Consider the following 55109-nt stretch of genomic DNA (forward strand, 5'->3'; position numbering starts at 1 on the left):
TTAACGTAGTCTGGTCTTGCTGGTGCTCCTCCTGTGTCACCAATATTTACAGCTTGATTTGTAAAAGAACTATTGAACCCAATTGATAATACCCCTACTAATGCAGTCCCAACAATAGCCAAACGAAATTTCTTCATTATTTTAACGCTCCCTTTTCCAATATATTTTTTTGAGCCTTATTATTCATATAAAAATATTTACTTGCCTTAACATGATCATCAAATTCATAAAATTTCAGTGCTAAAATTTCAGTGTATTCTTGAATACAATCCCATAATCTTTCTCTCTCAAAATAAGAAAGTCCTTCTAAAATTACATCTTCAATAATTGATACTGAAGATTTTCCATTGAGTTCTTTCAAAATTTTAAACCGATGTTGAAATTCTTTTTCTCCTAAATCAACACAAATATTTAAACCTTTTTCAACGATTGGATTCGCTAAATTATATTGTCCTAATTTGTAATGTTCACGTGCTTCTACAAATAAGGCTTTAAAGTGTTCTGGGTAGTTTTTGGTCACCTCAGATATATGACGAATTGCTAATTCTGAAAGATTTTGACTAGCATAAAGCCAAGCTAAATTATGCCGAACCATTAGCATATATTTTTTTTGATCTGCTTTTTGCAATACTTCCATAGCAGAATTAAAGTTTTCTTCCGCTAATTCATAGTGATCTATGTCTACACAACATAGTCCAAAAGCATTTTCACATAATCCTACTTTTATTTCATAGCCTGGATATTGTAAAAATGCTGCTTTTGCCCTATTCAAGTAATCTATTGCATGAACTTGGTCATATTTTTGATAATAGAAATTCCCCATCCGATAATTAAACTCCGCATGTTCTATCGGATCTGCAATATATTTCAATAACTTCTCAGCTTGCTCATACTGTTCTTTCGCTTCGTTATAATTTGAAATTAATGTGCAATGAAACCCTTTAAAAAAGTGATAGTAATAAGCTAGAAAACCTTCTGTTGGAATTTCGAAAGATTCCACTTTATCAAAACTATCTTCTCTAACCCCAATCCAATCCACTAATGCATCATACCTAAAATTCAACAACGCATGATAAAGTAATACATCCTGATTCACGTCCAACCCACTAATCTTACTTTCAATCTCCTCTTTCATTTCCGTAGCCTTCTCTATATTTTGCTGCAACATTACACGATACCAATCATCTAAAGAATGTTTCATTTGCTCCCGCGTTAATACATCTGCTCCCATAAACTCGCATCCCCTTTTCTCCAAAATTATAAAATTAGGATTTTTATACAATTATCAAAATTGTATATTACCACTCCTTTTCTATGCATTGAAAAATAATTATTAGAAAATTCTATATTTTAATTAATTATACCAAAGTTTTCCTTTTTGATAACTTGAGAAACAATTGTCAGAAAACTTACTAGGATAAATAAAAAAGCAAGCAGTTCCAGCACTCCGCTAAAACTACTTGCTCTCCTACTTACTATCTCTATTTTTACTCTTTAATAAATTCCTTCGTACTTCTCACTGTATCAATTGGACGAACTAATTTTTCAATTTCTTCACGTTTTGGCTCTAGGAATGGAGGTAAAGATAATTTTTCACCAAGTGTTTCGTATGGCTCATCTCCCATAAATCCTGGGCCATCTGTTGCGAATTCAAATAAAATTTGTGGTGCAACTCTTGCATATAATGATTCGAAGAAGTGACGGTTTACATATCCAGATGAAGGAAGTCCTACGCTACTGATTCTCTCAATCCATTCTTCTAATACAGCGCGATCTTCTACGCGGAATGCCGCATGGTGCACTGTACCAAAACCTTGTTGTGCTTCAGGAAGAACTGTATTATGTTCTACAATAACAGATGCACCGTTTCCGCCTTTGTTCACTTCAAATAAATAGAATTCCCCTTCTTGCGCAACCTCTTTAAATAATAGAACTTTTTCTAACACTTCTTTGAAGAAGCTAAAGTTTGCAATACGGATAAATACAGGTCCTAAACCAGTGATTGCATATTCTAATGGTACTGGCCCGTTTTGCCAAGGTGTACCTGATTCGATTCCTTTATCAAGTTCATCTGAGATTAATTGATAGTGTTGGTCATCAAAGTCAACGAAAGAAAGAGTTTTCTTACCAAATTGCTCTTTAATTCCTGTATGTTCTACTTCAAGACGGTCAAAGCGTTTCACCCAATACTCTAATGCTGCATCAGTCGGAACACGGAATGAAGTTTTTGAAATTTCATTTGTACCGTGTACTCCTTTCGGAACACCTGGGAAGTCAAAGAATGTCATATCTGTTCCTGCACTACCTTTATCATCTGCAAAGAATAAATGATACGTTTGAATGTCATCTTGGTTTACTGTTTTCTTAACTAAACGCATTCCTAAAACGTGAGTGAAAAACTCATAGTTTTTTTCTGCACTACTTGTAATCGCTGTAACGTGGTGAATTCCTTTTAATTGGTTCATTTTATATTCCTCCAATATTTTTTAATTTATATTTTCTCTCCTATTACTTCTCTTCAATAGGTGCTAAATTCGCTTCAATCTCTGCACGCTGATCTTCTAAGAACGGTGGTAAATCAAGTTTTTCTCCTAAATGTTCCACATCTCCATCAACTGTAAATCCTGGTCCATCTGTCGCAATTTCAAAAAGGATTCCGTTTGATTCACGGAAATATAAGCTTTTAAAGTAGAAACGGTCGATGATTCCTGAAGACTGGAAGCCTCTTTGTTTCACCTGTTCTTCCCAATAGGCAAGCTCTGCATCGTTTTTCACGCGAATTGCTAAATGGTGAATGCTCCCTCGGCCCGGCTTTTCAGTAGGTCCATCTAAATATTTCACAACGATTTCTCCAAAATCCTCTCCTTTAATGGATTGAAAAATTGCTTCCTCTTCGCTACGGCTAACCGCTGTATAACCGAACATCTCTGTAAGTGTACTCGACATTTTATCAAGTCTACGAACTGTCATTTCCACAGAACCCATTCCTTGAATTTGATGCTTTGCAGGAACTTCTGATTTCTCCCAAGTTTCCCAGTGCTCTACTTTTTCTCCGTTTGAAACGAGTAGTACTAAGCGAAGACCTTCAGCATCCTCAAATTGTAAAGCAGGACGATTTGCATATGTTGTCATTTCACTATGTTTCACATCAAAATTCTCAAATCGTTCTTTCCAGTAATGTAAGCTTTCCTCTGAAGGAACGAGTAATCCAATTCGAGTAATCGCATTCGTACCGCGATATGTTCTTCCTACTAATGGAATTTCAAAAAATGATAATTCCGTACCTGGACTTCCTGTTTTATCTCCATAAAATAAGTGGTACATTGACGGATCATCTTGATTTACTGTCATTTTCACACGACGTAAGCCAAGCACGTTTTTATAAAAGTGATTATTTTCATTTGCATTTTTCGTAACCATTGAAATGTGATGATGCCCTTTAATTTTATACATTGGTTATTCCTCCGTTTCGTTTTACTAGTCAAGTGATAACTAAAAAAATAATATTTCCCACAACTAATATGGTTTTTAGCTTTTCAATTTATTCTTAATTATGTTTTTGTAAATTCATCTTAGTTTTTACTGTATAAGTTACTTTGTTTTTTAATCGAAAACAACTGAGTGTATGTTTTTCATATGACTCAATCGCTTTCGTTACTATCACTTTACACCTCAAGTGATTGAAAAGCAAGTGAAAAATCTCGAATTCAAGATTTTTTTGTTAAATAACATTTAGGGTGTAAAATCTGATTATTTACGTAATTGACATTCTATTAAAACGCTCATTTACAGAAGAACATTATTCAAGTGAAGCCCTCTATAATTCAATTACAACTCCTTGAAAGCTTATGATACTATCCTGATCACACTTTTTATATTTAATGTTTTAAGGAAAAAAGCTATACTATAAGCGAAACTAAAAATCAGAAAGGAAATACCAGAACATGGAAAATTATATGCTATTTATCCTTACAGCACTCCTTATTATAATGATGCCTGGTCCCGGTTTTGCTTTAGTTACAAAAAACACTATCTCTCATGGTAGAAATGGTGGGATAAAGACCGTCTTAGGAACGGTATCTGGAATGATGATTCATACAATAATGGCTACACTAGGACTCTCTGCTATCTTAATGAAATTTGCTATGCTATTTACATTAATAAAATATGCTGGGGCATTTTATTTAATTTATTTAGCTGTAATGTCAATTAAAAGTGCCTTTTCTAAAAAAGAAGAGATGTCAGGTTCAGTGGAAATAAACTCTAAGGATATTGGAACGGTTAAAAGTTTTAGACAAGGGTTTACCACGGCAATCTTAAACCCAAAAACGGCTGTATTTTTCCTTAGTTTTCTACCCCAATTTATTGTGAGTAATCAAAGTCATTTCTTCCAATTTCTTTTGTTGGGATTCACATTTACGACTTTGACAGCAATATGGTATTTACTTTATATCTCTCTAATACGTCAATTAAGAACTTTTTTAAGAAAAGAAAAGGTGAACCGTACAATAGAGGGTATTACTGGCACAGTATTATTAGTATTTGGAGTTAGGCTATTTTTCCAAAAATAAATATGTAATAGAGAGAGTTTAAAACTTTCGGTTTTTCCAATAAATGAATCAATATAAAAAGTATGGCTTTCAAACAGTAAAAAAGTGAACAAACGGGTGTGTTTGCGGAATAAGCTTCAATAAAATAACCAAACTTTTTATAAAGAAGTGAATCGATTATATTAAAATTGATATAAAGGCGTTATCCTTTCCTATGATTTCTCAGAAAGAATAACGCCTTTTTCTTTTTAGAGGGTATTTTGTCTAGTTAGCTTGATAGCGATGTGGTTCTATCCCTTATAAAGTGAAACTTTAATTAGTGGGGGTTTTGTTCATCCCCCACTGATTATTAGTTGAACCAATCGGGCTTTTACGGACAGTTGATCCCCCACCTAACTTCTTTGCTTCCGCTGAATTTTGAGGTCGGGGTCTTACTGCCCGTTAATGCGGGATAAATGTTACAAAAACATTTATAATAGCTCTAACTTGCACAATGCTTCCCGTTAATATAATACGCTGACTCTGTGAAAACCGTAAATACAACCTCTACTTCTGGAAGTCCAAAATCCATTACATATGTAGTAATGGCCTTGGCAAATCGATTACGAATTTCCTGTCCACGCTCGAACCATTTCACTTCAATAAGAGGAAACGCTTCTATTTCTTCTCCATTGAATACATACGTAGAACTTGGTAGTTCCAACGTAAAATTATCCGTACCACACTCACAAATCTCTGCGAGCTCTTCTACTAATGGCTTGCTTATGTGTTTTAATTGTTCAGTAGTAATTCCACGAAACACAACATGCGGCATGTGAATCCCTCCTTTAGATAGTTTTATATTTGCTCACATCATAGCACAATTCTCCCACCTTTTAACAAAAATAAATGCTAAACAAGTTTCAACTCTTATTTTTAGGCCTGTTATACAGGCTGAAGCGATTCTAAGTATCTGCCATATTAAAGTTGATATGCTCCCATTCTAGTGGTGAGATATGTTTTAATCGTTCTTCGTTAACCCCATGCGTACTTCTTAACTATTTCATTTAATTTTTAATAAAGAAAACAGCCTCACTAAGCTTTTAGAACTTAATGAGGCCACTTTATTCACACTTTTAATTATGGAACGTCGGTTTATAGAACGAACGATTATCAAGTGCGAAGACACGCTCTGTGTATTCGCCTGGTTTTGTGCGTCCTAATGCGCGGTCCATCATGTTCATTTTTGCATCTAAGTTGTCGATGTAGTGCAGAATTTCTGCTTCTTTTACTAATGGTGGTTTTGGGCTACCCCATTCTGCTTTTCCGTGGTGAGAAAGGACGATGTGTTGAAGAATTAATACTTCTTCTGCATCGATGTTCAGCTCATCTGCTGCTTTACCAATTTCGTTCACCATGATAGAAATGTGGCCTAGTAAATTTCCTTCTAACGTATACGTTGTAGAAATTGGACCAGATAGTTCAATTACTTTACCAAGGTCATGTAAAATAACGCCTGCATATAGTAAGTCTTTATCTAATGATGGGTATAGATTTGAAATAGCTTTCGCTAAATCTAGCATTGATACAACGTGATAAGCTAGTCCAGATACGAACTCATGATGATTCTTTGTCGCTGCTGGATATTCTAAAAATTCATTTTGATGCTTATTTAATAAATGTCTTGTTAGACGCTGAATGTTCGGGTTTCTCATTTCAAATATGTATTGCGTAATTTTCTCAACCATATCTTCTTTTTTCACTGGTGCTTTTTCTACGAAATCCGAGATATCTGTTACTTCATTTTCATTCGCAACACGGATTTGTTTCACACGTAATTGAATACGTCCTTTGTAGTTTAAAATATCACCAGCTACTTTAACGATTGTTTCTGCTACATATTGTTTCTCAACTTCTGGTGATACGTCCCATAGCTTCGCTTCAATATCTCCACTTGGATCTTGTAAGATTACTGTTAAAAATGGCTTTCCATTACTTGCTAGACCTTTTGTCGCTGTTTTAATTAACAAGAAAACATCGACTTGTTCACCAACTTCATATTCTGCAATTTTCTTTTTCATTCGAATTCCTCCACCAAATCAGTTACTTTTAGTATAGCATATTACAACTCATTTTCTTTACGCTTATGTGTTAATTTTATAATCTGTTTTTCTGTAAAATACGCGAGTAAATGCGCATGACATGTAAAGAAGATGACTTGTCTATCTTTTGCGATTTCCTTTATTAGTTCAATCGTTCGATCCGTCCTTACCGCATCAAAGTGCACGAAACTATCATCAATAATAAATGGGTAATCATGTTCAAATGTTTTCGCAAGTGCAAATCTCAGCGATAAATATAACTGCTCCGCTGTCGCTTGGCTTAGTTCATGACTGTAAAAACGTATACCGTCGTTACGTTCAACAACGAACGGCTCCGCCTCTGACGGTGAAAAGATTTTACTATAGCGTCCGCCCGTTAAATAGACGAAATACTCTTCTGATTTTTGTAAAATACGAGGCAGATGCACTTCATGATAATATTGCTTCGTTTTCGTTAACACCGTTTTTGCGGCCGCATAAGCAGCCCATTTCTTCACTTGTTCACGCAATTGCGCTTTTTTCATTTCCCATTCATGCATTAAATCTCCGTACGTACTACCTTCTTCTAAATTCGCAATTTCCATACGATGTTTCGCGATGCGCTCTGTCAATTCTTTCTCTTGCGCCAGACAGTTTTGTACGACTGTAATTTCTCTCTTTAATTTCTCTTCATAACCGTCAGCTTCGTAATGTTCAGCTAATGATAAACTCTTTAAACGCTGTTCTAACAGATCAATTTGCGGTAATAAACGCACTACTTGTTTCTCAGCATCTTCACGTTTTTCCGCCAGTTTACCCGCTTCTAAAAACATCTCTTCATCTGTAGTCTCTGCAATATTCCATAATGCATTTCGTTCTACTAACAGTTGTTTCAATTGTTCTTGCATAAACTCATATTCTTCTTGCCATTCCGCCAGTTTTTCTTTTAACTGCTTACAAGTTTGGCGCTTCTCTTTCTCATTTTGCATACGACTTTGTGCCCCGTGTAGCTTACTATACTCCGCACTACCGATAACAGCTTCTAGTTTCTGTTCAAAATGCGAAATCATTTCATATAATGAAGATTTTCGCGTGCCTTGTTTTTCTAACTCCCGATATAATTGCTGCATTTTTTCAATACGCTCAAACGCTGGCAATATGTGTGCATACGTATAAAATTCTGGGAACATATAGCGCGTTTTATATGCATCTACTTGTTCTCCCGCCTGGAACGTTTCTCTCTCCCATTCCTCATACGATGAAACGACTTTATCATAAGCTCGCTCCATTTGCTGCAATTTATAAGACTCACGCTCAAATAGCTTCCGAATCTCTTCATCTTTTTCTAACTGATAGCGCACAGACAGCGCTTCTTCACTTTGTCTCCCGCCAGCACTTTGCTGAAGAGTAAGAAGCTCTTCTTGTAATCCACTTGACGGATCTTTATATAAAACAAGGGCAAGAACAATCCCTACAAAAACAATAACACTAATAAATAAGAGCGGGCGGTTATCAATAAATAAACTCGTGAATAAAACAAGCGTGTTAATAAGAAGTAACAGAAGACAAACTCTTTGCCACTGCTTTTTCTTTTGCATAGCTGCTCCTGCTTTTTCCTCATACTTGCGCTTCATTCTCTCTGCGCCCATACCGATAAACGCCGCATCTTGGAACGATTTCTCTTTCTCAACTAACGTATTTCGCTCTTCATCAACTAACATTTGTTTCTGAATCTGTCTTATATTTTCTTCTTGTTCTTCTAATTGCTCTTGCGCTACTTTAAAACGATCATCAAGCTGTGCTTTTTGCGTTTCTAATTCACGTGCCTTTTGCACGGTTTGCGTAATTAATTCTTTCGTTGCCAAACTCATGTCAAACGCAAGAACCGCTTCCTTTTCAAAAGTAGCACCAATTTGCTGTTCTAGTTCTGCAATTTCTTTTTTTATATTCGCAATACTTCCTGTCATATCACGCATTTCTTGGCGTGCATTTTCGTAAGACATATGTTGCATACGAAGTTCTTCTACATAACTTTCTTTTTGTAAAAACTCTTCATCTATTTGAATCGAGGCAATTTCCGATTGCACTGTCTCGATTTTCTTATGGAGCGAATCAACTTGTAACTGAAGCGGCTCCATCTTCGCCTTAATCGCTTCATAGCGCGCCATTCCGTTTACAGGAAACTGCCCGCTCTCATTTTCTAACACTTTCTCATGCGCACGCTTTTCAATAACGAGGGGCTCAAGCGCTGCTAATATTTCATAATCTTGCTTTCGCTTTTCTGCATTCTCTTTTTCCACGCGAACAGAAGCAAGCTTCTCTTCACTTTCTTTTAACTGCTCCACTTGTTTTTCATACGTGCCAATTTTTCCTTGCCACTCTTTCATCTTCTCTTCAAGCTTCTTCATCTCTTGCAGTGACACGTTAATTTCCGGTTTACGCCCACTCGGTTTAAAACGCTGATCCATTTCTTTTTCTAGCTTTTTATCTAACTGTAATAGCGCATCGCTTCCGACTGCACTTGCTGAAAATAAATAATTGCCAATATCTGCTTCGCCGAGCTGATGAATATTTTGAAGACCATGCATATCAAATGAAAAGACCGATTCAAATAAACTTTCATTCATCCCGCTTAATATATCGTTTAAAATTTCCTCGCCGCCCGTTTTCCCGTCTTCAAAATAAACGGTCACCTCGCCAGCTGCCGTCTTTGGCAATCGTTCAATTTTCAAACGGCCGTACTGCTCTGTTTGTACAGTCATCGTACCGCCATACTTCCCGCCTTCTTTCGGCTCATAACGGCGCTGTCCTCTCGTCGGAAAACCGAACAGAATACTTTTCATAAACGAGCGAATTGTCGATTTCCCCGCTTCATTTTCACCGTATAGCACCGTCAGCAAGGAAAGATCCATTTCCACATTTTCTAATTTTCCGTACCCATAAATATGGAGTTTTTCAATTCTCATTTTTTATCCCTCTCTTGCTGGAATAATTGCTCTAAAATAATATTTTCTGCTTCCTTTTGAATCTCTTTCTTCTCGTCTTCTGTAAAAGATTCAATACTATTACGCGCTACAGGAGATGTCCAAATGGTGCGCAACACGCCGTCCATATTTGTGAAAGCTTCTAGCTCCTTTAGCACACTACCGACGAAATGATTTTCCGCTTTCAAACGTTCGATTTCCGCAAAAGAAACCGTCTCATTTTTCCACTTCATTGCATATACGAAATCTTTTCGCTCTTCGCCAGATGCTAAAATGTGAAAAATCTCTTCCACACGCTTTTCGTCACGCAAATAAGGAGAAAGTGGGCCCTGCCCTATGAATACGACAGTTAAAAGCGTCCCTTCCTCTTCTCTTCGGCAATCATTCATCGCAGTTGACATGCTCGTCATAAGTTCATCAACAGTTTCAAGTCCATCAATACAAACCTCGATCTCATCCCATACAACATCTGCCGTATGGAAAAATGAACAGTGCGTTCCTTGTTTCGTAAGTTCAATAAGGTACGCACCCTTCTCGCCTGTTTCCTTACGATGACGACCTTGTATATTCCCTGGATAAATAATGTATGGCTCTTCTGATAAAATTTCACGTTTATGTATATGGCCAAGAGCCCAATAATCAAACTGTTTTTCTTTCAATTCACGAATTTGAAACGGTGCATAGCGATTATGCTCTGCATCTCCTTCCACACTTCCGTGAAGCATGCCAATATGAAAAGGCGCATCACTCATTTTCGTATACTGCGCTGTCATATTATCCGTTACCGCTTGCTGCAAATAACTAAACCCATAAATAGAAGCTAATAGCTCACCATTTTTATAAAATGATTTCTCTTCTACATAAGGATCGGTAAACACATGAACATTTTCCGGAAACTCAATTGCTGCCCAGCTTCCCCCTAAATGATCATGGTTACCGTGAATAATAAAAACAGGGATATCGTACTGCGAAAGTCTCTTCATTTGCTCACGCACAAACACTTGCGCCCTCAAACTTCTCGTCTCCGCATCATACAAATCCCCAGCTAGTAATACGAAATCAACGCGCTCTTGAATCGCTTTATCAACAATACGCTCAAATGATTCAAACGTACTTTGCTTCATTCTCTCCCAAACAGACTGCGCCACATTCATCTCCATCCCTTTAAACGGACTATCCAAATGCAAATCAGCCGCATGTATAAACTTTACTTGTTTCACAAATAACGATCCTTTCTATCTTTCAAAAGTTTCATTTTATTAAAATTAACATCGCTGAAAACTAATAATCATCGAGAATAAAAATATTCTCGATGATTAAAGTTTCATTCTATTTTACCACGCAATGTCATATATTTCTTTGCATATTGTAGCATTTTATGTCAAAATAATTATAAGATTCTGATTTTAATTATTGGAGGGAATTTTCATGGGAGTATACGTTCTAACAGTCTTTGAAAAAGATGGTTCAAAAGCATTAGACGAATCATTCGAGGCGGCAACTGAAAAAGAAGCAAAAGCAAAAGGTGAATCTATCTTACAAGAAAAAGGATTGTATGAAAAAACACATCGCTGTACATCTACTGCAGGTAAGCTCGTTTTATTCCAGCGCTAAAAAAAAGAAGCGTCATCCGCTTCTTTTTCACTCTACTATATCTTCGTCACACCACGTAAACACCACATCTAGAATGCGATTACCGATACGTACGCGTTTATTCCATTTACCTGTTTGGATCTGATGTTGCAATTCAGCTTTCATCTTTTCCGTCCAGTCGTGAATCGTTTCACTACCGTCGTACGGATATACGCCTGGAAACTCTTCCTGCAGTAGATGCAAGCTCTCTGCATCAAAATGAAAATGGAAGAAGTAGTTTGCTGTAAGCGATGGTTCTTGCAATCGTAAAAAATGATCATCAATTTGCTTTCTATTTCTATAGAAAGTAAAGATATTCACTTTACCGCTCGTAATTTGGTCAATTTGAATTTCGTGCTTCTCTATAATCACGTCTTGCCCACCTCGTTGTATACTATCTTTAGTATATATGTCTTTTGCAACAAAGTTAACCATTTTCGCGCGAAATTCATTTCCTTCATTATAATTCCTGTTCCTCCAAGTATAATCAGGACAAATAAAAACAAAGTTGAAGGGGAGCGATCACATGTATTTCGGAAGCAAAGGTTGGTATGTAAAAGAACTTAAAAAATTAGGTATTCGTACTTATGAAGGTAAAAAACTAGAATCTTATCGTACGCATGTGTTATCTAGTTTACTTGAGAGAATGAAGAAGGCTTCGGCTTAATAGAAAAACACCTCCCGAATTCGCATACTAAGTATGCAAATTCAATGGAGGTGTTTTTATCAGTTTTCATAAAAGATTTTTTGCTTCCGCTGGAACGGATACGTTTTAATCTCAGCTGTATCTAAATTTTCATTGAATAAATGAATGGCTATAATTTGTCTACAATCGTAAGTATGGTAATAATATGTTCCAGACTCCATACACATTGCACTTGTATAGATAGTATTATCTAATATACCGTCTTCTGTTATTACTGCCCCCTTAGGAACCTCACAATTTGATAAGATATGAAAAATAGCCGATATCCCCTCTTCTTCGTTCTCTATACCTTGAATGTTTTGTTTGCCATATGCTGCCCGCACGAATCTTGATGGCGGGGTGAAATCTCCAGGAAGTCCCATCGATCCGGAACCTTGGCCAAAAGCACTTAATGGTACGTCTCCCCACTCGGTTGGTGCAAATGGCTGCGATTTAAGTCCAATATATTGTCTTAAATTTTGTAAATGCCAATTAAACTCCGGGCTATTAGTCATCACTCCTATTGGATTGTCATACATTTTTATTCCATCAGTTGTCGGCTCAAGTACAATACACTCTCCCCATTTATCTGCTAAAATCCAATGTAGTGGCGGAGTAATCCCTAAAACTGGTAATGGTACATCTATAAGGGAAATGTTATCAACAGATTTTTTTAACTCTTCAACAGAATTAAACTGCGTCAAGCTCCAAGCCACAAAATCAAATGGTGCTAAATTCGTTTTATGGTCATCTATGCTGTTACTATAAGTAGCGAATCCCGGGAAATAGAGAGTGGCACATGTCATACCAGCTTCATTTACTCCGTCCGCCATAATGACCCTTCCTTCATGATTAATTCCCATTCCGACAACAGCCTTTTTCGCTCGGATCGTTTCACCAGTTATATTGTTCCACTGATAACGCCGAGGAATGATTATTACTTCCTGATTCATATCTAATGTGAAATCCATTGTTCTCGCAAAAAGATGCTGGAAATTTTTTGTTTGTAACGTCAAACTAGTACACATGAAGAAATCCCCCCATTTTATAGTTATATACACATTTTATAAAATTCTGATAAATACGTAAATTAAAAAACCTATTTATCACTAACAAAATAACCACCCAAACCAAAAATGCTATAATAAAACCCAATCAAACTAAGGGGGCAAATTACTTTGCTTGGAACATGCATTCAATTTCATAAGTTTGGCAATCCAAAAGACGTATTACAAGTTGAATATAAAAATATAGAACCACTGAAAGATAATGAAGTTTTCGTTCGTATGCTAGTTAGACCGATTAATCCATCTGACTTAATTCCAATAACGGGGGCATACGCTCATAGAATCCCTTTGCCTAACATACCTGGCTATGAAGGTGTTGGTATTGTAGAAGATGTTGGCGCAGGCGTTACTCGAGACCTTATCGGTAAACGTGTTTTACCGTTACGCGGAGAAGGTACTTGGCAAGAGTATGTGAAGACGTCAGCTGATTTTGTAGTCCCTATCCCTGATTCCATCGATGATTTTACAGCGGCGCAAATGTATATTAACCCTCTTACGGCGTGGGTTACTTGTACAGAAACGTTAAACTTACAACGTAATGACGTTTTATTAGTGAATGCTTGTGGATCTGCTATTGGACATCTATTTGCGCAGTTATCACAAATTTTAAACTTCCAATTCATTGCCGTTACAAGAAATAATAAGCATACAGAAGAATTACTACGCCTTGGTGCTGCATATGTAATTGATACTTCCACTGCCCCGCTTTATGAAACAGTTATGGAATTAACAAACGGCAGAGGTGCAGATGCTGCGATTGATTCTATCGGGGGGCCGGCTGGAAATGAATTAGCTTTCTCCTTACGTCCAAACGGGCATTTTTTAACGATCGGTCTTCTATCAGGAATACAAGTGAACTGGGCCGAGATTGTCACGAAAGCAAAAGTACACGCAAACATATTTCATTTACGACATTGGAATAATGAAGTGTCACCATATAAATGGCAAGAAACGTTTCGTCACTTAATTCGTTTAGTAGAAAATAAGCAATTACGTTTTATGAAAGTACATTCTACATATGACTTAGCGGATGTGAAAACAGCAGTTGATGTTGTGCAGTCCGCTGAGAAAACGAAAGGGTAACTAACTGTTACGATTTATTTAACCAATTATAACGAAAGTTAATTAAATATATCAGTAAGCCCTGCTAGTCAAGTGATTGGCTAGTAGTGAGGGTTAACTGCGGGCAATCCCTAAAGCTGATTGAACTACAACGTGGCTAGAAATAGTGAGCGTGAATGTCGCGAAAGCAGAAAAAATCAATCAGATCGTGCAAGGTTAAATCCTAAACACTAGAACAATGGGTCTTCCGCCTCGAATCATCTAAGTCAAAATGGATAAGATGAACGTTCAACGACTATCTCGTATAACTGACGAGAGTACATCACAAGCCTATGGTGGTGGAAAAATCCTCTATCTCTAAGTAGATAAACATATAGTCTGCGCTCATGTGAAAACATGAGAAGTTCATAAGAGAACTGGCTAAGGAATTGCGCCCTTAGTTGAACAAGATAAATTTTATTGAATCTATCAAACTTTATTGATTTTATCGAACGTACGTGCTATGTTTGGTTCGATGAGGTGAGAATAATAATGAAATTTTCACGAGTTAGTCAAGTATCGGAATTAACAGGTTTGCATCCGAGTGGTCTCAGGAGAATGCTGGTGGAACACGCTACGATTCAGAAGAACAAATCTTTCATTAAAGGAGTTACATTCTGATGATATTGGCGAAGAAAGTTAGACTGATTCCAACGCCTGAACAAGAAAAAGTGCTTAGAAACCATGCTGGTGCTGCAAGATTTGCTTATAACTATTGTAAAAGAATGAGTGATAGATATTATAAGCTATTTGGAAAATCTGTTTCACAGTTAGCTTTACAGAAACGATTTACAAAGATCAAGAAGCGAAAGAAATATGAGTGGTTAAAAGACATTAATGCACAAGTTCCTAAACAGGCTTCAAGAGATTTTGATGCGGCGAGAAAACATTCGTTCAAAAAGTACAAAAATGGTTATCACACTTCTTATAAATCCAAAAAAGATTTAATCCAAGGATTTTATGCTAATTATGAAAGACTGATTATAGGAAAGAAAGTAGTTCACATTCAGTCTATTGGAGAAGTGAAAACAAGCCAACAACTACCAAGAAATAAAAAACCATCCAATCCAAGAGTTACCTTTGATGGTCGTCACTGGTGGATTAGTGTAGGGTTCCAAGAAGACTTTGAATTACAAGAACTAACGAATGAGTCGATTGGTGTGGATGTTGGTTTAAAAGAGCTTTTTGTAGCTTCTAATGGTATGAAAGAACGAAATATAAACAAAGATGCCAAGGTTAAAAAACTTTTGAAAAGGAAAAAGTCAGCACAAAGAGATATGTCTAGGAGATTTAAAAAAGGTGCAAAAATTCAATCTGCCGGATATGAAAAAGCGAAAGCTGAGCACCTGCGATTATCTAGGAAAATTACGAATATCCGAACTAACCATATCCATCAAGCAACAGCTAAATTGGTGAAAACCAAACCAATGAGGATTGTTGTGGAAGACTTATCTATCTCAAACCTGTTAAAAAACAAAAAACTATCGAAATCATTTTCATTTCAAAAATTAAACTTCTTCTTTCAATGTTTATCATACAAGTGCGAGAAGTATGGCATTGCGTATGTAAAAGCTGATAAATGGTTCGCTTCAAGCAAGATTTGTTCATGTTGCGGCGTAAAATACGACCATTCAGTTCAACCAGAAGGACAGTGGAGTTTAAAAATACGTGAGTGGTGTTGTGTTTCATGTAATAGCCATCACGATAGGGATGTAAATGCTGCGATAAATTTATCAAGATGGGTAAAATAAATGCTTGATAATAGGAGGTAACGATACTGCCTCGTGTGGAGTGTTATACCCCTCGTCCCTTTGGGGCTGCGAGAACACTTTGAAGCACTAACTTGTGTAAATTTGATTGAATTGTATAGATTTAGTTAAGTTTATCGTATCGGAAAGTGTTTTTGACGAGTTATTAAATGCAAAAGAAGAAGTCTTTTGCATTTACCTTTTAAATAGACTAGATAGTACGTTTAGCAGTCTATAATTGTAATTTTTTGGTACAATTATATTGAAAGGTGAAAGGAGCTTCTAACATGTGGTTAATTTCGGAAATTTGGCCTGTTATACTAGTCGGGGGGATTGTAGTATTTGTAATAAAAAGACTGGAACATAAATATAAGCATGGCAAATTGGGTAAGAAAAAATCAAAAGAGGCTCAACTGTTATTAGATAGTTTCATACCTATAGGAATGCTTTTTGGCTGTATAATCGGTTTGATTTTCGGCATGTTTTTCCCAGATTTCTCACTGCTTTCCATTAGTTTAGGATCCGGAATAGGCTATTTATTTGGTTTTTTTGCCTATGAAATTTATAGCAAGACAGGAAACAATTTTTGTTAATCCAAAAGGAATAAGCGGGACAGTACATAGTAATCATATAAAATATGTAACTGTCCTTTATTTTTGCATCAATGTTATCAATTTTTCTTCCACATCCTATACGCCTTTTTTATTGATTTTTCTCCCCTCTTTCTTTCGCATATTCGCTTTTTTGTTTTTCTCGGCTCTATACCCAAAGTAAAGTATCGCACATGTAGTAATAGAACCTACAATGTATCCTAAAAAGCCTCCTAACCAAAACATAATATAAATTGCCCCCAATCCATTATAAATTTTATGTAACAGACATCTGTAAAACGTTCTCGGTACCTCCGTTTTTTATTACAGATTGGAAAATCCCCTTAACCATTCCATCTATGAACACTCTGTCTTCTCTATTTTGATTATTATCTATAAAGTTATTTATACCACTAATTCTTCCATTATCTCAAATAACAATTTTATTATAAAATTCGCACTTACGTTACATATATGTAGCATTACTGTTTCTTTTTCATTTAGCCCTTAAAACTGTTCTATAATTTGAACGAGTTCGCTCTTTTGTACGAAATACCATTTATGCTACTGGCACTTCTATTTTTCTAAGAAATACAATCCCATTCTTTTTACTTTTACAACTTAAAAACAAAAAACCCCCTCAAAGCATGAACTTCAAGGGGTGAGCCTGTTTTTTATTTACTTATATACGTACAGCTGTACCACTGACAGCTACCATTAACATTCCATCACGAACAACCTCGTAATCTACGTCAATACCAACGATAGCGTTCGCACCTTTTTGTTTTGCAAGTTCTTTCATTTCGCCCATTGCGATATCACGAGCTTCTTTAAGCTTACTTTCATAAGAACCAGCACGACCACCGACAACATCACGAACAGAAGCGAATAAATCGCGGACAATGTTTGCACCCATAATAGCTTCACCATTTACAATATCAATATACTCAATAATCTCTTTACCTTGAATTCCAGAAGTTGTTGTTACAATCATGACTGACACTCTCCTAATAAGTTGTAGTTTTGATAAGCTTTCTTATGACTTTATTATGACATGGAAAAAGTATCTAATCTATTGAATTACCTTACAGGAATGTGACAGTTTTGTAATAATAAAACGCGCATTATGTTCCATTTGAATAAAGCGCTTTAATATTGGGATACATAAACGATTCTCTATTTTCTTTCCAATCTTTTTCTACTTCTTTAAAAGTTGGTCGTCCTAATTCTTTATTATTTTCATGTTTACTAAACCACTTTTTCACATACTGGTCTCCATTTTTATTTTGAACTGTACAAAGGAAGCTATTACTGCTATCCTTTAATATTTTTACAATCACGAAAAGGCACCTCTTCCCTTTTAAATAACATGATAGAACTTGATCTTTTACTATAAGCCCTTCCTCTCTTATAGTCATACGACTCCTCGGCCGCGCCAAAGTTGTAAGATCAAAAAAACGATATTCACTATGTTTATATTTTGCATAATTGATATGTGAAGTAAATATTATTTAAAGAAATCAGAGTTATAAGCATTATGCTTATCAAATATTTTATAAATTTCTAACTTATCATCTAATGTTGCATCTACTAAAATTAATATATTTCCATCGTAAATATATTCTTCATACTTTTTAGCATGTTCTTCTGGAATTCCTAATCCTATAAATGCTCCTATTAAACTTCCAGCTCCTCCGCCAATACCAGCTCCACCAATAGCTGCTGCGATTGGTCCTGCTGCTACAATTGGACCCATTCCAGAAATGGCAAGTATACCAAGGCCAGTTAATAAACCACCTAGTCCCCCTGCTACTCCTCCTGCTACAAGCCCTGTCGCTGAAAAGATATCTGCTTTATGTGCAGTTTCATTCTTAACTTTTTCACCCGATTTTTCTTCCAGGTGTTCAATTTCCTTTTGATCTTTTGCAATAGCTGAAATGTTATCTGCTGGGTATCCTTTATCATTTAATTCATTAATAACGAGTGCCGCATCATCAATTGTTCTAAAAACACCTACTATTTTTCTATCTACATTCATAACTATTAACCTCCTAAAGTTTTATATAATGTATCTTTATTTTTCTTCATTTCTGTATACACTAACCTTCTTATTAACATAACCATTTACGAAAAATGCGAATAGTAAAAGCACTACAAGTGAACTACTTAACAAGTAAATTAAATCAAATGTAATATCAATCATCATTTCATTCATGTATACCAGGCTCCTTTTTATTTAAAGTAAAAGTATATTTTGATAGACTAATCTACTAAACATAGACATCTTACAATTCATCTTCAGTCAATCTCTTTATAGTATATGTATACCCTTCCTAACTCTTTCTAAACGTAAAAAACTTTAATTATATTTTTCTTATTTATACGTTTAACATCTTCTAAAACGGGTATGTTTATATTGTTATGCTCACTATATGGAAAGGAATATTACGATGAACGCCATTCACTCTACTACTATTTCTTATAATGAAACACCTACAATAACTCAGATTCATCATTTTTATGCTTTAATGACAACATTTCAAGCTAATTTGTTTATAAGTAAACATGGAACAATGACATCAATCAAAAATTTAAGCACTCTAGTATCCTTTTTCCTTACTGTAAAAAAGAAAGATCTTGTATTATTTATTTTTGAAGGAATAGATGCAAAAAAAGCTTTAAGAACACTCTTTCCTTCTTAGAATGTTTGTTATCCTCTATTCCCCCGTTTACTACCTTTCATATATGTTTTTATATTTCAAAATGATTTCCTCTATGAAAAAAGAACCCCCTAATACAGTAGGGGGATTTCTAGTTTGGCCTTATGAAAACTGATATAATATATATTACGTTTTTTATTCTTTAAAATAGAAAACTTTTAATAATCTTGAAGGTAGGAATTTTTGATGAAATCGAAAGCAAAATTTAGTATTCGTTACAAAATTATGGCTGGTTATTTAGTTATCATTTTGTTCTTGCTTATTTCTTTCATTATGTTAAACAATGGGATTTCCAGTTTACAAAAATCTCGTAATTTTATTATTGATCACGATTTTAAAGTTCTTAATTTAACGAATCAAGTGGAGAAAGATTTACTAACAATTGAAAATAAAGCGAAAGGATTTATCACTTCTAATGATGCAAATTACGTTCAATCCCTTAACGCTGCAGAAAAGGATTACGAAAAACATTATCAAGATCTTTTTTCTTTATTAGAGGATAACCCCTCTCAGCAAGAAAAATTAAAACAGATTAACGAAAACATTACTAGTTGGATTAATAAAGAGATTCACCCACTCATTACAAATAATAATAGTAATAATGTACAAACAATCGACACGACTCAAATTCAGTCATTACAGTCGCAGCTAACTAACTTCCGTAGCACTGAGGAGCAACTAACGAAAAAAAGAGCTGCACAATTAGATATTGAAAATAATAAATTAGAGATTTGGTTATACAGTTTATTGTTCTTACTTTCTTGTATTTCCATTATCGTTTCACTCTATATTTCGAATTCCATTACAAAAACGATTAAAAATGTAATTCAAGCTATTAAATCCATTTCTTCCAAAGAAAAAATTACGGAAAGAATTCATGTAAATACACATGATGAAATAAAAGATCTTGCTCATACAACAAATCACCTACTAGACGAAATATCGAAAAGAGAGTGGTTACAAACTGAGCTTGCAGAATTAATTTTAATGTATCAAGGTGTATCTTCTATTGAGATGTTAGGTAAAAAAATTCTGAGTGGAATTATACAAAAAACGCAAACTTCTTGCGGTGCATTTTATGTTCGTGAAGAAATTGAAGACACTGTCTACTATGTGAAGAAAGCTTCTTTCGCCGGTCAAGGTTCTGATGTCGGAAAAAAATCCATTAAAATGGGTGAAGGTTTAATTGGGCAATGTGCTTTAGAAAAACAAATCTTTATTCTTCGAGAAATACCAGAAGAATTTCGTTATGTCACTAGCGGCCTATTAGAAATACGCCCTCAAAACCTACTAGTCATCCCTATCTTATTTGAAGATGAAGTAATTGCAGTAATGGAGTTAGTAAGTGTAACTGAGATTTCAGACTTGCATCAAGATTTAATTCAACAAACTGTTGATAATCTAGGTTTGACAATCCATAGTATTATGGGACGTATGCGAATTCAAACTCTTTTACATGAATCACAAGCAATGACAGAAGAGCTGCAAGTTCAATCAGAAGAATTACAAACGCAAGCTGAAGAACTACAAATGCAAGCGGAAGAATTACGAACAACGAATGAACAATTAGAGTCTAGAACGGAAGAAGCTGAACAAAAGACAGCTGACTTACAAATTACTAAATTAGAATTAGAAGAAAAAGCAAGCGAGTTGTTACGCAGCTCAAAATACAAATCAGAGTTCCTAGCAAATATGTCACATGAATTACGCACACCATTAAATAGTATTTTACTATTATCTGAAATGTTAAGAGAAAATCATGATAATCATTTATCGGATGATGAAATTGAACTAGCAACTGTCATTCATTCATCAGGGAAAGACTTACTTACTTTAATTAATGACATACTAGATTTATCTAAAGTAGAAGCAGGCAAACTAGACATCATTTTTGAAGCAACGAACATAAGTGACATGGCAGCCAATATGCATCAAAACTTTTTACATATAGCTGCACAAAAAAATGTCGAATTTACTATTGAAGACAGTGATACGATTCCAGATCTGTTTTATACAGATGCAAAACGGATTGAACAAATTATTAAAAACTTATTATCTAATGCATTTAAATTCACAGAAAAAGGATCCGTCTCTTTACATTTCAATCCGATAGAAACAACCAATTTGAGTCATGATATGCAATCTATAAGTAAAGAGTGGATTACAATTTCAGTAAAAGATACTGGTATTGGTATCGCTAAAGAACAGCATCAACTTATTTTCGAAGCCTTTCAACAGGCAGATGGAGCAACAATTCGGAAATATGGTGGTACAGGCTTAGGATTATCTATTTGTAAAGAATTTGCTAGATTGTTAGGTGGTTGGATTACGTTAGAGAGTCATGTAGGAGAAGGCAGTACTTTCACTGTATATATTCCTAACCTTCCAAATGGATTACATGATATACAGTTATCCAATTTAGAAGTTGCAGCAACGATAGAAGATGTTATTCCTGCTGAAGTTGTGGAAGAGACTATCGTGACTCCAGAAACAAATAACGTCTTCCAAGAGAAAACTATTTTAATTGTCGATGATGATCACCGAAATATATTTGCATTACAAAATGCATTAAAAAAACAACATGCCAACATTATTACTGCACAAAATGGTATAGAATGTTTAGAAATACTAAAAAGCAATACAAATATTGACCTTATTTTAATGGATATTATGATGCCTAATATGGACGGGTATGAAACGATGGAAAATATCCGAATGAACTTAGGGTTACATGAAATACCTATTATCGCATTAACTGCTAAAGCAATGCCAAATGATAAGGAAAAATGTTTATCTGCTGGCGCTTCAGATTATATAAGTAAACCATTAAATTTACATCAACTCTATTCGGTAATGAGTGTATGGTTAATAAAATAAGTGAGGTTTAGTTGGAGTGGAAAATAAGTATTATAATTTTGATCCATCAGTAGATACGGATAAGCGTACGAACTTAGAAATTGAATTACTATTAGAAGCGGTATTTAAACTATCAGGATTTGATTTTCGCCAATATGCTCGCACATCTATTTATAGAAGGATTTGCAATAGAATGCAGCTCTCTAATATCCCTACCATTTCAAAATTAATTGAAAAAGTAATTCATGAAGAAGGGTTTTTAGAACAGTTATTAAATGATTTCTCCATTAATGTAACTGAGATGTTCCGTAATCCTGCTTTTTTTAAAGCGCTAAGAGAGCATGTTATTCCTGAATTGAAAAAACATCCTGAAATTAGAATTTGGCATGCTGGATGCGCAACTGGTGAAGAAGTATTATCAATGTCCATCTTACTTCACGAAGAAGGATTAAGTGAAAAGGCTGTTATTTATGCAACAGATATGAATACAAATGTGTTAGAAAAAGCAAAACAAGGCATACTTTCATTAAATAAAATGCAAACTTACACGAAAAACTATTTACAAGCTGGCGGTACACAAGCATTTTCTAACTATTATTCGACGGATAGTCGTTTTGCTTATTTCAATCCATCACTTTTACAAAACATTATTTTTGCACAGCATAATTTAGTAACCGATCAATCTTTTAACGAGTTTCATATTATACTTTGTCGTAACGTTTTAATTTACTTTACAAGTAAACTTCAAAACCAAGTGCAGCAACTATTTTATGAAAGTTTAAGTCACAATGGATTTCTATGTTTAGGGAATAAAGAAACTCTTCGTTTTTCAGATATAATGCCGCATTATACCCAATTTAATCCTAGCGAACAAATTTATCAAAAAATACAATAAAGTGAAACTTTAATCAGATGGGGGGGATTCCCCACTGATTATCAGCCCTCACCAATCGGGCGTTTACGGACAGTTGATCTCCCACCTGCCTTCTTTGCTTCAGACTAAATTTTTTGGTGGGAGTCTTACTGCCCGTTAATGCGGGATAAAAAGCGTATGAAATCCTCTGTTTGGATTTCATACGCTTTTTATTTTGCATTCGTTTGTATCATAATTAGGCACATATCATCTGATTGTGCTTTCTTCTGTTCTCCCTTATAAAACCCTTCTATCTCGCCTTCTAAATCTCCCCATTTTCTTTCTGTAAAAGTACGTAATTTCTCTTCAGCCTCAAATTCATCATTTGCAATTGCTTCAAGAACACCATCTGTAAACAATACGATTTGAGCGTTCTTCTCAAAAGGTATAACTGTCTTTTCAACTTTTATTTCATCAAAAAATCCTACCGCACAACTCCCGCGATTTAGTTCAACCATATTTGTTTCATCAACTAAAACGTATCCAGAAGGATGCCCTGCATTTACATATTCAATCGTTCTCTTTTCTGTATCTACTACTAAATATATCGCTGTAAAATAATATGGAATATCGTCATTCTCATTATGTAAAAGAGTCATATATTTATTTAAGTCTTTAATGACAAGTTCTGGATCGATTAAAGATTTAATCGTTTCACGTAATACAGACGAAATAAACATACAAACTAATGAAGCAGATATACCATGTCCCATCACGTCTAATAATATAATACCGTAGCGGTTTTCATCGATTTTATACCAATAATACATATCTCCAGCTAATTTAAATGAAGGTAAGTAACTTGCTTCAATTTTTATATAATCTTCTCTTAATGGGCTACTTAATAAGTTTCTTTGTACTTGCGTAGCTAAATCTAGTTCATTCCGAAGATTTTCTTCTTGTTCTTTATGCCAATTTAATTCTGATTTTAAGCGTAATGCTACACGCATACGTGCTAATAGTTCAACTTTATTTATAGGTTTCGTAATATAATCCATTGCCCCCATATCAAGAGCTTCGGCCAATTTATTGGCATCCTCTAAAGCTGTAACAAAAATAATAGGGATATCTTTAAACTTCTCCTCTTTTTGTAATCGCCTACAAACTTCAAGTCCATCAATTTCAGGCATCATAATATCTAATAGTATTAAGTCAATTTCATTATGCCTGGAAGAATCTTTTCCAAACTGTATGTATTCGAAGAGCTCTTGTGCAGAATTGAGCGATACAAGATCATGATATCCGGCTTGTTTTAAAATTTTCTCAATTACAAATATGTTAACCGGATTATCATCAACAATTAAAATGGACACAAGTTATTTCCCCTTTTCTTATTTAAAATGTAAATCTATTATCATTTTCTATTTTTCTAGTATTACATACTCAGTTACAAAATGAAAATTTCGTACTCAAACATATTTATACAACAAAAGAACAAACCCCTAGAAATAGGAATTTGTTCTTTCACTGTATAAATTTCTACTTTTAATTTAACACCATTGCTTTATCATTTAAAAGACGATCTAATTCTTCCATATGATTTGTTTCATCTGCAATCATATCTTCTAGTTTTACAACTAACTCTGTCATATTTAATTTCGCTGCCTGTTCTTTTCTCGTTTCATAACGCTTAATTGTTTCATATTCTGATTGTCTAGCGGATTCTAACATTTCTCTAACATCTTCTACTTGTTTCACTGGTAAAGGGATCGTAGTAGGTGTACCACCTAACGTCTTAATTTTCTCCGCTAAATATAGGGCATGTCCTTGTTCATCACTAATTTCAGATTCAAAGAAAGGTTTCAATACTTGTCTATATATACCAGAAACTGTAGCTGCATTATGGTTATACATAATAATTGCTGAGTATTCTCCTGCTAAATCTTCATTCAATCCTTCGATTAGTTCTTTCACATCGTGTGACATTTTTATATCTCCTCCTATACTTAATAAGTACCCCTTTCCTCATGTTTTAAACATAATTATTTAAAATTTTTATGTATCTAAAAATGCAGCTTGCTTCAATTTACTTATCGCTTGTCTTTTAATACGAGAAACGTGCATTTGCGAAATACCTAACCGTTCTCCTGTATCTTTTTGATTTAAATTTTCTCCAAATATATAATGAATAACACTCTTTTCCGTATCATTTAATACGTTAAAAATATCCTCTAAAACGAGACGTCTTTCTGTCTGTTCATATCCTTGCTCTACTTCACCTACAGATTCAATTCTCGCTACCGAACTTCCATCAGATGAATTTTCAACTACATCATCTAAGGAAGATACTCGATAATTATTTTTCGCATCCATAATCTCTAGAACTTCCTCTTCCGATAGTCCTAAATGATTTGCAATTTCTATTATCTTCGGTGAACGTTGCAGGTGATCTGTTAACTCCTCTATCGCAAGTTTAATTTTCCCGCCTAAATCTTTAATTCGCCTTGGAACATGAATACCCCAAGTTTTATCACGTAAATACTTCTTTATTTCGCCTACTATTGTAGGTATTGCAAACGGCTCAAAAGCATTCCCTATCGAATAATCATACCTTCTTATTGCGCCTAAGAGCCCTAACATCCCTACTTGTATAATATCCTCATGCATCGGCCCGCCTTTTGAATAGCGATATGCAATGGAATATACGAGATTTTTATAATGATCAACTAACCTTTCCTGCGCTTCATTACATTGGTTTTGTTGGAATTCTGCAATTAGCTTAATAACGTCTTCTTTAGTAAGAGTTGTAGGTTGAGATTGGATTTCCATCATTCTCCACCTGCTCTCTTTGTATATATTTTGTCATTAAAACTGTCATGCCCTCATCATGCATGATTTGTATATCATCCATTAACGTATTGATTAAATATAAACCTAAACCATTTTCCGGCAAATGTTCTACTGGTTTATTAATATCATACGGACCGACTTTACTTTTTAAGCTACTGAAATCAAAGCTAACTCCATTATCCGCAGCCATAATTTCTAATCGATCTTCATATAGACCAAAGACAATTGTAATTTCTCCAACGTCTTCTTTATATGCATGTTGTACAATGTTTGTACATGCTTCACTAATAGCAATTTTCATATCTTCTATATCGTCATAAGCAAAGCCCATTCGATTCGCAACACCAGCCATTGTTAAACGAATAATAGCCACATATTCTGCTTTTGCAGGAATTTTCATTTCTATCTTTTCAAATCTCTCCATCATCCCTAGTCACCTTCTTTCTACTTTTTCAAAATCGGAATTCAAATTTAATATTTCTGTTAGCCCTGTAATATCAAATAATCTTTTTAGCCTTTTAGATACACCAATAAACTCTAGCTTCCCATCATTTTTCTTAACTGCTTTTAATAAAGCTATAAAAACTCCTAAGCCTGTACTATCCATATAATCTACGTTATGAAAATCTACTACAATATGAACCTCTTTTTCATTTGCAATAGGCATAATCTTATTTTTTAAATCTGATGCCGTATACGCATCAATCTCACCAGTAAGTTGTACCGTATAACCTAATTCATTTTGCAAGATGTTAATTTTCAAATTCATCATTTCCGCCCCCTCATCTCAAACTTTTACTATTTAATTACCCATAAAAATTAGTTTTAAACATATTTTTTAATTTTAATTATAAATAAATTTTCTACACCTTTCCCAGCTTACTGCTTAAAAATTACTACCAAATGTTTAAACCTTATAAATTTGTGTATGTATAATGTATAAACATTATTTTTAGGGGGATCTATCTATGGAAGAGCACAACTTTAAAAAGGGAGATTTCGTTCAATTTTCTTATCGACACGATCATGCTACAAAGTTAGTTGGTTCCATTATTAATATACTAACGAATACAATTGTAGTTGATATAGGTAATAACGAGGACTTATCTCATATAGAGCCAAGGCAAGTCGTAAGAATAAATAATTGTGAAAAAGTAACGATGGTTTAATATGTAATATAAAGTGTAATCTCAATCAGTGGGGCCATCCTCACTGATTATTTATTGAATAAACATGATGATTGCGAGCAACCTTCATACAGATTACATTAAAAAAGCATCCAAATTATTTTAATTGGATGCTTTTTTATGTATATTTATCAGTTCATTAACCCTATCGCTATATATAACAAACTTAAAATTACTATTCATTATCATACTTACGCTTTCCGTAGCATTCTAGAGAAGAATGTGACGATTAAAATAAAGACGATTGCGCCTAATAAAGCTGGAAGAATAAAGATGCCTCCCCATTCAGGACCCCAGTGACCAAATAATGCACTACCAACCCAAGATCCGATTAATCCAGCAATTACATTACCAACTATACCTAAAGGAAAGTCTTTCCCTGTAATCATTCCAGCTAACGCACCAATAAGTCCACCTACAATACACGTAATAATAAGTCCCACAATTAAACCTCCTATATTATTTTTATATTGGATTCATCAAGCTTTGGTATGTAACCAAAGCTTGATGAAAATGTATTATTCTTTATTATCCAACTCATCGCTTATCTTTTGTTTCACTTTTCCGACTTTTTCTTTTATAGTTCCCTTCGTCTTCTCCCACTTCCCTTCAGTTTTCAACCCTCTATCTTCTGTAACTTCACCAATTCCTTCTTTTATTTGTCCTTTTTTCTTTTCAACTTTACCCGTAATTTGTTCTTTTAGCCCGCTCTCACTCATATTTCCCATCTCCTTTTCGTAATAGATTTATAGATTTAAAGGATACAAATTTAAATAGAATACATGCATCTTCTTTCTTGTAACCATTCACCGACTCTTTCTAAATCCTTAACGAATAACAAGATTTTCCCTTCATCCAGCTTTTCTTCATAAAAGTTCGCTTCTTCCTCATTAAGCCCTAACTCCTGCATCTTATTTCTTAACTGATCTCCTGTTTTTTGAAAGACGTTAATAATGCTTGTCCCAAGTCCCTCCTCTTTTATCCCAATTGTATTCACGTCTGCATTGTCTGCAATTCTATCTGTCCTATCTTTCTCGTGTGTTAATACGTAAATATCTTTTTGTTCTATTCCTTTCTTCACTAGATCATTCGCTGCATTCATGACCTCTTTCTCCGTAATAAATTCATATACAAAAGGTTTACTATACTTCGTTTCCATCTTTAACTTCCTCCTTTAAAATGAATTATTTGTTATATTATATGTAGTACACCCATTTTCAAAATGTTAAACATAAAATATGAAAAAAGTTATGTGAATTTTGATTTTAATAGAAAATGAACAACATCATTTACCACTTTAAAACATCTTCTACTTACAATAACCTCCTAAATTAACGAAAAATTGTTATAATTGAACGTAAGGAGGGATAATATGAAAAAAATCATATCTATATGCGCTCTAACCGCTCTATCTTTCACTTTAATAGGTTGTACAAGTACCTCGGTTACAGATAAAGCTTCACAAGTTAAGCAAGAACATACACAAAATACCTTTCAATTAAACTCCGCAAATATTACCGACATTGAAATACTGAAAACAACAAATAATACTACTTCCAAATCTCAAACAGATAATGAAGAAATGATAAAATCTATCGTTTCAGCAGTTCAAAATGGAACACCTAAAACTATCACTTTAGATCAAAAAAAGAAACAATCTGTGCATTCTACTATAACCGTTACATATAAAGATGACGAAAAAGAAGAGTTTCTTGTTTGGGTTGATAATAAGGAACAAATTACAATTGCCAAAGATGAGAAGAAAGATAAGGTAGAAAGTGTGATAGTGAATATTAAAGATACTAAAATGATGAAGGATTTCTTTTAAAATTCTAGTTAACATTAAAAAAAGAGTAGGATTAACATCCTACTCTTTTGTTTAATCATACCCAATAAATAGACTTTTATAAGATCTATTTAAGGTCTAATTTTGCTAAATCATGTTGTAAAACATTATTTCCTTCTTGTGGGTTAAATACGATTGCACTAAGACCAAAAACATTCGTAACAACATCTCTATCTTTCGGACGAATGATTCTTACTTCATAAGCAAACAGTGCTGGAGGAAGAGCTGCTGAACGAAAAGTAACATATCGATTAGGTGGCAATGTTTGTGTTGAAGGGTCTATTAATGGTAACAATACCGGAGAACCAGATGACCAATCAAACATTTCAACAGTTACTCTACGAGTATCATCTGGATCAACATTCATAGCCTCCACAGTAAGAAACAACGTAGCAGAATGTCTACGTAATACACCCGTTGATAAAGTCTCATTGTGATGTTCACAACATTTTTTCGGAGGGTGACCATAGCCATAACTCATACCAATTCCCCCCTTTCATTTACAATTAAGGACAAGTATTCCTTATAATATATAATGTTAGTATTCTTTTAGTGCAAGGTATAAAAGCGGATTTCCATCTATATTTTTGGATATTTTATTTTTCATTTATTCGCTTTTAAAGAATAAAGTGAAACTTTAATTAGCCCTCACCAATCGGGGTCTTACTACCCAGCAAATAGCGAGATAAATCTATTTTGAAAAGGACCTGCTCCATTCATTCGTAAAAGCATAAAGTAAATGGAATCCGTTAAAACACATGAGTGACCCCTTGGTTTTCCCTTCCTATTAAAAGGAGGAACTGTTATGGGCTTTGGTGGTAGTTGTGGCGGCTGTGGCTTCGCTGGAGGATTTGCTTTATTAGTTGTATTGTTTATTTTATTAATCATCGTTGGAGCTGCTTGCTTCTGCTAAAAAACTATCGGAAAAGACACTCATGTGAGTGTCTTTTCTTTATATGTAAAAAAAAGCCCGCCTATTTCCGTAGGCGGGCTTTATCTTTATTACACAATACGAAAGTATACTCTCTTTTTCACTAAAATTTTATGTAATTATACATATTCATGAAAATAGAAGACTTAAAATATGCCAAAATAAAGTGAAACTTTAATCAGTGGGGGGTGTTCATCCACCACTGATTATTAACCCCCACCAATCGGACTTTTACGGGCAGCCCGCCCCCCACCTAACTTCTTTGCTTACGCTGAATTTTGAGGTGGGGGTCTTACTGCCCGTTAATGCGGGATAAAAAATATAAAAAAATATCCAGAAAAACTGTCACAAAATCCTTTTTTCTGGTTTCTCTATAATACAGGTATCAAATTGAAAGTGAGGTTTAAACGGACATGTTAACCATAGAAAATGAAGAAAGTCATGCTTCTGATATGACCTTTGAAGATTTATTTAAGCAGTACTATGCTTACGCTGTGAAACAAATCATCTGGATTGTTAAAGATCAATCTATCGCTGAAGAGTTAGCACAAGAAGTATTTTTACAATTATATCGTAGCGATTGGAAAGGAATTGAAAACATACCTGGATGGTTGATTAAATCTTCTACTTATGTAGCTTATAACCATTTTCGATCTGAAAAAAGGCAGCAAGCGAAGATTGATAAAGAAATACAATACCATGAAGTACAAAATGTTTCATCATTAGACGATGATTGGATAAGAAAAGAAGAAATTACAAAGGTCCAAACGATACTAAATAAAATGAATGATCGAGAACGAACCCTTTTACTAATGAAATTCTCTGGTTTTCAATATAAAGAAATTGCAGAAGTACTTCAAATTGAAATATCTTCTATTGGAACATTATTGGTCCGAGCAAAAATGAAATTCCGCAAGATTTATAAACAAATGGAGGAGGCATAACAAATGAAATGTTATGATATCGGGTTTATTCAAACATATATTGATGGAGAACTTTCTCATGATATAAGAAAGGAATTCACAAAGCACCTAGATACATGTGAAGCATGCCAAGATTTATTAGTAGAAATTAGTAAATTAAATCAATGGGAAAACGTAATGCTAGATGAAGAATCTGCAAATTCACCACAAGAAATCAAAATTGATATAGAACAAGCATGGAAAACATTTGAAAGCCGTTCCAAGTTAGACAATGTTTCTAATATAAATCACAAAAAGCACCAAAAGAAGGGAATGTTTACAAACATGAGTAAAAAATCAAAACGTTTCATTTATACAGCAGTAGCTGCAGCTGCACTTTTTACAACAGCAATGATTCCACAAGTACAAGTGGCGGCTACAAATGTTGCTTCATATTTTTCTGATGCAATTACAAATGATAAAGTTGTAAATGAAGGAATAGGAGATGAAAATGGTGTCATACAAGATATGATGAAGAATGGTAAATATATTCCTATTGATGAAAAAATTACAGATCAAGGTATTACTGTACATCTCAAAGAAGTATTTATCGCAGATGCACGTATATCAGTTCATTATAGAATGGAAAAAGCTGATGGTAATTTAGTACCATTTGAATTTGATACATCAGGATTAAATCTTGAAAATGATGGTAAAATTAATGGGCAACAAGAGGAAAACCCTGAGATTAAAAATGACGGGAGACTATCATTTATCCATGATTCAGATGATCGTCTTCCTTTTGAACTTATGGCAGCAGGTAAAAAACTAAATGATGTAGGCATTCGTGATAATGATAAACCTGAAGGTGTTGCTACATTTGTTATAGATTCTAAAGGAAAAGACGCTTTTAAACAGCCCCTTACTTTAGATGTAAATATAACTAGAATTGGAAAAGTAATTGGATCTTGGAAAGGTCAAATTCCAATTGATACTTCACATTTGAAAAACAATACGAATTAACATGAAAAAAAGAATAGAACAATATGTATCTAATTCTCAGTTTATATGTTTTCTTGTTTTCGTTACATTTATTTCTTATATAGTTTTTGCTCTATCTTTTATTTATGATTTAAGTTTATAACCTTAAATCAATCATTTAAAACCATTACAAAAAAAAGCCCTCTAAAAAAGTAGGCAAATAAATAACCGGTTTCTTAACGTATAAGGAATCGGTTATTTTGTATTTAAAATGCGTCTAGACGTACAATTTTTTTGATATGGTGACCTCTAATAAACCATATCAAAAAAAGAATAGACAGCCTAAGGTGCCTTTCTCCGACTTGAACCATGTTTAATTGTTTTGTTTATTGAGAAATACAATGGTTTATTTATGCTGGTCTTCTATATTAGGTCCGTTTGCAGTCCATACAGCAATTAACAAAAGAACAATAGCGATGAAAAAGTTGATGAGCATTTTTACTAAACTACGCATAGGTAGAAAAGCATATATACTTCTCTACCTATCTTAATGTTACTTGATAAATACTTGTTTTAATTATATATACAAGGAAATTAAACCAGCTATAACAATCAATGGAAGAATTACTGCAAGTTTATTTTGTAGAGGGACACGTTTGTCTGGGACTCCTGGATGGATAACAAAAGCCAGTAAAACAATTGCTCCAATAATACCTAAAAGTATATTAATGATAATCATCCTCCTAAGGAATATTATTAAAATTATATCAAATTTAAACACAAACAAAAGGAATTAATGTTAACAATTACCAAACAACCTATTTATACATAAAAAAACCCCCAAAGTATCTACTTTAAGGGGATCCATCCTATCACCTTCTCTCTTCATACAACCGATTTGCTTTATACGAGCAAACGAAAAACATACATGTCGCAACGGGGATAAATGTCAAAAAAAGTCCTCTCATTAATGCAAATGGCGTTTCAAATAAGAATGACCATAGAAATGATACACCTTGCTTATCCCATAATCCTGGCGTCAAGTATAGTTCTTTCGGATTTACAAAGGCTCCTAAATTCATTGTATTACTATACATAAATAAAAATAATATCGGCAAATAACAGATCGCTAATTCTAAAAATGTTTTAGATAGACGCTTATACTTCCCTGCTCGTGACATTGGATCTGAAAAAATGTCATCTTCACTTTCTTCATCTACCTTTTTAAAATATTGCGTACCTGACCACCTATTACCAGCTATATGCTCCCAGCCACTATCTTCAAATAATGTGCAGTAATTAATAAAATCACTTTTTCTACTAAATACTCTATGGTCTATTTTAATCGTCGCATCTTCCGGTTCTGTATATCTAAATGTATAACCAAATGTATTGCTTTCTAGTTGATAGCCTTTCCAAGCCATCTCCTCTAACCATTTTTCCTCTTTCTCAAAGTCTAAAAAGAATTTCAATCTCCACATCATCGTTTCCCCCTAACTATACGTGTAATAAACTTTTTGTAACCGCAATAATGTGCTGCATTCTCATAAAGTCTAAATGCAATACTTCTTTCCCGCGTTCCGTAATGACATACACTTTTCTTCGTTTATCTTCGCTTTTTACCGATTCTATTAACCCTTGTTTTAATAAATTTTCAACCGCACCATACAATGTACCCGCTGCGATTTTCACTTGATGATTACTCAGTTCCTCCACCTTTTGCATAATTAAATATCCATGAGCTGGCTCTAACAAAGCTAAAAGAACGTAATACGTTGTTTCCGTTAATGGTAAATTTTTATCTCTATTCATAAAGACCTCCAATGTAACGATAAGTATATAGCTAAACTATATAGTTCAACTGAATAGTTTCATTTTATACAGTCAGACTGTATATGTCAAATGTAGGAATAACTTTATAACCCAAAACAAAAACGCTACCTTTTTAAAAGATAGCGTTTTTGTTTTATCCTTGCTTATTCTTCGCCTTCATTTGCTCTTCATAAACAAACTTCGCGGTCATAAAGTCGTTAGAAAAATCTTTCAATGCATTCTTCATTACATTTAATTCTTCTTGTGATTTAATTTCAATACTGTTTAAGAAATCAAATGCTTTTGATTGTTCCTCCGCAACAAAGTTTTGTGTCATATAATCATCTTGGAAGTCTTTCTTCGCCTTTTCTTTTACTTTATTCATTGCCTCTGTTTTGTTTATGCTTTTCATTGGATTTTCGAATGCTCCAGTAGGTTGTTCTGGTTTTGGCTCTTCTTTCTTTTCCGGCTGTTGTGCTGGTGCTGGTTGTTGTGGTTCCTGCTTTGGTTGTTCTTGTTGAACCGGCTGCTGCGCTACTTGTTGCTCTTTTTTCGCTAACTCATCTTTTAACTTCTTCACTTGCTCATCAAGAGATTTTTTTTCAGTTTCTAACACACTCATATCACTTTTCAACTTTTGCGTTTCTTCAAAATGTTCATCTACTAATTTATTATATTCTTTCTCAGAGCACATTTTTTCACTGGTTGATGTCGTTTTCTCTTTCATAACAACTACATTAATAATTACAAAAAAAGCTACAATTCCTATTAACGCAGCGGAAATCTTCTTTTTGTTCATGATTAATCCTCCAAAATGTAAAATTTAAAAAATTATCATAACAGACCAATTCGTTTTCACCTGTCATATTTTGTCGAATCAATATAATAAAAAAAAGCACCTGAAACAGATGCTTTTTTCTCATTCTTAATACGTAAACGTAATTGTCACTAAAGAATACCCTTCTTTCGCATTGTAAGGCTCCGCTTTATAAGAAACTCGATTTGCCCCTTGCGGATAATCAATTTCGCCAATTGCCTTTTTCACATCTTGCAGTGCACCATTCATTGATTGCTTGTACAGCACTTCAATTTTCTCTGGTTTTGCACTATAGCGCTGCTGCATTTTATTTTTTAATTCGGTATAGTTATTTGCGATATATTCATTTCCTAAATAGTTTAACTTTGTATCTTTTAATATTTGCTGATATGCAGGCGTTTTCGTACTACCTGCCGCAATTTTGTTTGTCAGTGTACTATAATAATTTGTTGTAGCTTGCGGGTAATCTCCGCGGTTCCACTCATGATTTCTTGTTATTTGCTCATCTGATAAGTTAAAATACGAATACGTTACGCGGCCCTGCTCATCTGGCACCGGATCATCGAATGTTGTATCAAGGTGATACCATTTGTTTTCGATTTTCACTAAATTCCAAGCATGAGGTTGTCCGTCCCCAGTTCCTGTCACGAAATGATTTTCAATTCCTGCTTCTTTTAACAATTGATAAGTTAATAGTGCGTAACCTTGGCAAACCGCAGAACGATTTACAAGTGCCTCATATGCTGTGTAAGCTTTATAAGACGTATCATAAGAAACATGTTTTACTACGTAATCATGAATCGCCTTCACTTTTTCGTGATCATCCATTCCAACTTGAGTAATAGAAGAAACGATTGCTTTCGCTTGTTTCATGACATATTCCGTCTGTTCTTTCGTTTCACGATATGTAATCTTAAGCGTAAATGTATAATTTCCAGGTGATCCAGAAAGTCCATATGAAACATTCGATCTATTATAATTTGTATACTCATTTTTACTTGCAACTTCTTTATATGCGTTAAAAAGTGTATTCATCACTTCGTCTGTATTATTATTTTTCGTTTTATATGGAAGTGTAATAGTCGTTTCATACGTATTAATACGCTTTTGTACTTCCTCTTTAAACGCTGTTAATAATGCCGCATCTCCTGTATCTTTCACATCGGCATTTTTATATTTCAAAGTTTTATATAAAAACTGCGCATACTGTTCACGTGTTACTGTGCCATACGGTTCAAAATTCCCGTTCCCTGTGCCATCTGCGATTCCATTTGACTGCACCGCACTAATTGCATTTTCTGCCCAAAATGGATTTGGAACATCCTTAAATGTATGTTTTTGTTTAGCCGCAAGATGGAAAGCATTTGTAAGGATTTGTGCCATTTCCGCACGACTCACAGAAGCTTTCGGTCTAAACTGGCCGTTTTCATCACCTTTAAAAACTCCTAAATTCGTTAAAGTTAATACCTCTTCTGGGAACATTGTAGAACTTTGATTAATATCACCGTAAGGATTTTTAAACGTAGATCCATCCTTTAATACGTAACGAGTTCCATCATTACTAAACGAACCACCTTGTTTATTCGGTACTAACACTCGATAAATTAAAGCCGCAACTTGCTCCCTTGTCGCAACATCTCCAAAACCAAATATCCCATTTCCATAACCTGAAATAATATTTTTACTCGCTAAATCTTTAATCGCAGGATATGACCAATGTGATGTCGGCACATCAGAAAAAACACCCACTTCAGCAGCTTTTACATCGCTGCCATTTGTATATAACAACGCACCACCAATAAGTGATAGTGATGTAATTGATTTTAATAGTTTTGTGTACATAATTTCTTCTCCCAATATGTTCTCTATTTTTGTTGGTTTATGTCGAAAAATCTAAAAATATGACAAAATATATTATACAATTAAAAGTTTTTGAGGGATATATCGAATTTTAAAATATGCAAAAATTCATATTGTTATAAGGATTCATAGTGATATTATGTTGTTTTACTTGCGAATATACAAATAAAAAAACGCTCATCTGAGCGTTTCATCTATATACCTAATAATTACTTTTTCTACACTTCGAACTCTTCTTCGGTAATAATCCTTTAATCTAACAACTCTTTATACTCCAATATTTCTTCAGCCCGATGGCCCTCCATGCGTATATTGTATAACACTTGTTGTATTAACCTTTGATTGGTCTGTTGAAACATTTCATCCATTTAGAAATAGTTCTATTAAATTTTTCACCACTAGCCATAAAAATATCTTATAATCTTTATATAATAAATTATTGTATTAGGAGTAGATAAAATGCCAGTTACACTCGAACTTATTCTTTTCATTCTTATAGCAATTAGTGCTGTTGGCTATTTAATAAAAGAATTTCAAAAAACTAGGAAACGAACACTTGGAATTTCACTAGAATTTTTAATTCTTTTCTGGTCAATATGGAGAATATCAACTATCATAATCTAATTTATAAAACATGAATTCCTTTGAATAAAACTCAATATTATGTCCATAATGTTGATAGGCTGTATGCCAGAATCCATTTAGTCTTCTCTGTATCTCCTTGTATTAAGCAGTTAGCCTTTGCTAGCTGCTTAATACAAGGAAATATTTTTTATTTAAATTAACTATTTTGTTCACTTTTTTGATACATTTACGAAACATTCATATGTTACGTTATATAAGTCCTTTTTTAAATCATATTCATTCTAGAAAAAAGTCCTAGTCCCCCTAGGGCTTTTTTCATTCAAATAAAGAGTTTTATTGTTTCTCAATAACCGCAACTATTTAATGTGGTAAAATAATAATTGGATTGGCATCCAATACCATATTACGATGGATCAAATCGCAAGAAGGCACCTTAGGGTGTCTTTTTTATAGAAAATCAGTTTAAAAACTAAAAATAAAAGAACCTCAATAAATGAGGTTCAAAAAATCTACTATTTTAAATTACCTTCGTAAAAAGCAACTCCATTTTGAACATGTTTTAAATACCACGTAATCGTCCCGCCACAAACATTTTCATTAAAACTATTAGCATATACTCCATTTGAGTAATAAAGAGTTCTTTTGAACTTACCGTTAGAATACTCATAAGGAATTGAGCATGTTGCTTGTTTCGGAGAGCTCACAGCTTTTTGCGTATCAGCTGAAGCTGCCCCAATTCCTCCTGTTAATGCAATACCTGTTGCCAATAGCCCTACTACTAATTTCTTGAACATAATAAATCCCCCTTTAATAGTTTTTATAACTTACAACTTAAATGTATCACTTTTGTAATTTATGTAAATATCTTGAATATGTAGAAATATTTATTTAATTATTGGTAATATTAGGATTTTATTTTATCAAATGGAAAATAGAGGGATTAGGAAGGTTTGTAAAAATCCATACTAAGTAAACTAAATATCACGATATATCATTAATGGGCTGATCCAAAATTTTTTCTGATTGGAAAACTATAGTCTCATATATCAATTGCGAGGATACCTTAAGGTATCTTTTTTGTACATATAAAAGTCTCAGCATCTTATTCCTTTAAAACAATAATTGCAACTATATTAATTTTACATTACATTAAGGTTAGGGAATATTCTTATATTAATAAAGTGAAAGTGCTAAATAGTAGGTGGAAGAATGGAATTTAACGATTTGGGTATTACCATTAAAGAACTTAGAATCAAAAAAAATATATCACAATCCGAATTATGTCATGGAATATGTTCACAAAGTCAAATTAGCAAGATTGAAAAAGGTATGATTTATCCATCTAGTATATTGCTATATCAATTATCAGAAAGACTTGGTATTGATCCAAATAATATATTTGCACTAACTCAAAATAAAAGATTAAAATATGTAGAAAATGTAAAATACGTAATAAAAGATTGCTTAAAGCAAAAACAATATAAAGAACTTTATGAAATAGTGAAAAAGAGAAAAACTTAAATAATTTTCAAACAAAAGAAGAGAAACAATTTCTAATATGGCATGAAGCAATTGCTATATTTATAGTGGATAAATCATTAAAAAATGCTTTAGATTTTTTAAATAATGCATTAAAACTGACTTTAACTAATTCTGATTTTTTATCAGAAAGAGAAATAGATATTATGCAAACAATGGCTATATTTTATGCGAAAAATAAAGAATATGAAAAAAGTATTAATATATTAAAAAGATGTTTAAGTAATTTTAATAAGTTAGATTTTCCTAGAGATAAAGAAATTAAGTTGAAAATCATGTTAAATTTAGCAAAATCTTTGGACTTCACATATCAACATGAAGAGGCAATAAAATACATTGATAAGGGCATCAAATTAGCAATTAATCTAAATACGTTATACCTATTAGGTGAACTCTTCTATTTAAAAGGTCAGTTTTTATTAAAAATTAAACAACATAATGTAGAAGATGTTATTTATAACTGGAAAAAAGCATTATTTATATTTGAACTAACAGAAAAAGAATATTATACAAAAATGCTACCAGATGAACTTATTGAATTACAAAATAAAAAACACTCATAATTTCGTAAAAACTACTTACAAATCCCACAGAAAAAATCCCTATAGCTTTTAAACTTAGAACGATAATATTAAAATAATTTAAGTCGGCAGAATGCTCCTTTTGGTATCTTTTCTTTATTTTTACAAGTACCTACTCAATTAATTCTTAAAAACATAATAGGAAACATTGTTTTATTTATCCCATTTTCATTCATGCTATATAAAATTCTTTAAAAAATCCACCTCAAACATATTTATATGCATAGGAGTATGTTTGAGGTGGAACTCCTTCAAATACTAGTTCCTTTTATAAGTCGTTTTTTTGATGTAGCTGATATTATTCTCAATACAGTAGAATTAATTATTGGAACATATTTAGCAATATATATCAAAAAACAATAATAAGAAGATCCCTTCCACCTTAAGGTAGAAGGGATCTTCTTATTTCTATTTCAAACTACTCGCAATCTCCATAAAGATAACCCCAAGTGCGTCAACAAGCGTTTTTTCACCAACTACCGCTCCTCTACCGAACGATCTTTCACCGATAGATTGTATGCCTTGAAGTGCTGCTTGCAAAATTTCAGCGAACTCTTTCACTGTTAGCTCACGTTTTTCGCCTGCTGCATTTACGGGCAGCCCGTTAATACGGGATAAATGTTAAATCAACTCCTATTTAACATTTCAATTCAGATATACGACCGTAAAGAATACATCATCACGGTGTCAGCAAGCAAAAGTGTATTCTGCATTTCTGAAAACAGTAGATGGCAGATTATGCCCTACTGAATCTGCTAAGAAAGAATATACAAGAACATCCTTAACATCATCTTTATTTCCACTAATGATGACATCAAGGAAATCTTCTATTTGGAATTCTGGAGTAAACAACACAATCTTAGTTGTTCTGTTTGGTTCTAAAGAAACAAAAGTACGAGAGATTTCAACTAATTCATTTTGAGTTGGGAAAAAAGTGTTTCGGCTTCTCTTAACAGTTACCGTTACATTACTAGTATGGCAGCATGAATCATTGTTTAACATAATGTTGAGAGCAGTTGGAATAATCCCATTTTCAGAAACTGGAACTCGAAACACCCCAGTAGATTTATGAGCCATATAATCACATCCTTTCAAAATAAAATATATTTACAATATATTAGATGCAAAAAACGTTCATTTTGATATGGACAAATTATATGATTAATATATCTATAATAACCCTCGGTATTACTAAGCTAATGTTTTAAAAGATTAACAAATATCGCGAGAACCAATCGAATGTATATTAAAATTAAAAAGAATAAGATGTCTAACCCACCCCTATTTTGTGCCAATAATGAGACATTATGTTAATCTTATATGTATAGCTGCACAAAATTGAGAAACTTAAGGAGACAGATAAATTTTATGAGAAAATTATCTATATTACTTACTTTCATTCTAGTATTAGTCAGTGTTACGGCTGCTTGCACACAAGATAAAACAGATAGTGCCGTTGAAAATGCTCCAATAGAAGAACCAAGCGCAAAAAATGTAAATGAAGAATTAATAAACTTTGAAGAAAAGGAAGATATGAGCCGCTTGGAAAAAGGTATTTTATTAGTTGGCGAGAGTGTTAAGGGAGGCTATTACTTGGCCGCTGTTCAAAGTGCATATTTAAATGCTAGCAACGATTCCGTCATGGTTAATGTCTCTGTAAAAAATGTACGAGGTCAAACGATTGGACTATCAGAATTAAAATATAACTTAAAAGATGAAAAAGACGGAAAGATCTATAAAGGAAAGGTGCTTGATCAAAACCCTTCTGATATACAAGTTAAACCAAATGAAACGGTAGAATTGAAAATAGCTTTTGAAGCACCAGGTACCGTAGATGAATATATGTTTTATATTGAAAGCTCTTTAGACCCTCTACAAACATACTGGAAAATTGATAAGCTGCAATCACAAAAAAACTAAGTCTAAAATACAATTTGATTGAAGAAATCTCTCAAATAAGCAAAAAGTACCGGAAAATTTGATATAGATACAAATGAATAATATATAAAAGTCCCTCCGCCCTAAGGCAGAGGGACTTTCTAATTCCTATTTCAAACTACCCGTAATCTCCGTAAAGATAACCCCAAGTGCAAGTGCACCTGCATCTGGATATCCTAAGCTTCTTTCGTATACTCTGCTCCTTTTTCAAAGGTAATTTTCACTATATTTAAAATATCTGAACACATAAATTCATTTACTTTTTACGAAAATAAAATTGTATTTTTTAGAATTTTAATGTTAATCAATTTGAAACTTTATGAGTTAATTAAATGTGATATTTAAAGAAGGAATTTGTGATGAAGTACTCACATGATGGAATTAATATAAAAAAACAAAAAAACTCTAACTAATTCGTCATGGCGATTTAGTTAGAGTTTTTTTGTTTGAAATATTCACGAGTATCTCCCCTTATCTTTTCAGGTAAAGCAATGTCAAGTTCTTTATCTAACCATGCAAGAGTCTTTTTGCGAAGAAACTCACGCATGTGTTCTTCTGCTTCAAGCATTACTAAGTTAATTGTACAAGAAGAATTGCTAGGTTCACAAGAATTACAAGCCTCATCCCGATATAGTACACCATTCTGTACAATATTTTTACATTGAAAAATAGGTTTTGGGCCTTCGACGGCTTCTATTACATCCCAAAAAGAAATATCTTCTGGAGACTTAGCTAACCTATATCCTCCCTTTACACCTGGGACAGAATTCACAATATCAGCTTTAGATAATTTACCGAAAACTTTTGAAAGAAATGTTTCAGAAAGTCCTTGAAACTCTGCCAAATCTTTTATTCCAACACTTTCCTTGGAAGGAGTATTAATTAAATAAACTAGGCAATGCAAGGCATATTCAACCCCAACACTATATTGCATATACAAATCACCTGCTTTTTATTTTAAGGGTTATCAAATTGTATCTTAGGACCATTTAGAATTTTAGTCAAATAAAAAAAGCTCTTTTAGAATAGTATGTATTTCATTTGACAAAAATAATTTCAGAGTTTATATTAAAGACCAAGTTAATCGTCGATTAACTTGGTCTTTAATATAAACGTAAAAACTTTTAAAAAGGGGAAATACAAATGAACAAAACACTTATCATAAACGCACATCCGAAAGTGGATGATCCATCATCAGTCAGCATTAAGGTTCTTAACCACTTTTTAGTATCTTATAAAGAATTAATTCCTAATAATGAAACGATTGAACAGATTAATTTATACGATGATGTAGTACCAATGATAGATAAAACTGTTTTAAGCGCATGGGAAAAGCAAGGAAATGGACAAAAGTTAACTGATGAAGAACAAAAAGTAACAGAGCGTATGTCCGAGATTTTACAACAATTTAAAAGTGCAAATACGTATGTTATCGTATTACCTTTGCACAACTTTAATATTCCATCAAAGTTAAAAGATTACATGGACAATATCATGATTGCACGTGAAACATTTAAATATACTGAAACTGGATCAGTCGGATTACTTAAAGATGGAAGAAGAATGCTTGTTATACAAGCAAGTGGAGGAATTTATACAAATGATGATTGGTATACAGAAGTGGAATACTCTCATAAATATTTAAAAGCAATGTTTAATTTCCTAGGTATTGAAGATTATCAAATCGTTCGTGCACAAGGAACAGCAGTACTAGATCCACATGAAGTATTACAAAATGCGTATAAAGAAGTTGAAGAGGCGGCTTCTAGATTGGCTAACAAATAAATTTTTTCACTGGAAGAATGATGGTTATAATTAAAGATCCCCTCCACCATAAGGCAGAGGGGTTTCTCTAATTTCTATCTCAAACTACCCGCAATCTCCGTAAAGATAACTCCAAGTGCATGTGCACCTGCATCTGGATAGCCTAAGCTTCTTTCACCAACTGTACCGGCGCGGCCCATGCGAGCTACGATTTCTTTCGTATACTCCGCTCCTTTAACTGCTGCTTCTGCTCCTTTTTCAAAAGCAGTTTTCATGTCTTCTTCGTTTGAAGCGCTATCTAACCAAGAATCTACACATGGAGCAAGCGCGTCAACAAGTGTTTTGTCACCAACTACCGCTCCTCTACCAAATGATCTTTCTCCGATAGATTGTATACCTTGAAGTGCTGCTTGCAACATTTCAGCGAATTCTTTCACTGTTAGCTCACGTTTTTCTCCTGCTGCTTTGCTAGCTGCGCGGAATGCACCACCCCAAATTGGACCAGATGCGCCGCCGCAATGTTCCATAATAATCATTGAACAACCGTCAAGGAATGACCCAATCGTTACGTTCTCTTGATCTACAATAGAATGCCACTCACGTTTTAATTGCTTAAATCCTTTTGCCACACTCATTCCGAAGTCGCCGTCACCTGCGTGTGTATCTAACTCACAGAACGGTACTTCGTTTTTAATAATAACGTCGCTCATTTTATCAACGAGATAAATCATGTTGTTTAATGTAATAACATTATCCTTAATAACAGCGTGCTCTTCCGCCGTTTCTATTTCAAAGGAAACTTCCTTCTCTTCTTTCTCTTCAAGCACATTCACGTACTCTACACTTTCAACTGGCCCATCTACTTTAAACGCTGGTGTATTACACTCTTTTGATAGTAATGTTTTTAACTCATCATCTAACTTCATCACTGTTAAAGACATGCCAGCCATATCGATACTTGTCATATAGTTACCGACGAATACTCTATTGATTTTAATGTTTCTAGCAGCTAATTCTCTCGTCACTGCGTTGTTAAATAAGTAAAGTTCTTGCAGTGGTGTTCCGCCAAAACCGTTAACTAGAAGTGCGATTTCCTCGCCATCTTTTACTCCTAAATCTTTTACAAGATCATTTGTCATACGGTTAGCTAGTTCATCTGCTGACAGCATTTTTTCACGCTTAATTCCTGGTTCGCCGTGAATACCTACGCCGTATTCCATTTCATCTTCCGCAAGTGTGAAAGTAGGTGATCCGCTCGCTGGAACTGTACAAGAAGTTAACGCTAAACCGATTGTGCGCACGTTAGCCGCTGCTTTTTCCGCTACAGCTTTCACCGCTCCTAAATCCATACCTTCTTCCGCTGCTGCGCCGGCAATTTTATGAACTAAAATAACTCCCGCAACGCCGCGGCGTCCTACTGTATATAGGCTATCTTCTACCGCAATATCATCATCCACTTTTACGTAGTCGACTTCAATTCCATCTTCCGTCGCTAAATGAGCTCCGTTTTTGAAATTCATAATATCGCCGCTGTAATTTTTAATAATTAATAACGTTCCTTTTTTACTAGCTGTCTCTTTAATCGCTTGATACACCTGAATTTGTGAAGGTGACGCAAACACATCTCCGCACACCGCCGCATCTAACATTCCTTTTCCGACTAATCCTGCATGTGCCGGCTCATGGCCACTACCGCCGCCACTAATTAACGTTACTTTGTTTTCGTTCATTTCTTTCTTCTTAATAACTTTATATTTTTTCAAAAGTTCAAGCTCTGGGTGAGCCATAACCATTCCGTTACACATTTCCATTACTAATGTTTCTGGTTTGTTTATAATCTTTTTCATTGTGATTATCCCTCAATTCCTTTAATATATTGTGATATATTTGAAATCTTCTTCTTACTACTCATGTTAAAATGAAAGCGTTTTATAGTAAACGGACAAAATGGACAATCTGTCTAAAGACACCGCTCTCATTTATAGATAGGATTTTTATATTACTAACATTCTAGGGATGATTCAGATGACCTCTTCTATAATTTCTAAAAAAATAATCGCGAACTCATTGAAATATTTAATGGAAACAGAGTCGTTTCATAAAATATCAGTGAGCGATATTATGTTACACTGTCAAATGCGTAGGCAAACTTTTTATTATCATTTTAAAGATAAATTTGAACTATTAAGCTGGATTTATAGAGAAGAAACGAAAGAAAACATTATCGACTTTCTCGATTATGAAACATGGGAAAACATTTTCGATTTATTATTTGATTACTTTTACGAAAATCAAAAATTTTACCGAAATGCTTTTAAAGTCATTGAACAAAACTCGTTTAATCACTATTTATTTGAGCACACGAAAAACTTATATATGAAGATTATTGATGAACTATCCGTGAACTGTGGCTTAACTCTTTCTATTGAAACGAAAAATACGATTGCCTCCTTTTATAGTCACGGCTTCGTTGGAACGATAAAAGATTGGATTGAAAGCAAGTGCGAAGTAAATCCATCCATTATGTCTTCTCTCATGAAAAATATGATAAACAATCAATTACTACTATTACTGGAGCAGTCAGCAAAGTAATTAAAGGGTGGCAAAAGCAATGAAAAAGATTATGAATGATGTACAAAATATTGTTCAAGATATGATGCATGGCTTTTATTTTGAACATAACGACAAAGTAAATTACGACGAAACAAATAACATCATTTATGTAAAAGATATTGAAAAACTGAAGCAAAACGTTGCTATAATAAGCGGCGGTGGTAGCGGACATGAACCCGCTGATATTGGCTATGTAGGAAAAGGAATGCTTACGGCAGCAGTAAACGGAAGCATCTTCACTCCGCCTACAGTGGAACAAATTGTGGCGGCAACTCGCCTCATGCCGAAAGATAAAAATATTTTATTCATCATTAAAAACTTTAAAGATGACGTTGAAAACTTTCTAGCGGCAAAGCAAATTGCTAAAGAAGAAGGAAGAAAAATTGACCACATCATCGTAAATGACGACGTTTCAATTGAAGATGATGCTTCTTTTAATAAAAGAAGACGCGGCGTAGCTGGCACTGTTTTCGTTCAAAAAATACTTGGTGCGGCCGCTCTTGAAGGACATTCTTTAGAAGAACTAACAGCACTCGGCCGTTCTATTACTGAAAACTTACACACATTAGGAGTTGCCCTTTCCCCTGCCAACGATCCAGTGAAAGGAAAAGCTTCATTCACATTAAACGATGATGAAGTGTTTTATGGCGTCGGCATTCACGGAGAAAAAGGTTACCGTAAAGAAGCACTATCCTCTTCTGAAATATTAGCGATTGAACTGATGAACAAACTAAAAAGTATTTACCGCTGGAGAAAAGGAGACAACTTCGCTATCCTTATTAATGGACTCGGCGCAACTCCATTAATGGAACAATACATTTTCGCAAATGACATTCGCCGTTTGTGTGAACTGGAAGGATTACATGTGGAGTTCGTAAAGGTTGGTACGCTGTTGACTTCTTTAGATATGAAGGGTGTTTCTCTCAGTTTGCTTAAGGTAGAGGATTTGGATTGGGTGAAGTGGTTGAAGGCGGATGTTAGAGTGGGTAATTGGTAAGTAAAAATTATGATGATAAAAGCCTTTAACTATAACAAGTTAAAGGCTTTTTACAAATTGAAATATCGCTCGAGCGTTCAAAAGAAATTCATACTCACCTCACTGAATGATTACAGGTCTTCCAAATAAAGCTGGATAATAAATGAACATCGCACCTACAAATGAACACACTAAACAAAAAACAGCCTCGTATTTTATGACTAGAGACGAGTTTGTATCAAGCTTTTTTTCCTCTCTTTTCAATATCAATTTAAATAACGCTGTATATAATACTTTATATAAGACATACCCAATAATTGCCCCAAGGGTATTCGTAAATAAATCATCAATATCTGTAATTCTATTATTTAGTAATTGATTTAACTCAATTGCCAATGAAAAAAAGAATCCCGCGCATACGGTGTTTTTTATCTTTCTAAACTGCGGCCAAATAGTCGGTAATAAAAAACCTAACGGCATAAACAGTACAATGTTCAAAAGATACGTAGTACTACCTACCGTATCAAATAGAGTCAAGTTGATTTGACTTACACGAATCCACGTTTCATATCTACTTATATCCCATACAGTCGCGATTTGCGTCACCTTATACACTAGCGAAAGGTAGAATAGAAAAACATACACCCATAAAAAATGCCGAATAGATATATTGTTTTTCGCTTTAAAATAAAATCCAATTTGAAACACAATACAAAAAATTATAGTAAAAAAATACGTATACAAATAACTAATCAAAACTCCTGTATGCATGTAGAATCCCCTAACTTTACATTTTCATCTATGACTTTGTCTTTTTTAGTCTCCTTCATGATGTAAGTCATTTATAGGATAGGAAAAACTTTTAAAATAAAGAGTGGGATAAACATAAAATTTTTCTTAAATCTTCAGTTGGGTTTTATTATTACTCTTCTTAGGAATCCGCCATTGATAGCTAGGCAACAACATGCTTAAACCTAACAATACTATCATTTTTGCCTGTAATACTTTAACCGATGCAGCATATATAAACTCATGTGAATCGTTTGTTCAGTTAACACATGAAATTAAGAAATATATGACGTACTATAATCACTCTTGCTATCAATAGAATTTAAAGAAAATGACTCCTGTTTGCATACAGAAATCATCTTTTTTAGGTTGCCTAACTTTTTTTAGAATGTCCTTTACAAAAGGTACAGATCAAGAGCACCCTGTTCCTATTCGAGGGGATCAACTATACCTTCTTCCCTTAAAATCACACAAACCCATTTACAAATCTATAAAAGTAGATATAATATCCTTATGGAACCTTTATTAATTTATAAAGCATTGTCAAATGAAACAAGATGTCAAATTTTATCATGGTTGAAAAATCCAGAAAACCATTTCGATGAAAAAGCTTATCTAGAGCAAGGCCTTAGTTTTCAAGTTGGAGTGTGCGTAGGAGATATCCAGCTTAAAACTGGCTTAGCCCAATCGGTTATTTCTAGTTATTTATTAACTATGAAAAAAGCAGGTTTACTACAATCTGACCGAATTGGAAAATGGACCTACTATCGCCGAAATGAAAAAACAATACGAGAGTTTTCTGAATACGTTCAAAACGAATTATAAAATGAAAGCAAATAATCAACCTACCAATTGATTATTTGCTTTCACACATTCTACTTTTATATAGCTGTCCAATACATTCTTTTTAAAACTTCGCTACCTATAAAAGTAAGAAACATAGAAAGGAGCATTTTTTTAACATATCATATCTAGTTATTTAGATATCTGTCTTTGTATTTAACATTACATAATTCTAATACTATTGACATCCAATCATGCTCATTTCTTTGTTAATAAATCGATTTTACTTTCAAAATAATAATAAGAATGGAGAGTTTTACAAATGAAAAAAGTAAGTCCTTTACTTATTCTTACACTAGCAATAGGGGTGTTTGGAATTATTACTACCGAGATGGGTATTGTCGGCGTATTACCACAAATCACTCAGAAATTTGGCATTTCAACTGCACAAGCAGGATTTTTAGTAAGTATATTCGCACTAGTCGTTGCTATTTCTGGTCCGTTTTTAATTCTGCTCATTTCTAGTATTAATCGCAAAATAATTTTATTAACAGTCATCTTTGTTTTTGTTATTTCAAATATAATCTACGCTTATACAACACAATTTGAAATCATGCTTGTTTTTCGTATTTTACCAGCAGCACTTCACCCACTCTTCTTTTCAATCGCTCTTGTAACAGCTGCTAAACTTGCCCCTCCTGAAAAGAGTGGTCAAGCGGTTACAAAAGTTTTCATGGGAATTACGGTTGGCTTTGCACTAGGTGTACCATTAACCTCTTACCTTGCAGATCAATTTTCATTAGAAATTGCTTTCTTATTCGGAGCGCTTATTAACGCCCTTGCATTCATTGGAATGCTAATCTCACTTCCTTCTATGCCCGTTAAAGAAAAAATGTCTTTCGGCAAACAAATTCGTATACTCGGCAAACCAGGATTATGGTTAAATATTTTAACCATCACATTCCTTTTTGCAGCTATGTTTTCCGTATACAGCTACTTCGCCGAGTACCTTGCAAAAGTAACTTCCATGAATGGATCTCTCATCAGTATCATGCTATTCATATTTGGTATAGTTATGATTTTAGGCAATCATTTATTTGGTAGTCTCTTGCAAAGAAGCATAGTAAATACAGTAATATCGTTCCCTATTTTATATTCTATTGTTTACATATTGGTTTATTATTTAGGTTCTTATCTTGTTCCAATGATTTTTATGGTATTCATTTGGGGAATCGTGCATGCTGGTGGATTAATTGTTGGTCAAACATGGTTAATAAGTGAAGCAAGAGAAGCACCCGAATTTGGTAATAGCCTATTCGTTTCATTCTCAAATCTCGGAATTACTCTAGGAACAACTATTGGAGGCTGGTTCATTTCAAACTTAGGTATTCATCAACTTATTTGGAGTGGATTTATATTTACACTACTTTCATTTCTATTAATTATAATAAAACTAAAATTTTTCACTTCTAATAACCTAGCTTCATTATCAAGCTAGTACATTTTCAATTCCAAATTGGATAAAAAACATTATAAAGTGAAACTTTAATCAGCTCTCACCACTTGGGCGTTTACAGGCAGCCCGGCAAATAGCGGAATAAATTCTATATAAAATACTGGTTATTCTTCTTATAAGATTTTATAAACTATAAAGTATGACACTTAGAGCCTTTAGCTATAATTACAAGTTAAAGGCTTTTTATATAAAAACAGCTTTAAAAGGTGCTAATCTTATGGAACATCATCAAAATAGAATACTAAAAAAAGGCTCCATTGCTGGAGCACTCAAAAAATAATATAACTAAACGAATTAAAACAAGGAACAGACAATTAAAATATACAAATAAAATATAAATAAATCTATATATATGTAATATTACATATAAAAACCCTATTTATCGCTGCTATAATAAACTTACTCGATGATTGTTATATTATTCATAGGTTATACCTTCTTAACACCAATTTTACAAAGAAAAAAGGACATCTTAATTGATGTCTTTTTTCTTATATGATAACGACGCAATACAATTAAGATGATTCCAATCGAAAGAAGGCACCTTAAAGTGTTTTTTCTTCATTACACAATACGAAAGCATACTCTCTTTCGCCTTCAACTTTATGTAATTATACATATTAACAAAAAATACACTTAATGAATATTAAATATAGTAAAATATAAACTGTGGACACGTTCTATAAAGCAGATTCTTTTGATAGGCGTAACATATCAATCATTTTAGGGGATGTGGCGTTACTCCGATACTAATCTCAAATTTCTTGTATTTTATGAACTAACAATCTGGTGTATATAGATGATTCTGTTTTATAGGGTGTGTTTACATTTATAACAAAGGGGTAATACGGATAGATTCGTATTAAATGAAAATGGTTCAAGTCGAAGGAAGGCACCTTAGGGTGTCTTTTCTTTATTCCTCCGCATCCCTCATACTGTAATACCCTAAATTAATAATAACCAAGAAATATCCCCCCATAATTCCAGCAGCGAATGTCCACATGAATTCATGGTGTTCTATTTCATACATAATAATCGCACCGAGTATTGCGGCTGCGAACCGATTCATCATTCCGAGCATCGGTGCTTTTTCTTTTTTTACAATGCTATCTCCGAACTTTTCAATACGCCTTCCTAAAATCCAGGCGCAGTACATACTCACCAAAAGGCCAATACTTATCCCTACAAACTGGGCTGAAAAAGGTGTCAGCAACCATCCCAATAACATTACGCCTAGCAAACAATACATTTGTATGTTGAACGATCTTAGTGCCATACGAATCATGTTATTCTCCTTTATCTTTCTCATTGTAGTTCCGTATCATCAATCCAAGCTTTCAGGCTTCAAGCTTTCAGCTATATCTTTTTTAAAATGAGGAAATTTGATTTTGCTCACCATTAAATAAGCGAGTACGCATGTACCAAATGCCACGGAAACTGGATTATTTAGGCGGCATAAAATGAGGATACACATCGCCGCAAATGGAATGGGCATTCCGATGAATGTTGGGAGTTTGCTTTGCCGTGTGTTAAACCTCGCAAGCCGAAGCATTCCACAAATACTATACGCGAGGGCACATATCATCCCGATAGACTGTAAATCTTTTAACGAAGCACTATATGCAAGAATAGACGGTGCCACACCAAAAGTAACTAAATCCGCAAATGAGTCTAGCTCTCCGCCTATTTCCGAAACAGAATCAAGTTTCCGAGCGACCATGCCATCAAAAAGGTCAAACAACATACCCGTAATAATAAAAACTGCTCCCAAATAAATATCGTGAACGAAAACAGCGTGAATAGCCAAAAGCCCACACACAAAATTTGCTATCGTAATCATATTCGGTATGTAACTCATCACATGCTTCCCCTCCTTTCTACTAATTGTTTCATCTTGCTTCTTACTCATTACAATCAATATCCTTCTGCTTTTCTTCCAATATCACTTTATTTATTTTCGTTAACGTATCGGTCATTTGCTCTAGGGCATTTATATCGATTTTGGAAAAGTATTTCTCAATTAATACATCATCTAACTCAGACAACCGCTCTATATACTTACTACCTTTTGGACCAAGTGTAAGAAAATACTCCCTTTTATTATTAGGGTTTACTTGTTTTGAAATCATCTGTTGTTTTTCCAATTTCGATAAAACTTGGCTCACAGCACTTTTCGTTATATTAAACGTACTCGCAATGTTATTTGCTGTCGTGTTTTCATTTAAATGAATATGAAATAACATGCTCTCTTGCTGCCCAGTAAGACCGAACTCATCCTTTAAATCTTGAAATAGTAAAATATAGAGTTCCGTATAGGCTCGATTCATTTCATTAATTACTTCTTTATACGTTCTAGTCATAGCATCCTCCATGCTTTTATTTCGTTTCACTTAATAGTTAAGTTTACTTAACTTAACTATATTATACCGTTATGTTCGTGTAAAGGGAAATATAACTCTACACTTTATCAGCTGTGCTTTTAATGTATGTAAAACTTTCTCTCTTCATAATCTTCTACATCAGCTTCTTCCCAAAGCTCACGATTTTCCCCTCGCTCGATTAATGCAAACCTCCCCTTTCTCCAGTTGTATTGCCGCAAGACCAATGTATAAGACATAGCACCTATATCAAGTTCATCTAAATACTCTTCTAAAACAAGCTTAGTTCCTTCATCTAAACACTTAACAAATAGTTATGAATAATCAAAATTAAAATCAACTAAATTCCATATAGACCCATTACTGGTTAAAATGTTATAATGAAATCACCCTACATAGTTACTCATAGCCAGACTGAGGAACTAGCGTCTTATTAAGTAATGCGCATAACTAAAATAAAAAAGACACTTTTTAAAGTGTCTTTTTTATTTATATTCTATTCCTAGGAATTATCTCTTTTATAAACAGAATCTATCAAACAGTAAAGGAGACTAACAGATGGAACATCCTGTTGCAAGAGAATTACGTTTTATACGTGTATGTCTTATCGTTTTGATTATTGTCATTGCATTCTGGGATCGTGAGAAAACTGTGGAAATCACTGATCACGGTAGTGAACCTATCGTAAACACGAGCAATATGACCCAAGTTGGTGAGAATACATTTGCATACAAAGACGAATCTAATCAAATTAAAATATTTAAGTTTAATCCAGATACAAATGAAATAAAATTAATAAAAGAGTTTTATGCTAACGAATATTAATGAAATTACATTGGACAAAAGGCACCTCAAGGTGTCTTTTTTATTTTCAAAAGGACCCGCTCATGTTTATACTTCAAAACATAAAGTAAATGGAATCCGTTAAAAAACACGAGTGACCCTTTGTTTTCCCCTCTTATTAAAGGAGGAACTATTATGGGATTTGGCGGTAGTTGCGGTGGAAGCTGCGGTTTTTCTGGAGGATTTGCACTATTAGTTGTATTGTTTATTTTATTAATCATCGTTGGAGCTTCTTGCTTCTGCTAAAAAACTATTGGAAAAGACACTCTTATATGGGTGTCTTTTCTTTGTAAACTAAAATGTATGTGAAATGAAAACATAGTAAGAATAGAATACTCACTTAAATTATTTTTCACTTCACAAACTACATCCAAAAAGTTGGATAATTTCTTTTACTACTCATATTATTAATGAATAAAGCAATAACTACAATAACAACGGAGCCAATTAAAACTGGTGTTACTAAATAACTCCAACTATTTGCCCCTAAAATAACGATAATCGGATCGGCGCCTGCTGGAGGGTGCGTCGTTCTCGTTAACATCATAACGGCTATTGCCATCCCCACCGCTAAAGCAATTGTCCAATATTCATTCCCAAACAAATGATATATTGATAGACCGATGAAAGTTGAAATCAAATGTCCTCCAATAATATTACGCGGCTGAGATAATGGCGCATTCCAAACTCCAAACGCTAATACACAACTCGCCCCAAATGGAGCCATTAATAATTCTGTAGAGGTTATGCTCGTTAAATATGTTAAGGTAAGAATTGTTAAAAATCCCCCTAGTAGTCCCGTTAAAGAGTCCTTTACATTTACTTGTAATGGGCTTCTTCCTTTCCCTTTCATTTTTGTAAAATATCGTACACTTATTGGTTGAGGATCTTTCTGCTTAGTTGCTGTTATATTATCCATCGTTCTCCTCCTTTATTTACCAACAATTATAACCTGACATAACTAACCTGTAAACATTAATTTTAAGGGTTAGTTCAAGAATACAAAAAAAGAATCAACTGTTATAAGTTGATTCCCTAAACTTCTTCACATTTTCGATTCTGGAATTTTGCTACCTTTTTCCGGTTCCCACATATTTTCATAGAACACCATTTTCGTTTTCCACTCTTATCTATAAATAATAAAACACAGTCAGGGTTTGAACACCTTTTAAGGGAAATAAGCTTATTTTCTACTATTAAAGTTAAAGCATCAAATGCAATTAACGATGTGAGTACATCCTCGATTTCTCCAACCGGGATAGGTACTAGCTGCTGTTCAATGATTTTATATGTAAACGGTGCTTTCTCAATTTGTTTTTCTAAATACGTAATAAAATCATTGGAAATTTCGTGCTGATCAGCAATTGCCTCAAACTGCTTTCTCATTATATTTCTTATTTCTAATATACTAGATGTAACCAGCTTCATTCGCTCTTGAACCCCTATAAATGTTTTTCCATTCAAAAAAGGAAGATTAACCTTTATTACATATAGCCATTCTAATACATCTTCATCTGTTATTAATAAATCATAACGTTGTCCACGCTTAACTAACTCTGTATTTACTAAATCTAATGAGAGATTTCCCGATATAAGTGGGAATTGTTTTGTTTCCTGCATGTACTCATCACCTTCTCTTTAAATAATCATATTCCAAATTAATACAGAAGTACAACTTTTTTATAAACTACAAAGTATGAAGATTAAAGTCTTTAGCTATAATTACGACTAGAGGCTTTTGTATGTAAGTAAATGAAAAAGGAGCTAATTTTATGGAACATAATAAAAATGGAGTGCTTGCTTTAATTGTTTTATTTTTAGGATTAGTGTTTTTTGTTAGTGGAATGGTTTATCATTTATGGGGCTCATTTTAATTTCAACTTTTAGACAGATAAATAATTCGAATCAGAGAAATGCACAATATTTTCCCTTTTCCTTCCAAAATCAATATAATAAGATATAAAATGTAATACATATAAAGATAAATATATATAGCACTCATTAAAAGTGCTTCTATTTTGGAAGGAAGAAACAAACAATGAACAAAAAGTTATTAACATCATTATTATGTAGCACATTCTTGTTTGGAGTATCAGCTTGCAGTTCACATGATACATCTGCGAAAAACGAGCAAAAGACTTCAAAAAAAAACAGAGAATAACGAACTTAATCGCAAGGTTCCGCAAAAAGAACTTCCTACCAATGTAGATTCCTCTGATGTATACATGTCAATGGGATCTGCCGAGTCATTAGATGTTCTAGGGACTGGAGAAGTTAAAGCACAAGGTGTCTTTAAAGTATTAGATATCGCAGTTTATAATCACAAAGAAGAACCCATTACACTAGATATCAACAACTTTAAATTAATTGATGGATTTGGAAGAGAATATCACATTTCCAATGAATATCAGTTAGTACTTAAAGCTGCAAATATCTCCACATTCAAATTTAATATTGTTAATCCTAATGAAAGTTCGGAAGGAAACATTGTATTTGATGTACCGAAAAACACGCAAGGATTAACTTTAAAAATTAATAATGATAAGTTAGATAAAGAACTCCAATTAAAAGTGGAATAGGCCAAATAAATACGTCTACCTTAACATTCTCTACTGACATAAAAAAGTACAGTCTTTTCTACAGCAGACTGTACTTTTTTACTTATCATTTCACATAACATTCCCTAATTTTTTTGACTAGATGCTCTCCAATCACGAAAAGATGTTGGGCGTCCAGAAAAAGCTCTTTGCTTTGTAACAGATGGTTTTTCTT

Annotated in this window: 64 protein-coding genes and 5 pseudogenes; 27 read left to right on the forward strand and 42 right to left on the reverse strand. The window is 33.8% G+C overall.

Annotated features, from left to right (window positions below; translation table 11 throughout):
• The 4 genes from MR167_RS13940 to MR167_RS13955 form a co-directional block, all read right to left on the reverse strand.
• The coding region (locus tag MR167_RS13940) for a Phr family secreted Rap phosphatase inhibitor (RefSeq protein ID WP_242314859.1) at positions 1-137 on the reverse strand (137 nt) is incomplete at its 3' end.
• On the reverse strand, positions 137-1231 hold the full coding sequence (locus tag MR167_RS13945; protein WP_242314836.1) for a response regulator aspartate phosphatase: 1095 nt from the start codon (positions 1229-1231) through the stop codon (positions 137-139). The genes MR167_RS13940 and MR167_RS13945, both read right to left, overlap by 1 nt.
• 256 nt (positions 1232-1487) lie before the next feature.
• Positions 1488-2465, reverse strand: coding sequence for a ring-cleaving dioxygenase (locus MR167_RS13950; protein ID WP_001072577.1), 978 nt, complete (start codon positions 2463-2465; stop codon positions 1488-1490).
• A 43-nt stretch (positions 2466-2508) separates the two neighbouring features.
• Positions 2509-3453, reverse strand: a complete 945-nt coding sequence (locus MR167_RS13955; protein ID WP_000276686.1) for a ring-cleaving dioxygenase — start codon at positions 3451-3453, stop codon at positions 2509-2511.
• A 491-nt stretch (positions 3454-3944) separates the two neighbouring features.
• On the opposite strand from MR167_RS13955, the gene MR167_RS13960 reads away from it, so the two are divergent.
• Positions 3945-4571: a LysE family translocator gene (locus MR167_RS13960; protein ID WP_098901770.1), complete on the forward strand. Its 627-nt coding sequence runs from the start codon at positions 3945-3947 to the stop codon at positions 4569-4571.
• 460 nt (positions 4572-5031) lie between these two features.
• On the opposite strand, the gene MR167_RS13965 is transcribed toward MR167_RS13960, so the two are convergent.
• The 4 genes from MR167_RS13965 to MR167_RS13980 all read right to left on the reverse strand — a co-directional run bounded on the left by MR167_RS13965 (position 5032) and on the right by MR167_RS13980 (position 10814).
• Positions 5032-5364, reverse strand: coding sequence for a DUF1904 family protein (locus tag MR167_RS13965; protein ID WP_001120959.1), 333 nt, complete (start codon positions 5362-5364; stop codon positions 5032-5034).
• 301 nt (positions 5365-5665) lie between these two features.
• Positions 5666-6610, reverse strand: coding sequence for a 3'-5' exoribonuclease YhaM (gene yhaM / locus MR167_RS13970; RefSeq protein ID WP_000726650.1), 945 nt, complete (start codon positions 6608-6610; stop codon positions 5666-5668).
• A 41-nt stretch (positions 6611-6651) separates the two neighbouring features.
• A complete protein-coding gene (locus MR167_RS13975) occupies positions 6652-9576 on the reverse strand; it encodes an ATP-binding protein (RefSeq protein WP_242314838.1) in 2925 nt (974 codons plus the stop codon).
• The gene (locus MR167_RS13980; RefSeq protein WP_086397003.1) at positions 9573-10814 is read right to left on the reverse strand and encodes a metallophosphoesterase family protein; all 1242 of its coding nucleotides are present in this window, start codon (positions 10812-10814) and stop codon (positions 9573-9575) included. Before MR167_RS13980 ends, MR167_RS13975 begins: the two co-directional genes overlap by 4 nt.
• A gap of 208 nt (positions 10815-11022) precedes the next feature.
• Between MR167_RS13980 and MR167_RS13985 the strand changes: the two genes are divergently transcribed.
• Positions 11023-11208, forward strand: coding sequence for a YhzD family protein (locus MR167_RS13985; protein WP_000539552.1), 186 nt, complete (start codon positions 11023-11025; stop codon positions 11206-11208).
• 27 nt (positions 11209-11235) lie between these two features.
• Here MR167_RS13985 and MR167_RS13990 read toward each other — a convergent pair whose 3' ends face one another.
• Positions 11236-11598, reverse strand: a complete 363-nt coding sequence (locus tag MR167_RS13990) for a hypothetical protein (RefSeq protein WP_000582776.1) — start codon at positions 11596-11598, stop codon at positions 11236-11238.
• A gap of 154 nt (positions 11599-11752) precedes the next feature.
• Here MR167_RS13990 and MR167_RS13995 point away from each other — a divergent pair, with 154 nt between their 5' ends.
• On the forward strand, positions 11753-11893 hold the full coding sequence (locus MR167_RS13995) for a YflJ family protein (protein ID WP_000273536.1): 141 nt from the start codon (positions 11753-11755) through the stop codon (positions 11891-11893).
• A gap of 59 nt (positions 11894-11952) precedes the next feature.
• Here MR167_RS13995 and MR167_RS14000 read toward each other — a convergent pair whose 3' ends face one another.
• Positions 11953-12939, reverse strand: coding sequence for a choloylglycine hydrolase family protein (locus MR167_RS14000; protein WP_000337589.1), 987 nt, complete (start codon positions 12937-12939; stop codon positions 11953-11955).
• 150 nt (positions 12940-13089) lie between these two features.
• On the opposite strand from MR167_RS14000, the gene MR167_RS14005 reads away from it, so the two are divergent.
• From MR167_RS14005 to MR167_RS14015, 4 genes are all read left to right on the forward strand, one after another.
• A complete protein-coding gene (locus MR167_RS14005) occupies positions 13090-14061 on the forward strand; it encodes a zinc-dependent alcohol dehydrogenase family protein (RefSeq protein WP_242314840.1) in 972 nt (323 codons plus the stop codon).
• Positions 14062-14571: 510 nt separating this feature from the next.
• Positions 14572-14700 carry a hypothetical protein gene (locus tag MR167_RS32955; protein WP_000672782.1) on the forward strand — a complete coding sequence of 43 codons (129 nt, stop codon included), beginning with the start codon at positions 14572-14574 and terminating at the stop codon, positions 14698-14700.
• Positions 14700-15830: an RNA-guided endonuclease InsQ/TnpB family protein gene (locus tag MR167_RS14010; protein ID WP_242314842.1), complete on the forward strand. Its 1131-nt coding sequence runs from the start codon at positions 14700-14702 to the stop codon at positions 15828-15830. Before MR167_RS32955 ends, MR167_RS14010 begins: the two co-directional genes overlap by 1 nt.
• Before the next feature lie 284 nt (positions 15831-16114).
• Positions 16115-16420: a hypothetical protein gene (locus MR167_RS14015; protein ID WP_000266264.1), complete on the forward strand. Its 306-nt coding sequence runs from the start codon at positions 16115-16117 to the stop codon at positions 16418-16420.
• 96 nt (positions 16421-16516) lie between these two features.
• On the opposite strand, the gene MR167_RS14020 is transcribed toward MR167_RS14015, so the two are convergent.
• The 5 genes from MR167_RS14020 to MR167_RS14040 form a co-directional block, all read right to left on the reverse strand.
• Positions 16517-16663: a hypothetical protein gene (locus tag MR167_RS14020; RefSeq protein ID WP_000498641.1), complete on the reverse strand. Its 147-nt coding sequence runs from the start codon at positions 16661-16663 to the stop codon at positions 16517-16519.
• A 436-nt stretch (positions 16664-17099) separates the two neighbouring features.
• Positions 17100-17411 (reverse strand): YbjQ family protein, encoded by a 312-nt coding sequence (locus MR167_RS14025; protein WP_000637513.1) that lies wholly within the window; start codon positions 17409-17411, stop codon positions 17100-17102.
• Between the two features lie 130 nt (positions 17412-17541).
• The gene (locus tag MR167_RS14030) at positions 17542-17757 is read right to left on the reverse strand and encodes a DUF4028 family protein (RefSeq protein WP_003276970.1); all 216 of its coding nucleotides are present in this window, start codon (positions 17755-17757) and stop codon (positions 17542-17544) included.
• Positions 17758-17924: 167 nt separating this feature from the next.
• Positions 17925-18455 (reverse strand): general stress protein, encoded by a 531-nt coding sequence (locus MR167_RS14035; RefSeq protein ID WP_001100085.1) that lies wholly within the window; start codon positions 18453-18455, stop codon positions 17925-17927.
• Between the two features lie 36 nt (positions 18456-18491).
• Positions 18492-18632 carry a hypothetical protein gene (locus MR167_RS14040; protein WP_001004568.1) on the reverse strand — a complete coding sequence of 47 codons (141 nt, stop codon included), beginning with the start codon at positions 18630-18632 and terminating at the stop codon, positions 18492-18494.
• A gap of 235 nt (positions 18633-18867) precedes the next feature.
• On the opposite strand from MR167_RS14040, the gene MR167_RS14045 reads away from it, so the two are divergent.
• From MR167_RS14045 to MR167_RS14055, 3 genes are all read left to right on the forward strand, one after another.
• Positions 18868-19119: a hypothetical protein gene (locus MR167_RS14045; protein WP_000991351.1), complete on the forward strand. Its 252-nt coding sequence runs from the start codon at positions 18868-18870 to the stop codon at positions 19117-19119.
• Between the two features lie 204 nt (positions 19120-19323).
• Positions 19324-22014 carry an ATP-binding protein gene (locus MR167_RS14050; protein WP_242314844.1) on the forward strand — a complete coding sequence of 897 codons (2691 nt, stop codon included), beginning with the start codon at positions 19324-19326 and terminating at the stop codon, positions 22012-22014.
• Positions 22015-22030: 16 nt separating this feature from the next.
• Positions 22031-22888 (forward strand): CheR family methyltransferase, encoded by an 858-nt coding sequence (locus tag MR167_RS14055; protein WP_000429058.1) that lies wholly within the window; start codon positions 22031-22033, stop codon positions 22886-22888.
• Positions 22889-23076: 188 nt separating this feature from the next.
• Here the strand turns inward: MR167_RS14055 and MR167_RS14060 are convergent, their stop codons facing one another.
• From MR167_RS14060 to MR167_RS14080, 5 genes are all read right to left on the reverse strand, one after another.
• Positions 23077-24219: a fused response regulator/phosphatase gene (locus tag MR167_RS14060; RefSeq protein WP_000025523.1), complete on the reverse strand. Its 1143-nt coding sequence runs from the start codon at positions 24217-24219 to the stop codon at positions 23077-23079.
• A 172-nt stretch (positions 24220-24391) separates the two neighbouring features.
• A complete protein-coding gene (locus MR167_RS14065; protein WP_000017755.1) occupies positions 24392-24832 on the reverse strand; it encodes a ferritin-like domain-containing protein in 441 nt (146 codons plus the stop codon).
• A gap of 69 nt (positions 24833-24901) precedes the next feature.
• Positions 24902-25678, reverse strand: a complete 777-nt coding sequence (gene sigB / locus MR167_RS14070) for an RNA polymerase sigma factor SigB (RefSeq protein ID WP_002083014.1) — start codon at positions 25676-25678, stop codon at positions 24902-24904.
• Entirely contained in the window at positions 25641-26123 is a 483-nt protein-coding gene (gene rsbW, locus MR167_RS14075; RefSeq protein WP_000970581.1) for an anti-sigma B factor RsbW, read from the reverse strand. Before rsbW ends, sigB begins: the two co-directional genes overlap by 38 nt.
• A 6-nt stretch (positions 26124-26129) precedes the next feature.
• Positions 26130-26468 (reverse strand): STAS domain-containing protein, encoded by a 339-nt coding sequence (locus MR167_RS14080; RefSeq protein WP_003276977.1) that lies wholly within the window; start codon positions 26466-26468, stop codon positions 26130-26132.
• Between the two features lie 196 nt (positions 26469-26664).
• Here MR167_RS14080 and MR167_RS14085 point away from each other — a divergent pair, with 196 nt between their 5' ends.
• Positions 26665-26865, forward strand: a complete 201-nt coding sequence (locus tag MR167_RS14085; protein WP_000390994.1) for a hypothetical protein — start codon at positions 26665-26667, stop codon at positions 26863-26865.
• A gap of 209 nt (positions 26866-27074) precedes the next feature.
• Here the strand turns inward: MR167_RS14085 and MR167_RS14090 are convergent, their stop codons facing one another.
• From MR167_RS14090 to MR167_RS14100, 3 genes are all read right to left on the reverse strand, one after another.
• Positions 27075-27326 (reverse strand): GlsB/YeaQ/YmgE family stress response membrane protein, encoded by a 252-nt coding sequence (locus MR167_RS14090; protein WP_000522902.1) that lies wholly within the window; start codon positions 27324-27326, stop codon positions 27075-27077.
• Between the two features lie 75 nt (positions 27327-27401).
• Complete coding sequence (locus MR167_RS14095; RefSeq protein ID WP_242314846.1) at positions 27402-27602, reverse strand: CsbD family protein; 201 nt, start codon at positions 27600-27602, stop codon at positions 27402-27404.
• Between the two features lie 50 nt (positions 27603-27652).
• Positions 27653-28042, reverse strand: a complete 390-nt coding sequence (locus MR167_RS14100; protein ID WP_000448818.1) for a YflT domain-containing protein — start codon at positions 28040-28042, stop codon at positions 27653-27655.
• A 213-nt stretch (positions 28043-28255) separates the two neighbouring features.
• Here MR167_RS14100 and MR167_RS14105 point away from each other — a divergent pair, with 213 nt between their 5' ends.
• The gene (locus MR167_RS14105) at positions 28256-28711 is read left to right on the forward strand and encodes a hypothetical protein (RefSeq protein ID WP_000720868.1); all 456 of its coding nucleotides are present in this window, start codon (positions 28256-28258) and stop codon (positions 28709-28711) included.
• An 85-nt stretch (positions 28712-28796) separates the two neighbouring features.
• Here the strand turns inward: MR167_RS14105 and MR167_RS14110 are convergent, their stop codons facing one another.
• A complete protein-coding gene (locus MR167_RS14110) occupies positions 28797-29210 on the reverse strand; it encodes a hypothetical protein (RefSeq protein WP_000120211.1) in 414 nt (137 codons plus the stop codon).
• Between the two features lie 324 nt (positions 29211-29534).
• Between MR167_RS14110 and MR167_RS14115 the strand changes: the two genes are divergently transcribed.
• The 3 genes from MR167_RS14115 to MR167_RS14125 all read left to right on the forward strand — a co-directional run bounded on the left by MR167_RS14115 (position 29535) and on the right by MR167_RS14125 (position 31585).
• Positions 29535-29642, forward strand: a complete 108-nt coding sequence (locus MR167_RS14115; RefSeq protein WP_000505670.1) for a YjcZ family sporulation protein — start codon at positions 29535-29537, stop codon at positions 29640-29642.
• Between the two features lie 431 nt (positions 29643-30073).
• Positions 30074-30604, forward strand: coding sequence for an RNA polymerase sigma factor SigX (locus tag MR167_RS14120; RefSeq protein ID WP_000955505.1), 531 nt, complete (start codon positions 30074-30076; stop codon positions 30602-30604).
• 3 nt (positions 30605-30607) lie between these two features.
• Positions 30608-31585, forward strand: coding sequence for a DUF4179 domain-containing protein (locus MR167_RS14125; RefSeq protein ID WP_000650416.1), 978 nt, complete (start codon positions 30608-30610; stop codon positions 31583-31585).
• A gap of 535 nt (positions 31586-32120) precedes the next feature.
• Here MR167_RS14125 and MR167_RS14130 read toward each other — a convergent pair.
• From MR167_RS14130 to MR167_RS14150, 5 genes are all read right to left on the reverse strand, one after another.
• Positions 32121-32282, reverse strand: a complete 162-nt coding sequence (locus tag MR167_RS14130) for a hypothetical protein (protein ID WP_000583951.1) — start codon at positions 32280-32282, stop codon at positions 32121-32123.
• Between the two features lie 133 nt (positions 32283-32415).
• Positions 32416-33027 carry a DUF2812 domain-containing protein gene (locus MR167_RS14135; protein WP_002100804.1) on the reverse strand — a complete coding sequence of 204 codons (612 nt, stop codon included), beginning with the start codon at positions 33025-33027 and terminating at the stop codon, positions 32416-32418.
• A gap of 13 nt (positions 33028-33040) precedes the next feature.
• Entirely contained in the window at positions 33041-33355 is a 315-nt protein-coding gene (locus tag MR167_RS14140; RefSeq protein ID WP_001078063.1) for a PadR family transcriptional regulator, read from the reverse strand.
• Positions 33356-33509: 154 nt separating this feature from the next.
• Complete coding sequence (locus MR167_RS14145) at positions 33510-34154, reverse strand: hypothetical protein (RefSeq protein WP_106081508.1); 645 nt, start codon at positions 34152-34154, stop codon at positions 33510-33512.
• A gap of 126 nt (positions 34155-34280) precedes the next feature.
• Entirely contained in the window at positions 34281-36014 is a 1734-nt protein-coding gene (locus tag MR167_RS14150; RefSeq protein WP_242314849.1) for an S-layer homology domain-containing protein, read from the reverse strand.
• Positions 36015-36491: 477 nt separating this feature from the next.
• Here MR167_RS14150 and MR167_RS14155 point away from each other — a divergent pair, with 477 nt between their 5' ends.
• Positions 36492-36656 carry a hypothetical protein gene (locus tag MR167_RS14155; protein ID WP_001145509.1) on the forward strand — a complete coding sequence of 55 codons (165 nt, stop codon included), beginning with the start codon at positions 36492-36494 and terminating at the stop codon, positions 36654-36656.
• A 473-nt stretch (positions 36657-37129) separates the two neighbouring features.
• Here MR167_RS14155 and MR167_RS14160 read toward each other — a convergent pair whose 3' ends face one another.
• A complete protein-coding gene (locus MR167_RS14160) occupies positions 37130-37411 on the reverse strand; it encodes an LCI fold-containing protein (RefSeq protein WP_000473837.1) in 282 nt (93 codons plus the stop codon).
• Positions 37412-37826: 415 nt separating this feature from the next.
• On the opposite strand from MR167_RS14160, the pseudogene MR167_RS14165 reads away from it, so the two are divergent.
• Positions 37827-38719 (forward strand): annotated as a pseudogene (locus tag MR167_RS14165) (helix-turn-helix domain-containing protein).
• A 426-nt stretch (positions 38720-39145) separates the two neighbouring features.
• Here MR167_RS14165 and MR167_RS14170 read toward each other — a convergent pair.
• Both MR167_RS14170 and MR167_RS14175 read right to left on the reverse strand, forming a co-directional pair.
• Positions 39146-39298 carry a hypothetical protein gene (locus MR167_RS14170; RefSeq protein WP_242314851.1) on the reverse strand — a complete coding sequence of 51 codons (153 nt, stop codon included), beginning with the start codon at positions 39296-39298 and terminating at the stop codon, positions 39146-39148.
• 126 nt (positions 39299-39424) lie between these two features.
• Positions 39425-39814 (reverse strand): hypothetical protein, encoded by a 390-nt coding sequence (locus tag MR167_RS14175; RefSeq protein WP_242314852.1) that lies wholly within the window; start codon positions 39812-39814, stop codon positions 39425-39427.
• 291 nt (positions 39815-40105) lie between these two features.
• Between MR167_RS14175 and MR167_RS14180 the strand changes: the two genes are divergently transcribed.
• On the forward strand, positions 40106-40657 hold the full coding sequence (locus MR167_RS14180) for a hypothetical protein (RefSeq protein ID WP_242314854.1): 552 nt from the start codon (positions 40106-40108) through the stop codon (positions 40655-40657).
• A 126-nt stretch (positions 40658-40783) separates the two neighbouring features.
• Here MR167_RS14180 and MR167_RS33685 read toward each other — a convergent pair.
• Positions 40784-40870, reverse strand: a pseudogene (locus tag MR167_RS33685) (DAK2 domain-containing protein); the annotation flags it as partial.
• Between the two features lie 232 nt (positions 40871-41102).
• On the reverse strand, positions 41103-41609 hold the full coding sequence (locus MR167_RS14185; RefSeq protein WP_242314855.1) for an RrF2 family transcriptional regulator: 507 nt from the start codon (positions 41607-41609) through the stop codon (positions 41103-41105).
• Positions 41610-41818: 209 nt separating this feature from the next.
• On the opposite strand from MR167_RS14185, the gene MR167_RS14190 reads away from it, so the two are divergent.
• Positions 41819-42460 (forward strand): FMN-dependent NADH-azoreductase, encoded by a 642-nt coding sequence (locus MR167_RS14190; protein ID WP_016097857.1) that lies wholly within the window; start codon positions 41819-41821, stop codon positions 42458-42460.
• A gap of 74 nt (positions 42461-42534) precedes the next feature.
• On the opposite strand, the gene dhaK is transcribed toward MR167_RS14190, so the two are convergent.
• Positions 42535-44286: a dihydroxyacetone kinase subunit DhaK gene (gene dhaK / locus MR167_RS14195; RefSeq protein WP_016097856.1), complete on the reverse strand. Its 1752-nt coding sequence runs from the start codon at positions 44284-44286 to the stop codon at positions 42535-42537.
• Between the two features lie 178 nt (positions 44287-44464).
• Between dhaK and dhaS the strand changes: the two genes are divergently transcribed.
• Both dhaS and dhaQ read left to right on the forward strand, forming a co-directional pair.
• Positions 44465-45031 carry a dihydroxyacetone kinase transcriptional activator DhaS gene (gene dhaS / locus MR167_RS14200; RefSeq protein ID WP_000204218.1) on the forward strand — a complete coding sequence of 189 codons (567 nt, stop codon included), beginning with the start codon at positions 44465-44467 and terminating at the stop codon, positions 45029-45031.
• A 19-nt stretch (positions 45032-45050) separates the two neighbouring features.
• Positions 45051-46049 carry a DhaKLM operon coactivator DhaQ gene (gene dhaQ / locus MR167_RS14205; protein ID WP_017762868.1) on the forward strand — a complete coding sequence of 333 codons (999 nt, stop codon included), beginning with the start codon at positions 45051-45053 and terminating at the stop codon, positions 46047-46049.
• A gap of 99 nt (positions 46050-46148) precedes the next feature.
• Here dhaQ and MR167_RS14210 read toward each other — a convergent pair whose 3' ends face one another.
• Positions 46149-46799 carry a VanZ family protein gene (locus MR167_RS14210; protein ID WP_000556849.1) on the reverse strand — a complete coding sequence of 217 codons (651 nt, stop codon included), beginning with the start codon at positions 46797-46799 and terminating at the stop codon, positions 46149-46151.
• A 235-nt stretch (positions 46800-47034) separates the two neighbouring features.
• On the opposite strand from MR167_RS14210, the pseudogene MR167_RS14215 reads away from it, so the two are divergent.
• The 3 genes and pseudogenes from MR167_RS14215 to MR167_RS14225 all read left to right on the forward strand — a co-directional run.
• A pseudogene (locus tag MR167_RS14215) lies at positions 47035-47136 on the forward strand (TetR family transcriptional regulator); the annotation flags it as partial.
• A gap of 194 nt (positions 47137-47330) precedes the next feature.
• Entirely contained in the window at positions 47331-47642 is a 312-nt protein-coding gene (locus tag MR167_RS14220; RefSeq protein WP_000433538.1) for an ArsR/SmtB family transcription factor, read from the forward strand.
• 280 nt (positions 47643-47922) lie between these two features.
• A complete protein-coding gene (locus MR167_RS14225) occupies positions 47923-49098 on the forward strand; it encodes an MFS transporter (protein ID WP_000757911.1) in 1176 nt (391 codons plus the stop codon).
• A gap of 931 nt (positions 49099-50029) precedes the next feature.
• Here the strand turns inward: MR167_RS14225 and MR167_RS14230 are convergent.
• The 4 genes and pseudogenes from MR167_RS14230 to MR167_RS14245 form a co-directional block, all read right to left on the reverse strand.
• Positions 50030-50401, reverse strand: a complete 372-nt coding sequence (locus tag MR167_RS14230; protein WP_000620598.1) for an ATP synthase subunit I — start codon at positions 50399-50401, stop codon at positions 50030-50032.
• Positions 50402-50440: 39 nt separating this feature from the next.
• Entirely contained in the window at positions 50441-51025 is a 585-nt protein-coding gene (gene pssA / locus MR167_RS14235; RefSeq protein WP_000038934.1) for a CDP-diacylglycerol--serine O-phosphatidyltransferase, read from the reverse strand.
• Positions 51018-51476: a MarR family winged helix-turn-helix transcriptional regulator gene (locus tag MR167_RS14240; RefSeq protein WP_000198951.1), complete on the reverse strand. Its 459-nt coding sequence runs from the start codon at positions 51474-51476 to the stop codon at positions 51018-51020. Before MR167_RS14240 ends, pssA begins: the two co-directional genes overlap by 8 nt.
• A 69-nt stretch (positions 51477-51545) precedes the next feature.
• A pseudogene (locus tag MR167_RS14245) lies at positions 51546-51805 on the reverse strand (hypothetical protein); the annotation flags it as partial.
• A gap of 247 nt (positions 51806-52052) precedes the next feature.
• Between MR167_RS14245 and MR167_RS14250 the strand changes: the two are divergent.
• Both MR167_RS14250 and MR167_RS14255 read left to right on the forward strand, forming a co-directional pair.
• Positions 52053-52319 carry a YmzC family protein gene (locus MR167_RS14250; protein WP_000400973.1) on the forward strand — a complete coding sequence of 89 codons (267 nt, stop codon included), beginning with the start codon at positions 52053-52055 and terminating at the stop codon, positions 52317-52319.
• Positions 52320-52472: 153 nt separating this feature from the next.
• Positions 52473-52583, forward strand: a complete 111-nt coding sequence (locus MR167_RS14255) for a YjcZ family sporulation protein (protein ID WP_000505686.1) — start codon at positions 52473-52475, stop codon at positions 52581-52583.
• A 118-nt stretch (positions 52584-52701) separates the two neighbouring features.
• Here MR167_RS14255 and MR167_RS14260 read toward each other — a convergent pair whose 3' ends face one another.
• Complete coding sequence (locus tag MR167_RS14260; RefSeq protein ID WP_000368843.1) at positions 52702-53256, reverse strand: HPP family protein; 555 nt, start codon at positions 53254-53256, stop codon at positions 52702-52704.
• A 116-nt stretch (positions 53257-53372) separates the two neighbouring features.
• Complete coding sequence (locus tag MR167_RS14265) at positions 53373-53957, reverse strand: CGNR zinc finger domain-containing protein (protein WP_242314857.1); 585 nt, start codon at positions 53955-53957, stop codon at positions 53373-53375.
• Between the two features lie 418 nt (positions 53958-54375).
• Between MR167_RS14265 and MR167_RS14270 the strand changes: the two are divergent.
• A pseudogene (locus tag MR167_RS14270) lies at positions 54376-54916 on the forward strand (DUF4352 domain-containing protein).
• Positions 54917-55109: the final 193 nt, after the last annotated feature.

It is taken from the genome of Bacillus cereus group sp. BfR-BA-01355 (genome assembly GCF_022663675.1).
Lineage (GTDB): Bacteria > Bacillota > Bacilli > Bacillales > Bacillaceae_G > Bacillus_A > Bacillus_A thuringiensis_S.

Coding starts and splice junctions, on each gene's coding strand:
- MR167_RS13945 (WP_242314836.1), bottom strand. CDS start 1,231: ATGGGAGCAGATGTATTAACGCGGGAGCAAATGAAACATTCTTTAGAT.
- MR167_RS13950 (WP_001072577.1), bottom strand. CDS start 2,465: ATGAACCAATTAAAAGGAATTCACCACGTTACAGCGATTACAAGTAGT.
- MR167_RS13955 (WP_000276686.1), bottom strand. CDS start 3,453: ATGTATAAAATTAAAGGGCATCATCACATTTCAATGGTTACGAAAAAT.
- MR167_RS13960 (WP_098901770.1), top strand. CDS start 3,945: ATGGAAAATTATATGCTATTTATCCTTACAGCACTCCTTATTATAATG.
- MR167_RS13965 (WP_001120959.1), bottom strand. CDS start 5,364: ATGCCGCATGTTGTGTTTCGTGGAATTACTACTGAACAATTAAAACAC.
- yhaM (WP_000726650.1), bottom strand. CDS start 6,610: ATGAAAAAGAAAATTGCAGAATATGAAGTTGGTGAACAAGTCGATGTT.
- MR167_RS13975 (WP_242314838.1), bottom strand. CDS start 9,576: ATGAGAATTGAAAAACTCCATATTTATGGGTACGGAAAATTAGAAAAT.
- MR167_RS13985 (WP_000539552.1), top strand. CDS start 11,023: ATGGGAGTATACGTTCTAACAGTCTTTGAAAAAGATGGTTCAAAAGCA.
- MR167_RS13995 (WP_000273536.1), top strand. CDS start 11,753: ATGTATTTCGGAAGCAAAGGTTGGTATGTAAAAGAACTTAAAAAATTA.
- MR167_RS14000 (WP_000337589.1), bottom strand. CDS start 12,939: ATGTGTACTAGTTTGACGTTACAAACAAAAAATTTCCAGCATCTTTTT.
- MR167_RS32955 (WP_000672782.1), top strand. CDS start 14,572: ATGAAATTTTCACGAGTTAGTCAAGTATCGGAATTAACAGGTTTGCAT.
- MR167_RS14010 (WP_242314842.1), top strand. CDS start 14,700: ATGATATTGGCGAAGAAAGTTAGACTGATTCCAACGCCTGAACAAGAA.
- MR167_RS14015 (WP_000266264.1), top strand. CDS start 16,115: ATGTGGTTAATTTCGGAAATTTGGCCTGTTATACTAGTCGGGGGGATT.
- MR167_RS14020 (WP_000498641.1), bottom strand. CDS start 16,663: ATGTTTTGGTTAGGAGGCTTTTTAGGATACATTGTAGGTTCTATTACT.
- MR167_RS14025 (WP_000637513.1), bottom strand. CDS start 17,411: ATGATTGTAACAACAACTTCTGGAATTCAAGGTAAAGAGATTATTGAG.
- MR167_RS14035 (WP_001100085.1), bottom strand. CDS start 18,455: ATGAATGTAGATAGAAAAATAGTAGGTGTTTTTAGAACAATTGATGAT.
- MR167_RS14040 (WP_001004568.1), bottom strand. CDS start 18,632: ATGAATGAAATGATGATTGATATTACATTTGATTTAATTTACTTGTTA.
- MR167_RS14045 (WP_000991351.1), top strand. CDS start 18,868: ATGAACGCCATTCACTCTACTACTATTTCTTATAATGAAACACCTACA.
- MR167_RS14050 (WP_242314844.1), top strand. CDS start 19,324: ATGAAATCGAAAGCAAAATTTAGTATTCGTTACAAAATTATGGCTGGT.
- MR167_RS14065 (WP_000017755.1), bottom strand. CDS start 24,832: ATGTCACACGATGTGAAAGAACTAATCGAAGGATTGAATGAAGATTTA.
- sigB (WP_002083014.1), bottom strand. CDS start 25,678: ATGATGGAAATCCAATCTCAACCTACAACTCTTACTAAAGAAGACGTT.
- rsbW (WP_000970581.1), bottom strand. CDS start 26,123: ATGATGGAGAGATTTGAAAAGATAGAAATGAAAATTCCTGCAAAAGCA.
- MR167_RS14080 (WP_003276977.1), bottom strand. CDS start 26,468: ATGATGAATTTGAAAATTAACATCTTGCAAAATGAATTAGGTTATACG.
- MR167_RS14085 (WP_000390994.1), top strand. CDS start 26,665: ATGGAAGAGCACAACTTTAAAAAGGGAGATTTCGTTCAATTTTCTTAT.
- MR167_RS14095 (WP_242314846.1), bottom strand. CDS start 27,602: ATGAGTGAGAGCGGGCTAAAAGAACAAATTACGGGTAAAGTTGAAAAG.
- MR167_RS14100 (WP_000448818.1), bottom strand. CDS start 28,042: ATGGAAACGAAGTATAGTAAACCTTTTGTATATGAATTTATTACGGAG.
- MR167_RS14105 (WP_000720868.1), top strand. CDS start 28,256: ATGAAAAAAATCATATCTATATGCGCTCTAACCGCTCTATCTTTCACT.
- MR167_RS14110 (WP_000120211.1), bottom strand. CDS start 29,210: ATGAGTTATGGCTATGGTCACCCTCCGAAAAAATGTTGTGAACATCAC.
- MR167_RS14115 (WP_000505670.1), top strand. CDS start 29,535: ATGGGCTTTGGTGGTAGTTGTGGCGGCTGTGGCTTCGCTGGAGGATTT.
- MR167_RS14120 (WP_000955505.1), top strand. CDS start 30,074: ATGTTAACCATAGAAAATGAAGAAAGTCATGCTTCTGATATGACCTTT.
- MR167_RS14125 (WP_000650416.1), top strand. CDS start 30,608: ATGAAATGTTATGATATCGGGTTTATTCAAACATATATTGATGGAGAA.
- MR167_RS14130 (WP_000583951.1), bottom strand. CDS start 32,282: ATGATTATCATTAATATACTTTTAGGTATTATTGGAGCAATTGTTTTA.
- MR167_RS14135 (WP_002100804.1), bottom strand. CDS start 33,027: ATGATGTGGAGATTGAAATTCTTTTTAGACTTTGAGAAAGAGGAAAAA.
- MR167_RS14140 (WP_001078063.1), bottom strand. CDS start 33,355: ATGAATAGAGATAAAAATTTACCATTAACGGAAACAACGTATTACGTT.
- MR167_RS14145 (WP_106081508.1), bottom strand. CDS start 34,154: ATGAACAAAAAGAAGATTTCCGCTGCGTTAATAGGAATTGTAGCTTTT.
- MR167_RS14150 (WP_242314849.1), bottom strand. CDS start 36,014: ATGTACACAAAACTATTAAAATCAATTACATCACTATCACTTATTGGT.
- MR167_RS14155 (WP_001145509.1), top strand. CDS start 36,492: ATGCCAGTTACACTCGAACTTATTCTTTTCATTCTTATAGCAATTAGT.
- MR167_RS14160 (WP_000473837.1), bottom strand. CDS start 37,411: ATGTTCAAGAAATTAGTAGTAGGGCTATTGGCAACAGGTATTGCATTA.
- MR167_RS14175 (WP_242314852.1), bottom strand. CDS start 39,814: ATGGCTCATAAATCTACTGGGGTGTTTCGAGTTCCAGTTTCTGAAAAT.
- MR167_RS14180 (WP_242314854.1), top strand. CDS start 40,106: ATGAGAAAATTATCTATATTACTTACTTTCATTCTAGTATTAGTCAGT.
- MR167_RS14185 (WP_242314855.1), bottom strand. CDS start 41,609: ATGCAATATAGTGTTGGGGTTGAATATGCCTTGCATTGCCTAGTTTAT.
- MR167_RS14190 (WP_016097857.1), top strand. CDS start 41,819: ATGAACAAAACACTTATCATAAACGCACATCCGAAAGTGGATGATCCA.
- dhaK (WP_016097856.1), bottom strand. CDS start 44,286: ATGAAAAAGATTATAAACAAACCAGAAACATTAGTAATGGAAATGTGT.
- dhaS (WP_000204218.1), top strand. CDS start 44,465: ATGACCTCTTCTATAATTTCTAAAAAAATAATCGCGAACTCATTGAAA.
- dhaQ (WP_017762868.1), top strand. CDS start 45,051: ATGAAAAAGATTATGAATGATGTACAAAATATTGTTCAAGATATGATG.
- MR167_RS14210 (WP_000556849.1), bottom strand. CDS start 46,799: ATGCATACAGGAGTTTTGATTAGTTATTTGTATACGTATTTTTTTACT.
- MR167_RS14220 (WP_000433538.1), top strand. CDS start 47,331: ATGGAACCTTTATTAATTTATAAAGCATTGTCAAATGAAACAAGATGT.
- MR167_RS14225 (WP_000757911.1), top strand. CDS start 47,923: ATGAAAAAAGTAAGTCCTTTACTTATTCTTACACTAGCAATAGGGGTG.
- MR167_RS14230 (WP_000620598.1), bottom strand. CDS start 50,401: ATGATTCGTATGGCACTAAGATCGTTCAACATACAAATGTATTGTTTG.
- pssA (WP_000038934.1), bottom strand. CDS start 51,025: ATGAGTAAGAAGCAAGATGAAACAATTAGTAGAAAGGAGGGGAAGCAT.
- MR167_RS14240 (WP_000198951.1), bottom strand. CDS start 51,476: ATGACTAGAACGTATAAAGAAGTAATTAATGAAATGAATCGAGCCTAT.
- MR167_RS14250 (WP_000400973.1), top strand. CDS start 52,053: ATGGAACATCCTGTTGCAAGAGAATTACGTTTTATACGTGTATGTCTT.
- MR167_RS14255 (WP_000505686.1), top strand. CDS start 52,473: ATGGGATTTGGCGGTAGTTGCGGTGGAAGCTGCGGTTTTTCTGGAGGA.
- MR167_RS14260 (WP_000368843.1), bottom strand. CDS start 53,256: ATGGATAATATAACAGCAACTAAGCAGAAAGATCCTCAACCAATAAGT.
- MR167_RS14265 (WP_242314857.1), bottom strand. CDS start 53,957: ATGCAGGAAACAAAACAATTCCCACTTATATCGGGAAATCTCTCATTA.